We start from the raw sequence: 57,671 nt of genomic DNA on the forward strand, positions 1-57,671 counted from the left end.
CGCGAAGGCGTTTTACCTGACACACCGCCTTCGCGGGCAAGCCTCGCTCCTACAGGTGCAGTTCAACACAACAACAAATGTTCCTCTGAGATAACACCCTTGAGCATTCAACCCAGCACTTATTCACCCGACATCGCGGTGCCGACCGACAAACGTGTCTTCGGCGGCCGCGATCTGTTTTCCCTGTGGTTCTCCCTCGGCATCGGCCTGATGGTTTTGCAGACCGGCGCATTGCTCGCGCCAGGTCTTGGCCTGTCCGGTTCGTTGCTGGCGATCTTCCTCGGCACGCTGGTCGGCGTTCTGCTGCTGGCCGCTGTCGGCGTGATCGGCAGTGACACCGGCCTGTCGTCGATGGCCGCGCTCAAACTCAGCCTCGGTGCGAAAGGCGCGAGCCTGCCAGCGGTGCTGAACCTGCTGCAACTGATCGGTTGGGGTTCGTTCGAAATCATCGTCATGCGCGACGCTGCCAGCCTGCTCGGCGCGCGTGCGTTCAGCGAAGGCAGTCTGTTCTCCAGTCCGCTGCTCTGGACGTTGTTCTTCGGAGCCTTGGCGACCTTGCTGGCCGTCAGCGGTCCGTTGACCTTCGTGCGCCAGATCCTGCGCAAATGGGGCATCTGGCTGCTGCTGGCCGCGTGCATCTGGCTGACCTGGAACCTGTTCGCCAAAGCCGATCTGGCGGCGTTGTGGGCGCAGGCCGGGGACGGTTCGATGCCGTTCGCCGTGGGCTTCGACATTGCCATCGCGATGCCGCTGTCGTGGCTGCCGCTGATCGCTGACTACTCGCGTTTCGGCAAGCGTGCGAAAAACGTGTTCGGCGGGACGGCGATTGGCTTCTTTATCGGTAATTTCTGGCTGATGAGCCTGGGCGTGGCTTACACCCTGGCGTTCGCGCCGAGCGGTGAAGTGAATGCCTTGCTGTTGGCGCTGGCCGGTGCCGGCCTGGGGATTCCGCTGCTGCTGATTCTGCTGGATGAGTCGGAAAACGCCTTTGCCGACATTCACTCGGCGGCCGTTTCCAGCGGGTTTTTGCTGCGCTTGAAAGTCGAACACCTGGCGTTGGCCATCGGTGTGGTCTGCACCCTGATCGCCTTGCTGGCGCCATTGGCCCAGTACCAGAACTTCCTGCTGTTGATCGGTTCGGTGTTTGCGCCGCTGTTCGGCGTGGTGCTGGTGGATCACTTCATCCTGCGTAAACGCAGTGCTCAAGTGGCGTCAGCCGCATTGCGCTGGCCGGCGCTGCTCGCCTGGCTGGGCGGGGTCAGCACCTATCACTTGCTGGCCAATCTGTATCCGGACATCGGCGCAACCCTGCCGTCGTTGATTCTGGCAGGGCTGCTGCAACTCGTGCTGGGTCGGGCCTTCAGTTACGGCCGGGAAACAGCTCGGGCTTGATGATGCCGTTCAGGCGAGGGTAGGGGATCTTCAGTTCGACGTGGCCCAGCGCGTAAGGCGCGATGGTGCTCACGTCGTACTTGAGGATCACCCCGCCGTAGGTCAGCGCTATGTTCTGGGTTTTCTGGAACGGCCAGCTCTTCACGAACTCCGGTTCCTGATCGAGCTTGGTGCTGATCAACCAGCTGTTGTGCGCGACCTGCGCCGCTTTCCAGAACGCCTCTTCCTGACCTGGCACCAACATGTCGGACAAGGTCAGCACTTTATGCTGCTGGCGCGAATAGTTGATGAAGCTGCGGCCCGGCGTGCCATGTGCACCGCCGGTGTCCAGGTAGCTGGAAAATTCGACAATCACCAAGCCGTCATGCTGCTCACGTACTTTGGCTTGCAAGTAGCTGCTGTAGCGCGGGCCGGCGGTGCGCAAAAACTCATCGCGATAGGCCGCCAGCGTCGGCGCCACCGGGGCGTCGGGCGAGGTGCGTGTCATTTGCAGCAGACGTTTTTCGACAATGCCGTCCAACTGCGGCTCGGCGGGGAAGCGCAGCGTATCGATGTTCACCAGCGGGCAGTCAGGTGTCGTGCAACCCGGTTTCAGCTGTTCGGAAGCATCGCGGGTAGTCTCCAGCGGCGCCCGGTAGTTGGGCTGGAACAGGCTTTGGCAAGCGCCCAGGGTCAGGGCGATTGCGGCCACGGAGGCGATTTTAAAAAGCGACATGGGCGTCCTTCGTAAAACAGGGAAAGGCAAAAAGTTATCCGCTTCGACTCTCAACGAAGCAGTCAGTTCGCCACTAAGCTAATTAGAGTTGGTTTCGCCCTCACCGTCTATCCCGCTGACTGGAAAGGGGCTGCATCAAACGGCGCGGGCGCGTTAGGATGGCGCGAAGTCGAGGTTGCAAGTAACCAAAAGGAGCCTCGGATCGGACTAGCAGTAAACGAGGATTGTCATGACTGATTTTGCCAACGCCATTCCGACCGCCGTTGATATCGTTCGGCGCGAAAAGTGCTACGAGGGCTTTTACAAGCTCGATCGCGTGCACTTGCGCCACGAGTTGTTTGCCGGTGGCATGAGCCGCGAAATCAATCGTGAAGTGTTTGTTCGCCACGATGCGGTCTGCGTGTTGCCCTACGATCCGCAGCGCGATGAAGTGGTGTTGATCGAGCAGTTTCGCGTCGGCGCCATGGGCAAGACCGACAATCCCTGGCTGATTGAACTGGTCGCTGGTCTGATCGACAAGGATGAAGTGCCGGAAGAAGTTGCTCACCGCGAAGCGCAGGAGGAAGCTGGGCTTGTATTCGGGGCGCTCTGGCCGATGACCAAGTATTTTCCATCGCCGGGTGGCAGCAATGAATTCGTGCATTTGTTCCTGGGGCGTTGCGAGACAACCGGGGTCGGCGGCCTGCATGGGCTGGAGGAAGAAGCTGAAGATATCCGCGTCACGGTCTGGGCGTTCGAGGATGCCCTGCAAGCCGTACGCGACGGACGAATTGCCAACGCGGCCAGCATCATTGCCTTGCAATGGTTAGCTTTGAACCGCGCTGAAGTGAGGGGGTTATGGTCGTAAACAAGTTGCGCGATCGCTACCGGGTGGACCTCGTGGGGCTGCAAGCCTCTTGCGAGGCCAACTACGCGCGCCTGATGCGACTGCTGCCGGACATGCGCAACGAGCCGGCGGCGCGGCGCATTGCCGTGACCCACGGCGAGCAGATGCTCGGCGTGCTGGCCCTTGAAGTGCTGCAGGTCTGTCCATACACCACGACCCTGCAAGTGCGTCAGGAACACAGCCTGCCGTGGCTGCCGGTGCCGCAACTGGAAGTGCAGGTCTATCACGACGCCTGCATGGCCGAAGTGGTCAGCGCCGAACATGCGCGACGCTTTCGCGGGATCTATCCTTACCCGAACGCCTCGATGCACCAGCCGGACGAAAAGGCGCAGCTGAACATGTTCCTGGGTGAATGGCTGAGCCATTGCCTGGCGTGTGGGCACGAATACGCCGTTGTGCGTTGAGCTCGCTAGATGTGAACTGCGTCAGCTTCTCGGATTTCCTCTTTCGTTCGTCCCCCAGCATAATCGCGGCATTCCACTTATCCCGTGTTTAGCCCTGGGAGACCGCCTTGCCAAGCGTATCCACTTTGACCCCCGCCGATTCGGCGTTGCTGGTGCAACTGTCCGACAGCCATCTGTTTGCCGAAGCGGACGGCACGTTGCTGGGCATGAATACGCGCGACAGCCTGCAAAAGGTCATCGAGCTGGTCAGGCAGCAACAGCCGCAGATCGATCTGATCATTGCCAGCGGCGATCTTTCCCAGGACGGGACGCTGGAGTCGTATCAGCAGTTTCGCGACCTGACCCGGCAACTCGATGCGCCGGCGCGCTGGATTCCCGGCAATCACGACGAACCGCAGATCATGGCCGCAGCCGCCGTGCACAGCGCGCTGCTGGAACCAGTGGTGGATGTCGGCAACTGGCGCGTCACGTTGCTCGACTCGGCGGTGCCGGGGTCGGTGCCCGGGTATTTGCAGGATGAACAATTGCAGTTGCTGGCGCGCTCGCTGAGCGAGGCGCCGGAGAGCCATCATCTGGTGTGCTTCCACCATCATCCGGTGTCGATCGGGTGTGCGTGGATGGAGCCGATCGGGTTGCGCAATCCCGAAGCACTGTTCGCCGTGCTGGACCGGTTCCCGCAAGTACGCGCTGTGCTTTGGGGGCACGTGCATCAGGAAATCGATCAAGTGCGTAACGGCGTTCGTCTGATTGCATCGCCCTCGACCTGCATTCAGTTCGAGCCGGGCAGTGAGGATTTCAAGGTCGGCGAGCAGGCGCCAGGGTATCGGTGGTTGCGGCTGTTGCCCGATGGTCGGCTCGAAACCGGCGTAGAGCGCGTGACCGGGTTCGACTTTCAGGTCGATTACGGCTCCAACGGCTACTGAATATCTGCGGTGCTGCCATCGCCAGCAGGCTGGCTCCCACAATGAATCCGCGTCGTGCACAAATCCCTGTGGGAGCCAGCCTGCTGGCGATGGCGTCCGCTCAGACGACATGAATTCCACGGATATCCCCGATTCCCCCGACACCCTGTAAACTCCGCCTTCTTTACCCGACGCACAGGGAGTTCAAATGTCCGGTTCGATCCTTTATATCCACGGTTTCAACAGTGCGCCTTCGTCAAAAAAGGCCACTCAGTTGATCGAAGTGATGGAGCGTCTGGGCTTGAGCGATCACCTGCGCGTTCCGGCCCTGCATCACCATCCGCGCGAGGCCATCGGTCAGCTCGAACAGGCAATTTCGGAGCTTGGCCGGCCACTGCTGGTCGGCAGCTCACTCGGCGGCTACTATGCGACTCACCTGGCCGAGCGCCATGGCTTGAAAGCCCTGTTGATCAACCCCGCCGTCAGTCCGCACCGGATGTTCGACGGGTATCTGGGGACGCAGAAAAACCTGTATACCGATGAGGCCTGGGAATTGACCCACGACCATGTGACGGCCCTGGCCGAGCTGGAAGTGCCGGCGCCCCAGGACCCGCAGCGGTATCAGGTATGGTTGCAGACGGGCGACGAAACGCTGGATTATCGCCTCGCCCAGCAGTATTACCGGGCCTGTGCCTTGCGCATCCAGGCCGGCGGCGACCATAGTTTCCAGGGTTTTGCCGGGCAATTGCCGGCAATGCTGAGTTTTGCCGGCATCGGCGCAGATTTGTATCAGGCGATAGATTTCACTGCACTGTGAGTCATCACCTCTATTTAATAGAACATTTGACGACGAGACCCCATGGCCACTCCCAGCGCTAGCTCTTATAACGCAGACGCCATCGAAGTCCTCTCGGGCCTCGACCCGGTGCGCAAACGCCCCGGCATGTACACCGACACCAGTCGGCCGAACCACCTCGCCCAGGAAGTCATCGACAACAGCGTCGACGAAGCCTTGGCCGGGCATGCGACGTCGGTGCAGGTCATCCTGCACGCCGATCACTCCCTGGAAGTCAGCGATGACGGCCGTGGCATGCCGGTGGACATTCACCCGGAAGAGGGTGTGTCGGGCGTCGAACTGATCCTCACCAAGCTTCATGCGGGCGGCAAGTTTTCCAACAAGAACTACCAGTTCTCCGGCGGTCTGCACGGGGTGGGTATTTCGGTGGTCAACGCCTTGTCGACCGAAGTCCGGGTGCGCGTGAAGCGCGACGGCAACGAATACCAGATGACCTTCGCCGACGGTTACAAGAAGACCGAGCTGGAAGTGGTCGGCACCGTTGGCAAGCGCAACACCGGCACCAGCGTGTTCTTCGCGCCAGACCCGAAGTACTTCGACTCACCGAAATTCTCCATCAGCCGCCTCAAGCACGTGCTCAAGGCCAAGGCCGTTCTGTGCCCGGGGCTGCTGGTCAGTTTTGAAGACAAGGCCACCGGCGAGAAAGTCGAATGGCATTACGAAGACGGCCTGCGTTCCTACCTGGTGGACGCGGTCAGCGAATTCGAGCGCCTGCCGGACGAGCCGTTCTGCGGCAGCCTGGCCGGTAACAAAGAAGCGGTCGACTGGGCGCTGCTGTGGTTGCCGGAAGGTGGCGACAGCGTGCAGGAAAGCTACGTCAACCTGATCCCGACGGCCCAGGGCGGTACGCACGTCAACGGTTTGCGTCAGGGCTTGCTTGATGCCATGCGCGAGTTCTGCGAATTCCGCAGCCTGCTGCCACGCGGCGTGAAGCTGGCGCCGGAAGACGTCTGGGAACGCATCGCCTTCGTCCTGTCGATGAAAATGCAGGAGCCGCAATTCTCCGGCCAGACCAAGGAACGCCTGTCGTCCCGCGAAGCGGCGGCGTTCGTGTCCGGCGTGGTCAAGGACGCGTTCAGCCTGTGGCTCAACGCTCACCCGGAAACCGGCATGCTTCTGGCGGAGCTGGCGATCAACAACGCCGGCCGTCGTCTGAAGGCCAGCAAGAAGGTCGAGCGCAAGCGCATCACCCAAGGCCCGGCACTGCCAGGCAAGCTCGCCGACTGCGCCGGGCAGGACCCGATGCGTTCCGAGCTGTTCCTGGTGGAAGGTGACTCCGCCGGCGGTTCCGCCAAGCAAGCGCGGGACAAAGAGTTTCAAGCGATCCTGCCGTTGCGCGGCAAGATCCTGAACACCTGGGAAGTCGACGGCAGTGAAGTACTGGCCAGTCAGGAAGTGCACAACATTGCCGTGGCCATCGGTGTCGATCCGGGCGCGGCGGACATGAGCCAGCTGCGTTACGGCAAGATCTGCATCCTCGCTGACGCCGACTCCGACGGTCTGCACATCGCCACGCTGCTGTGCGCGCTGTTCGTCCAGCATTTCCGCCCGCTGGTGGATGCCGGTCACGTCTACGTCGCAATGCCGCCGCTGTACCGAATCGATTTGGGCAAAGAAATTTACTACGCCCTCGACGAAGCTGAGCGTGACGGCATTCTCGATCGTCTGGTGGCCGAGAAGAAACGCGGCAAACCACAGGTCACCCGATTCAAAGGTCTGGGTGAAATGAACCCGCCGCAACTGCGCGAAACCACCATGGACCCGAACACGCGGCGTCTGGTGCAACTGACCCTGGAAGATTTCGAAGCGACTTCGGAAATGATGGACATGTTGCTGGCGAAGAAGCGCGCCGGTGATCGTAAATCCTGGCTGGAATCCAAAGGCAACCTGGCCGAGGTTCTTGGCTGATGCGGGTTGGCTTTGCCCTGGCGTGTGCGTTACTTCTGACCTCGGCTTCGGCGTTTGCCGAGCCGGCACCGGAGTTGCGCCTGTTGTCCGAGCATCCCGTGGAGGGCATGCGCGGCGGCAACCTGTCGGGGCTGGCCCAGTGTGGCAAGAATCTGTGGGCCGTTTCCGATCGCGACGACGATCAGATCTACCGACTCGAAACCGGCGACACGGTCTGGCAGGCTGAAACCGTGCGCATCGGTGTGCCGCCGGTGCCGGACAGCGATTTGCCCTGGGGTTTGCGTTCGCGGACCTGGGTGGCATCGTTCGCGCGCGGCGGGGACCTGGATTTTGAAGGCATCACCTGCGACAGCGCCGGCAATCGCTACATCGTCAGCGAGTCCCATGCGGCGATTCTGCAAGTGCCGCCCGTTGGGCCGACGTCCTGGCTGAAGATTTCGCCGATGCTGGTTCGCGAGGCGCGGGCCAGCGGTATGTTGTTGCACTTCAATGCATTGTTCGAGGGCCTGGCGATCAATCCGGAGGGCGACCAGTTATGGTTGGCCGCCGAGCGTGAGCGCCGAGGACTGCTGTTGATCAAGCGTCAGCAAACGGTCTGGGATTGCGACGGCGGCTGCGTGCTGCTGAGCGAAGCCGGGATGGAAATGCAGCCGGCGAAATTTCCCAAGGCCAGAGCCGTGTCGCGGGATTTCGCCGATCTGTCGTTGTTCAACGGCAAGCTGTTTACCCTTGAGCGTAACGCGTTCGAGATTTGCCGCCGTGACGCGGTGACGGCCAAAGTCGAGCGTTGCTGGTCGTTTGCCGACGAGGCATTGCAGGAGAACCGTCGTTATCCACAGGGCTATGGCCTGACGGAAGCACTGATCGTCGACGCCGATGGCGCCTGGGTCGGCATTGATAACAACGACGGTGCCCGTGCTGATGGCGAGTATCGCCCGGTCGTCTGGCGCTTTGCCGCGCCGGAAGGTGGCTGGAGTGCCAAGCCATGACGCCGCAAACACCTGGAAAACGAGCCGGTCGGGTGTTCATGGTGCTGGCCTGGTGCGCAGCGCTATTTCTGGCGACACGGTTTTTCGGCCAATGGGAGGAGCGTCAGCAAAATCCCAACGTCGTCGTCAGCTCGGAACAGGGCGAAGGTTTTATCGAAGTGAAACTGGCCAGCAACACCCAGGGGCACTTTGTCGCCAGCGGCCAGATCAACGGCCAGTCGGTGGATTTCATGCTGGATACCGGGGCGACCGATGTGGCGATCCCGGCAGAAATGGCCGAACGGCTGAAACTTGAACAAGGCTTCGGGGTGACCCTGAGCACCGCCAACGGTCGCACCGAGGGTTATCGAACCCGTGTCGACCGGCTGCAACTGGGCGACATTGTGCTGCGTGATGTGCGCGCCATCGTCGTGCCAGGCCTGGATGGCAAGCAAGTGCTGCTCGGTATGAGCGCGCTGAACAAACTTGAATTTACCCAGCGCGGTGGCACCATGCTGCTGCGCCAGACAACGAACCGATGAGGCCCGCATGAGCGACTCCCTTGATCTCAGCCTGGACGGTGTAGAGCGCCGGTCACTGGCTGACTTCACCGAAAATGCCTACCTCAACTACTCCATGTACGTGATCATGGACCGTGCCTTGCCGCATATCGGCGACGGCCTGAAACCGGTACAGCGCCGCATCGTCTACGCGATGAGCGAGTTGGGGCTGGACGCCGATTCCAAGCACAAGAAGTCGGCGCGTACCGTCGGTGACGTGCTCGGTAAATTCCACCCGCACGGCGATTCGGCCTGCTACGAAGCCATGGTCCTGATGGCCCAGCCGTTCAGCTACCGCTACACGCTGGTCGACGGCCAGGGTAACTGGGGTGCGCCGGATGATCCCAAGTCCTTCGCCGCCATGCGATACACCGAAGCGCGGCTGTCGCGTTATTCCGAAGTGCTGCTCAGTGAACTGGGTCAGGGCACTGCGGACTGGGGCCCGAACTTCGACGGCACACTCGACGAGCCATTGGTGTTGCCGGCACGTTTGCCGAACATCCTGCTCAACGGCACCACCGGCATCGCCGTGGGCATGGCCACCGACGTTCCGCCGCACAACCTGCGCGAAGTCGCGACCGCCTGCGTGCGTTTGCTCGATGAGCCAAAAGCCACGGTCGAACAGCTCTGCGAACACATTCAGGGCCCGGATTACCCGACCGAAGCGGAAATCATCACCCCGCGCGCCGATCTGCTGAAAATGTACGAAACCGGCAAGGGCTCGGTGCGCATGCGCGCCGTGTACCACATCGAAGACGGCGACATCATCGTCACCGCGCTGCCGCATCAGGTGTCTGGCGCCAAGGTGCTGGAACAGATCGCGGCGATGATGCAGGCCAAACCGTCCAAGGCCCCGCAGATCGCTGACCTGCGTGACGAATCCGACCACGAGAACCCGTGCCGGATCGTGATCATTCCGGGCGCTCGGAAAAACTTCGACCACGACGCGCTGATGCAGCACCTGTTCGCCAGCACCGAGCTGGAGTCGAGCTACCGGGTCAACATCAACATCATCGGCCTGGATGGCAAGCCGCAGCTGAAAAACCTGCGTGCGTTGCTGGTGGAATGGCTGGAGTTCCGCGTTCAAACCGTGCGTCGTCGCCTGCAATTCCGCCTCGACAAGGTCGAGCGTCGCCTGCACCTGTTGGACGGTTTGTTGATTGCCTACCTCAACCTGGATGAAGTGATCCACATCATCCGCACCGAGGAGCATCCGAAAGCCGCCCTGATCGCGCGTTTCGCCCTGAGCGAAATCCAGGCCGAGTACATTCTCGACACCCGTTTGCGTCAGTTGGCGCGACTGGAAGAAATGAAGCTGCGCTCCGAGCAGGATGAACTGCTCAAGGAACAAGCCAAGCTGCAAGCCCTGCTGGGCAGCGAAGCCAAGCTGAAAAAGCTGGTGCGCACCGAGCTGATCAAGGACGCCGAAACCTACGGCGACGACCGTCGTTCGCCGATCGTCGAGCGCGCCGAGGCCAAGGCCTTGACCGAGCACGATCTGCTGCCGAACGAGAAAGTGTCCGTAGTGCTATCGGAAAAAGGCTGGGTCCGCTCCGCCAAAGGGCACGAAATTGACGCCACCGGGCTTTCCTACAAGGCAGGGGACGGTTTCAAGGCCTTGGCGGCCGGACGCTCCAACCAGTTTGCGGTGTTCATCGACTCCACCGGTCGCAGCTATTCGGTGGCCTCGCACACCTTGCCTTCGGCCCGTGGCCAGGGCGAACCGTTGACCGGTCGTCTGACGCCACCGCCAGGTGCGACATTTGAATGCGTGCTGATGCCGGAAGACGATTCGCTGTACGTGATCGCCTCCGATGCCGGTTACGGTTTCGTGGTCAAGGGCGAGGACTTCCAGGCGAAGAACAAGGCGGGCAAGGCGCTGCTGAGCTTGCCGAACAACTCGAAGGTCATTCTGCCGCGCCCGGTGGCGGATCGTGAGAACAACTGGCTGGCGTCAGTGACCACCGAAGGTCGCTTGCTGATCTTCAAAATCAGCGATCTGCCACAATTAGGTAAGGGCAAAGGCAACAAGATCATCGGGATTTCCGGTGAGCGTGTGGCCAGTCGCGAAGAATATGTCACGGACATCGCTGTGCTGCCGGATGGAGCCACCTTGGTGCTGCAGGCCGGAAAGCGTACCTTGTCACTGAAAGCGGACGACCTCGAACACTACAAAGGTGAGCGTGGACGTCGTGGCAACAAACTTCCACGGGGCTTCCAGAGGGTAGATGCGCTGCTCGTCGAAAACCTCAATTAACCGCGCTAGAGCGCTCGATCTACGATTTAACGCGTAGATCGACGCTTTGCCGCTGGAGTCGGAACGCATATTCACGGATGATATGGCCTTTCCAAGCGCCGGCGTGGCCGAGCGTTCTTCATATTTATTGAGTATTTTCACTGTGGTGTGCCTTGTGGCAACCACCTGGATGGGACGATGACTGCTCTGCGCCTTCCTTTTATTTTGATGCTCGCTGGCGTTCTTGGCCTGGCGGGTTGCAGCGTTCACCAACCGGTGTCGCTGTATCAGCTGGACAGCGGAAGTCCGGCTCAGCCTGCGCAAAGCGCGGGCATGGCGGTATTGCTCGGCCCGGTAACGGTTGCCGATTACCTGCAGCGTGAAACGTTGCTGCAGCGTCAGCCGGATGGCAGCCTTCAGGCCTCGACCGATGGTCGTTGGGCCGGCAGCCTTTCTTCCGACATCGATCAACTGTTGCTGCGTCAGGTAGCGGGTCATCTGGACAGTCAACGTGTGGTGCTGGCGCCGGCGAGCGTGGGCTTCACACCGGATGTTCAGGTACTGCTGACCATCACGCGCCTGGACTCGGGCGAGTCGCAACCGGCGATCCTCGATGCTCAATGGCGTTTGATCGACCGTCGCGGGCAGGTTCGCGATAACCGCATCGTTCATCTGCAAGAACAGCACGCGGGCGGTACGGCGGCGCAGGTTCAGGCTCAGGGTGTGTTGCTGCAGAAGCTCGCCGAACAGCTGTCGATCGCGCTCAAGCCATTGGCCAATCAGCCACCGATTGCAGAAGCGCCAAAAAAACCGGCAGCCAAGCCTGTGGCTCCGGCGACAGAGCAAGAGAAACAGCCGAAGATCCCGATGGCTGCGCCGATTCGTACGGATATGGAAGTGTTCAGGTTCTAAGGCCTGGATAGATTTCAAACAGAGCCCGCAGAGATGCGGGCTTTGTTGTTTTTGCGGGTTGGAAGTACTCGGTGCTGCTGACGGCCCCATCGCTGGCAAGCCAGCTCCTACAGGTTCCGCGTCGTGCATGCATCATGCGGGCAACACGATTTCTGTAGGAGCTGGCTTGCCGGCGATGACGGCGGAACAGGCAACAAAAAACCCGCAGACAATCACTTGTCTGCGGGTTTTTTTACTGCGGGGCTAACGCTTACGCCCGACGTTCATGCATCCGCGCCAACTGTCGCTCCAGCATCGACGGATAAGGCTCCATCAACCGCTCCACGCAGCACGCACCCTCAGGGCTGGCAATCGGGCGGATTCGCGCACGCTGGCGAATCAGCGCGTCGTCACTGATCTTGCGCTCCACCAGCAGCAGATTGCGGCTGTGTTGCGACAGGGCCAGGGCGTCCTGGGCGGTTTCGGTCAGCAACAGGTCGATCTGGCTCAGACCGAACAGCTCATCACCCAAGGTCACGCCCAGCTGCAATTGCAGGGTGATGCCGCTGTCGGCGACTTCGATCTGCAACTGATGGCCCAGGGCTCGCAGCAACTCGCCGCAGCAGATGGCGTTGGTCAGGTAGTCGTCGCCGCTGTCCTCGGTGTGGAACACCATCAGCGTGCTGCCATCGTTCAGGCTGTGCAGTTCGCCCTCATAGAGCGAGGCCGCCTGATCGAGGCAATCGCGATAACGTTTGAGCAGTTCTTCCAGGCGCGCCCGTGGCAGGCGGCGCAATTGATCCTGGGCGCCCAGCTGCACGGCCAGCACTGCGCTGTGTTGCGGCACGTTCGATACTGGCGCTCTGACTACTGGTTTCGCGGCTGTCGATTCGTCACGCAAATCGGCAAACGCATCGTCGTCATCTTCGTCTTCGACGGTGCTGACGATGTGCCGTGGCGCAGGTTTGAGGCTAGCGACAGGCTTGGTCTCGTCGAAACTCGGGTCGCGCAGGTTGCGCACTTCGAAGGACGGCTCGGCGTCATCGTCGTAATCGACGTCGTCGAACTCAGGTTCCGGTGCGGGCTCCGGCTCGGACGGTTCCGGCGCGAAGTTGGCGTGCAGCTGGCGAGCCAGGTCGCCGATTTCATCCTGGCGGTCGGTGGCCGGGGTGTATTCGTCGATGTTGCGCAGCCACACGCGCAATTGCAGCAGCGGCGTGGAGATGTGCCGACCCAGGCGCAGGCTCAAGGCCAGGGACAAGGCCAACAGAATCGCACTCAAGATGCCCATGCTTTGCAGGCTGATGGTCATCGGCTGCTGGAACTGATCCATGTCCAGACTGATGCGCAGTTGCCCGGCGGTCACGTCCTGAAAGGTGATCTTGCTCTGGTACATGCCCTCGGCTTCGCCCAGCAGGCCGTGCTTGGGGCGCTGACCGGCTTCGGCGAGGATGCGGTTGTCCACGCTATAAATGGCGGCGTGGGCCACCAGCTTGTTCTTGGTCAGGTTGTTGAGCAGTACGTTGAGGCTGAGGATGTCGTTGGACACCAACAGCTCCGTGGCGGACGTGGCGGTCTGCGTGGTCAGGCTTTCGCCCAGCGCATCTGCCTGCTCGTGCATGGCCTGCTTGAACTGCAAACCCATCACGCAGGCGTAGATCACCAGGGCCAGAGCGACCAGGATCACGTTATGGCTGGCGATGCGCAATGCAATCGGTACACGGCGGTGGCGCAGTGCACGGAAGATCAGCAGAAAGAAGTTATCGGTTTTAACTGGCGTGGGCCGGTTCACTTGAGCTCGGCTCTTTTGTCCGTGAAGTTGACGCGCAGTATAGCGACAGGCCCTAGACCGGCAAAGCGCTCACGGTGCCCGATGGTCACTGAAAGTGGGTAGAATGCGGTTTTTTTCCACCTGCGGGGGTGCGCCTTGCGCGAAATCGTCCTGATAAACATCACTGGTGAGGACCGTCCGGGTCTGACCGCGGCCATTACCGGCGTTCTGGCCCAGGGTGGTGTGAACATTCTCGACATTGGTCAGGCGGTGATCCACGACACCTTGTCGTTCGGCATCCTGGTTGAAATTCCTGACACCGAGCAAGGCAAGTCGGTGCTCAAGGACATCCTGTTCAAGGGCTATGAGCTTGACCAACAGGTGCGTTTCACGCCGGTGTCCGAAGAGGATTACCAGCAATGGGTCGGTAATCAGGGCAAAAAACGCCACATCGTGACGCTATTGACCCGCAAAGTGACTGCCGGGCAATTGCAGGCCGTGAGCTCGATCACCGCCAAATATGGCCTGAACATCGACCACATCGATCGCCTGTCCGGGCGCATGCCGCTGGATACCCCGGCCGATAAAGGCAAGGGCTGCATCGAGTTTTCCGTGCGTGGCGAAGCGGCGGATCCGCAAGCGCTACGAGCGGAATTCCTCAGCGTCGCCCAGGAATTGAACGTCGACATCGCCTTCCAGGAAGATTCGCTGTTCCGCCGCAACCGTCGTCTGGCGGTGTTTGACATGGACTCGACGCTGATCGAAGCCGAAGTCATCGACGAACTGGCCAAGGCGGCCGGTGTGGGCGATCAGGTTTCGGAGATTACCGAGCGGGCGATGGCCGGCGAGCTGGATTTCCGTGCCAGCTTCAAGGAGCGCCTGGCGTTGCTCAAAGGGCTGGATGTCAGCGTGCTGGATTCGATCGGCGCCTCGCTGCGCCTGACCGAGGGCGCCGAAACCCTGTTCGCCGAGCTCAAGCGTCTGGGCTACAAGACCGCGATTCTGTCGGGCGGCTTCACCTACTTCGCCAAGCAATTGCAGGCCAAGCTGGGCATTGACTACGTGTTCGCCAACGAGCTGGAAGTGGTCGATGGCAAGGTCACCGGCGTGGCGGTCGAGCCGATTGTCGATGCGCAGCGCAAGGCGGATCTGCTGAAGGAGCTGGCGCACAAGGAAGGCTTGCGTCTGGAGCAGACTATTGCGGTCGGCGACGGCGCCAACGATTTGCCGATGCTGGCAATTGCCGGGCTGGGCGTGGCATTCCGCGCCAAGCCGCTGGTCAAGCAATCGGCGAAGCAGGCGATCTCCACGTTGGGGCTGGATGGCGTGCTGTATCTGCTGGGCTTTCGGGATCGTGACGGGCAGCTCTGAGTCTTGTATTGACTGATAGGGCCTCTTCGCGGGCAAGCCTCGCTCCTACAGGTAATTGCGTACCCCCTGTAGGAGCGAGGCTTGCCCGCGAAGGCGTCACCGCCGATTTAACGTCGGGCCCTCAAAGCGTCTGCCACAACGAATCAAACTCCTCCTCGACACCAACTACGCCGCTCCCCGCGGCGTTGTCGTTTCTGGCGGCCTCAAGCGACCGATACGCAAACTGATTGAAGCTGTTGGTGCTCGACACCCGCCGATCCAGTCCGGCCCGGCGCTCCTCGCCGTTGGTGTTGATCAGCACCTTGTGCCCTTCCTGGAACGGCAGGCGCGGAGCGAGCAGGGTGGCCGGTAAATCTATCGCGCTGATGGCCGGCAGCAACAAGCCGCGCAGGTAGTGGCTGTGGTCTTCCCGGGTGCGCACCAGTTGCAGGCCGCAAGGTTCGGCGTATGGCGCGACTTGCTCGATGCCCATCTGCGTGCCGCCGCCGCGAACCTGGCGGATCCAGCGCACCACCGCAATGCTCCAGCCTGCGCCCGCCGTGTCCTCGATGCCGACCATCTCGCCAGCCTGTAGCTCGGCTGGCACTGCGTCAGGCCAGGCCAGGCAATAACCGCCCGGGCTGTGATTGATCACGGGCAGGGCGTACGTCGGAAAGTGGCGGTTGCGGTCGCTGGCTTCGTGGCTGTCGTCATTCTGCAGCTGCCGGTATTCGATTTCTTCGTAGGGCAGCAACGTGTCGGCGGTGCCGTGGGGCGCTGCGTCGAAGGCATGGCTCCATTGGTCCTTTTCCCGGAGCGCGGGCGATATCGCCGTGAACTGCGCACGGCGGGCGCCGGGGTTTTTCAGGATTTCGCTGAACGGGCGCTGCCCGCCCAGATAGAAATGCAGCGCGCTCATGCCCACGCACAAGGTCAAGGTGCCTTGACTGGCGGTGCGCTGGAAACTGCGCTCGACCGCCTGCCCCCACGCGGCCCTCAGGTGTTGCAGCGTATCCAGGCTCAGACCTGCCGGCACCGGGAGTGGCGACTCACCGTCGTTTTTTTCCAAATGGGCATCGATGGCTGCGACCAGCGGCTGCGGATCGAACCCCAGCAAACGCTCCTGTTGCCCGGGCCGGAATTTCGAGCGGTAACGCGGCCCGATGTCGAGTTCCGGGGCGATGGCAAACAATCCATCGGCCGGTGTTTCCGGTTGCAGCTTGATCAGTTTGCTCCACGGCTCCAGCACTTCGGCGAGCCGCGCGATCTGGTTCTGGCGCAGTTGATTGCAACGTGCGGCGCCCACTAGCAGGGCGACTACATACGACTGTTCAATGCTCAGGTTTTGCGTCTGGCTCGCCAATTCATCGCGCAGGTTCAGATGCTGCAGTCGAAGGCTACAGGCGATTCGATACAGCTGGTGCAGCTCCAGCCACACGCCTTCCGGCACCGGGCAATAGAGTTGGGTGGCGCGGATCAGTGACCCGTTGAGGCAATGCATCGCCCGTTGTAACGCTTGGGCCAGCAGTGGCGCACGGTCCTTGCTGAAGCGCGGCGTGATGCGCACGACGATCTGTTTATAGCCGATCGCCAAGTGGCTTTGCAGCGCCTGGCACAGGTTGGCGACTTTGCTTGAACGCTCGTCGAGGGCAATCGACTGGTGCAGGAAATGCCGCTCCAGGTGTTTGCAGACGTAATACACCTCGGGCCTTAACAGTTCGAGCAATTGCAGGCGATTGTCGCTGGGTGTCAGTAACTGGTTCAGTTCGCTCAAGCCTTGATAGAGCTGGCGAGCGGTTTCGCCGATGTTGGCTTTGGGCAGGTTGGCGATCCAGCGTTTGAGGTCGCGCGGGGTGGCTTCGCAGAACGACAGGCGCAACTGTACGGGGACAGGGGCGCGCAGCAGAAGGTGGGGACTGGTCTCATTCATGCGTTGGACAAACTCCAACCGGGAAATGGGCAGTGAATGACCAGACTTTAGCAGCTATGACTCGGGGGCGCGCATTGCAATGCCTGTTCTCTGTAGGAGCGAAGCTTGCTCGCGAAGAGCCGGAGGACGACGCGGATCATCAGGCAGATCCCGGTTGTCGTTGACGACCTTCGCGAGCAAGCTTCGCTCCTACAGTAAAGCGGCGTTGGATCAGGCTTTCGGCAGTCCCATGCCCTGGCCCATCTGCACCGGCGAACCGGCCGCCAGTTCTTCAGCCCACTGCACTTGATCCGGGCCGAACAGCACAACAGCCGTCGAACCCAGTTTGAAACGACCCAGTTCCGCACCTTTCTCCAGGTGGATCGGCGCACGGGCAGCTTCGTCGTAGCGGAAGGTTTTCAGCTCGCGTTTCGGTGGGGTCACCAGGCCAGCCCACACGGTTTCGATCGACGCCACGATCATCGCGCCCACCAGCACCACGGCCATCGGCCCGCGCTCGGTGTCGAAAATGCACGCCACACGCTCGTTGCGGGCGAACAGTTCTGGAACGTTTTCCGCAGTGGTCTGGTTGACCGAGAAAATCCGCCCCGGAATGTAGACCATCTCGCGCAGGGTGCCGGCCAGCGGCATGTGCACGCGGTGGTAGTCCTTTGGCGACAGGTAAATCGTCGCGAAATCACCGCCCATGAACGGCGCAGCGTTGGCCGCGTCACCGCCCAGCAGTTCCAGCACGCTGAAGCTGTGGCCCTTGGCCTGGAACACGCGGCCGTGCTCGATCGGGCCGAGCTGGCTGACCGCGCCGTCGGCCGGGCTGAGGATGGCGCCCGGGGTTTCGTCCAGCGGACGAGCGCCGTCTTTCAAGGCGCGGGTGAAGAACGCGTTGAAATGCTCGTAGGCGGTCAGGTCTTCGACCAGGGCCTGGGACATGTCCACCTGATAACGCTTGGCGAACCACGCGGTGAACGCATTCTTGAACCAGCGCACACGGCATTCGGCGATGCAGCCGGCCAGTCGCGAGAGCAAGTGGTGGGGCAGCAGGTATTGGCTGAGGATAAACAAACGCTTATTCATTAACTGTCCTTAAAAACCTTAAATCTCTACAGGCGTATCGGGATGGTTACCCCATTCGCCCCAGGAGCCGGCGTAGCCTTTGACCCGCGGATAACCGAGGGACTTGGCCACCAGATAGGTGAAGCCAGAACGGTGGTGAGTCTGGCAGTGGGTAATCACTTCTTTGTCTTTGCTGATCCCGAGTTGTTCGAGGATCTGCGGCATGTCCGAGCGGATGCGCAGGTTGCGCGCCCGGTCCATGCCCGCGGTCCACTCGAAGTTGACCGCACCGGGAATGTGTCCGCCCTTGGCTGCCAGGACTTTCTCGCCGGAGTATTCCAGCGGCCCGCGCGCATCCCAGATCGCCAGGTCGGCGGCGCCGAGACGGCTTTGCAGGTATTCGCGGGTGGCGGTGGGTTCGTCGTGCAGAGTCAACGCAACCGGGCCGCCGACCGCGGGCGGGATCTGGATCGACATCGGCGAGCCTTCCGCCAGCCACGCCGTCAGACCGCCGTCGACATAGTGATACTTGTGGTGGCCGATGACATCCAGCAGCCAGATAAAACGCCCGGCCCAACCGCCGCCTTCGTCGTCATACACAACGTAGACCGCATCGGGGTTGTGGCCCAGCTCACCGAACAACGCTTCGAGTGCCGCTTGCGGCGGCATCAGGCCCGGCGCCGGTGGCTGGCCGAGTTGCGTGCGTTTCGGATCGACAAAGCGCGCGCCGGGAATATGCCCTTCGGCATAGCGGGCGCTGCTGGTCAGGTCCACCAGAATCAGATCGCGGGCATCTAGTCGAGAGAGCAAGTCGCTCGGTTCGATCACCAGCGGCAAGCCAGAGAAGTCAGACATGTGAGGTCTCCAGAGCACAAAGGGGAGGATTGTAGCGGGTCATTGGCCGCGATGGCTAAAGGTGTGCAGGGCTTTCTCGATGCACTGCGCGGTTTTGCCAAAGGCTTGCACGGTAATTTCGGAGAACGGCCCGCCGCCCTGGTCCGCCACCACGATCATGATCACGCGGCCGTTGTTGACCAGCGAGCGCAACAGCAGGTGTTCGCCACCGAACTGCGAGCGCAGGCTGGCCGGCAGCAGTGCCGAAAATTGTGCGTTGTTGGCCGGGGTCAGGCGTACCTGGGCTTGTTGCGAGAGCAGGCGTTGCAGCACGGTGCTTTGGCTGACCACGAAATTCAGGCCAGCCGTTTCTTTCGGCAACCCGGCAATCTGGTGCACGCGCAGATTGGCGTGCGTGCGGTCGGCCATCAGGATCATCACCCGGCGCATGCCGCATGCAACCAGTGCATCGCGGGCCGAGTTGGTCAAGTGCATGGCATTGGTGAAACGACTCGGCTCCACCAGCAGCTCGGCGCATTGTTTGCGCCACTTGGCCAGGTCCTCGGCGGTCGGCGCCGGGGCTGGCAGCAAACCGGCGTGCACACGGTTCATGCCCTGCGGCCAGAGCAGCGCGACGGCGGGGTGCCAGAGGTCTGGCATGGCGTGCTGGCGCGCACTGTTGGCGGCCTGCTGGTGAAGTTGCTGCTGCACCTCGTCCATCGGCATTTGCAGGTAAAGGCTGGTCAGGTACTGCCAGCGTTCACTGTGCGGACAGTCCCAGGCGTGCTGTGCCGACAGCGCCAGACCGTTGGCCAGCAACACCGTGTTGGCCGGCTGATTGAGCCAGCGGCGCAACGTCGGATCGTCATCGAGACGGTTCTGCTGGCGCAATGGATGATCGCTGTCGCGCGCGATGCGCAGGACTTTCACCAGTTCCCGTTGCTCATTGAGTAACAGCTTGTAACCCTGCTGCACCCAGTTCGGCAGGTGCCAGATTTCCACCAGGGCCTGACCGATTTCCAGCAGGCGTACGCCGAATAATTGTTTCTCGACTTTACGTGCGGACTCGCCCTTATGGATGACCCGCAGCTCCCATTCTTCGAGCAATTGCGGATGGGTCAACGCCAATGGCCACAACGGCGATAAAAACAGCAGGCTGCCCCAGTGGATGTCCTGCCACAGCCGCGCCAGGCGAGCGGCGAAAAAGCCGTTGGCCTGTTGCGTCGCGTGCTGGCTGATCATCTGCAACTGGCGCAGGGCCACGGGAATGTCCGATTCCGGCATCGCGGGCAGCCGTGCGAGCAGTTCTTCGGTGCGCTTCAAACCGAGGCGATTGATCGCCACCTCAAGGTTTTCCGCAGGCTCGGTCATGCTGCCGTGGGTGTGCCGGTTGGCTTCACGAATCACGCTCAAGGCCAGGGCGGGGCTGTCCTGCATCAGCTCGGCGATATCGCGCAACGAGCTGCGGTTATCGCCGATGGCCTTGCAGACCCGGTCATGACTGCCTTGCGGAACGGGCAGGTGCACGCCGTCCAGAAGCTTTACCCAGCCTTGGAGCGTGTTTGGTTTTGGAGTTGGAACGTTCGTTTCGTTAGCCATGGTTGGACGCGATCATCGTCTGCATTACCTATGCCCGAAGTGGGCCAAATTGGCTTTTCGCCTGAACTGGCTATAGTCTGGCGCAGTTTTGCCGATAAGTAGAAGAAGAGATTTTTTAACTTCCGAATATGACCTTGAACCCGACTCAGTAAGTGCTCTCCTACCTATGGCTAAAATAATCGGCATCATCGTCGTATTCGCGAGCGTGCTCGGCGGATACGTGCTTTCCCACGGCAAGATTGCCGCCCTGATTCAACCCTTCGAGGTGATGATCATCGGTGGCGCGGCCCTTGGTGCATTCCTCCAGGCCAACCCCGGTTACATGACCCTGCACGTGCTCAAGAAGTCCTTGAGCATGTTCGGATCGCGTTTCAATCACGGCTACTATCTTGAAGTGTTGGGGCTGATCTACGAGATCCTCAACAAGAGTCGCCGCGAAGGCATGATGGCCATCGAAGGCGACATTGAAGATGCCGCCGCGAGCCCGATCTTCGCCAAGTACCCGTCGGTGCTCAAAGACGAGCGCATGACCGCGTTCATCTGCGATTACCTGCGCATCATGTCCTCCGGCAACATGGCTCCCCATGAGCTGGAAGGCCTGTTCGACATGGAACTCTACAACCTCAAGGAAGACCTCGAGCACCCGTCCCACGCGGTGAACGGCATCGCCGACGCCATGCCCGGTTTCGGTATCGTCGCGGCGGTATTGGGTATCGTGGTGACCATGGCGTCCCTGGGCGAAGGCGACCAGAAATCCATCGGTCTGCACGTGGGTGCGGCACTGGTCGGTACCTTCTTCGGTATTCTCGCGGCGTACGGTTTCTTCGGTCCGCTGGCCCACTCCCTGGCCCACGATGCCAAGGAAGAACTGAACGTCTACGAAGCCATCAAGGCCTCGCTGGTGGCTTCGGCTTCCGGCATGCCGCCATCGCTGGCGGTAGAGTTCGGACGCAAGGTTCTGTACCCGGCGCACCGTCCTAGCTTCGCTGAGCTGGAACAAGCGGTTCGCGGTCGCTAAGTCATGGAAAATAATCAGCCGATTATTATCAAGCGCGTCAAGCGCATCGCCGGCGGGCATCACGGGGGCGCCTGGAAAATCGCCTTCGCCGACTTCGCGACGGCGATGATGGCGTTCTTCCTGGTGTTGTGGCTGCTGTCCACCGCGACACCGGAACAGAAACTCGCCATCGCCGGTTACTTCAAAGACCCGATCGGCTTTTCCGAAAGCGGTACGCCGTACATTATCGATCTGGGCGGCACGCCGACCCTGGCGCCGGAAAACACCCTCAACCCCGAGGTGAAATCCCAGCCGCAGCCGGACAAGGTGACTGTCGACGCCGAGCAGGTCGAAGGCATGGCCGAGATGGTGGAGAAGGAACGCCTCGAACTGTTGCTGCAAGAACTGCAGAACAAGGTCGAAGAGAATCCGCAACTGAAGAAATTCAAGGACCAGATTCTGTTCGAAATCACGCCGGACGGTTTGCGCATCCAGATCGTGGACGCCGAAAACCGCCCGATGTTCGACTCCGGCAGTGCGCGCCTGAAACCGTACTTCGAAGACATCCTGCTGGCCATGGCCGACACCATTAAAGCGGTGCCGAACAAGATCAGCATCAGCGGCCACACCGACGCCAAGCCGTACAGTGGCCAGGGTGATTTCGGCAACTGGGAGCTTTCAGCCAACCGTGCCAACGCTGCACGTCGTGCGCTGGTGGCGGGCAGTTATCCGGAGCAGCAGATCGCACGCGTGGTCGGTTATGCCTCGTCGGCGTTGTTCGATCGCGAGAACCCGCTCAACCCGGTCAACCGCCGTATCGACATCATCGTGCTGACCAAAAAAGCCCAGCGTGCCATCGAAGGTTCGCAAGGCGCGGAGCCGACTCCGGAGCCGACGCAAGGGCAGGGTGGCCCGGGTGAAGTGCCGGCCGATCCGAATGCATTGCCGGCGGATAAAGAACCGCTGCCGGCGCATGAGCTTCGCGAGCGTTTGAATCTGTTCGATGACCCGGCACCGAAACCGGCTGAACCGCCGAAGCAGTGACCCACAAAAAAGCCGACAGCGATGTCGGCTTTTTTTTGCTTTGGTTTGGAGGTCACTTCATTTTCAGTTTGAGCGCGGTCCCTTGTAGGAGCCGGCTTGCTGGCGATGGCGGCCTTATGGCTGGCGTGGGTTTTTTGGTGTGTACATATCCATTCCTGCGGTAACGACCGCCTATGGTTTCGCTCTTACAGCGAGTCACTTTGGAAAAGCCCCAAAGTAACCAAAAGGCTCTTGCCCCTTTCGTTCGGTGGCTCGCTAATGCTCGCCATGCCCTCGCTCCGGTCCTGCTCCGTGGGCCCGCCGCCATCGGCCATCCATGGCCGGGGGCGGCTAACCCGGCATCCATGCCGGGTTGCCCACTGCGCAGAACCTGCGCTCGGCCTCTCGAGGGGGCGCTCAGATCAAAAGCGGAAGGCGAGCTAACGCTCGGCCTGATGAGTGGTGAGAAGCGAAAGCAAACGCGATTCCCTGTAGGAGCCGGCTTGCCGGCGATAGCGGTGGGTCAGGCAATAAGTACGTGACTGAACGGACGCAATCGCCGGCAAGCCAGCTCCTACAGGTATTGCGCTCGTCCCGGTGTCGCCAAACTACGTCGAATTTGCAGGCACCAGGACAGCCATGACACTTTGGATGTGCAGGGCTGTGCACCGAAAATGAGAAAGCCGCGAGATGATCGCGGCTTTTTTTGTTTCTGCGAGAAGCGGCCTAGTAGCTGCTCTCCGGCAAACTCGCGATGATCGAGCGATAGCTGTTCATTCGTTGCTGCTGCACGCGACCTTCTTCCAGCGCCTTGAGCAAGGCGCAACCCGGTTCGCGGTCGTGCTTGCAGTCGCGGAAGCGGCAGGTGCCGATCAGGTCGTTGAACTCGATGAAACCGGCTTCGACGTCGGAGCGGCTGACGTGGCCCAGGCCGAATTCGCGGATACCCGGGGAGTCGATCAACTCACCGCCACCGGGGAAGTGGAACAGCCGCGCGGTCGTGGTGGTGTGAGTGCCCTGGCCGGACAGCTCGGACAACGGGCCGACGCGGGTTTCGACTTCCGGCAGCAGGCTGTTGACCAGCGACGACTTGCCGACGCCGGACTGGCCGACGAATACGCTGATGCGTCCGTCCAGTTGTTCCTGAAGTTGCTCCATGCCATTGCCGTGGTGCGCCGACACTTCCAGTACCGGATAACCCAGCGTGCGGTAAACCGCGAGCAAGGCATTCAGCGCCGGGGCGTTCTGCTCGTCGATCAGGTCGAATTTGTTCAGCAGCAGCAACGGCCGAATGCCGGCGTGCTCCGCAGCGACCAGATAGCGGTCGATCAAATTGGCGTGAGGCTCGGGCAGCGGCGCGAAGACGATGACGATCATGTCGACGTTGGCTGCAACAGGCTTGAGCTGGCCACGACTGTCCGGGCGGCAGAGTTCGGTTTTGCGCGGCAGTTGCGCCACGATCACCCCGATGCCCTGGTTGCCGGCACGCCAGACCACCTGATCGCCGGTCACCAGCGCCGGCAGGTTGGCGCGCAAGTGGCAGCGGAACACCTGGCCGGCCAAATCGCCATCGAGGGCTTCGACTTCGACCTGCACACCGAAGTGTGCGATCACCAGGCCGGTCTGTTCCGGACCCAGGTCGCCACCCTCAAGTGCCTCGACAGCCGAGGACTCGCGTTTGGCGGCGCGGGCAGCGCGTTCGCCCTGAATCTTTTCGATGCGCCAGTTTTGACGACGATTGAGTTGGCGTTTGGCCATGGGTGTTCCGTATCAAGAATGCAGCGATTAGGTAAAACGGCCGCGAGTTTAGCACGCCCGGCCACCTCCCTAGGCTAAACTGCGCAGCATTGCCTAGGAGCCGACACATGCAAAACCCGCAGAATCTGATCTGGATCGACCTGGAAATGACCGGTCTGAACCCTGATACCGACGTCATCATCGAGATGGCCACCATCGTCACCGACAGTGATCTGAACACCTTGGCCGAAGGCCCGGTGATCGCGATTCACCACAGCGATGAAATCCTCGCCGGCATGGACGAGTGGAACACCCGTCAACACGGCGGCTCGGGCCTGACCCAGCGCGTGCGCGACAGCCGCATCAGCATGGCCGAAGCGGAAGCCGAGACCATCGCTTTCCTGGAGAAGTGGGTGCCGAAGGGCAAGTCGCCGATCTGTGGCAACAGCATCTGCCAGGATCGCCGCTTCCTTTATACGCACATGAAATCCCTGGAAAGCTTCTTCCACTACCGCAACCTCGACGTCTCGACTCTGAAAGAGTTGGCCGCACGCTGGGCGCCGGACGTGCGCGACAGCTTCAAAAAGGGTAGCACCCACCTGGCGCTGGACGACATCCGCGAATCCATCGCCGAGCTGCAGCATTACCGCAAGCATTTCATCAAATTCTGATTCAGCAGCGCCTGTGCTGACGCTTTCGCGGGCAAGCCTCGCTCCTACAGGTTTTGCGCAAACCTGTAGGAGCGAGGCTTGCCCGCGAAGGGAGTGACGCGGCCGATCTCCGTGATCGCCCCCTTTTGGTGCTGCACCTAAATGGCTAGACTGCGCGCCTTCCTGCAAGGACCGCCACCATGTTGCTGATGCTTTACCTGATCGCCATCACCGCCGAAGCCATGACCGGCGCACTGTCTGCCGGCCGTCGCGGCATGGACTGGTTTGGCGTGGTGCTGATCGCCTGCATCACGGCGTTGGGCGGCGGTTCGGTGCGCGATGTGCTGCTCGGTCACTACCCGCTGACCTGGGTCAAACACCCGGAATACCTGGTGCTGACCTCGGTTGCGGCCATGGTCACAGTTTTCACTGCACGCTGGATGCGCCACCTGCGCTCACTGTTTTTGGTGCTCGACGCCGTGGGGCTGGTGGCGTTCACCCTGATCGGCTGCATGACCGCGCTGGAAATGGGCCACGGCATGCTGGTGGCGTCGGTCAGCGGCGTGATCACCGGGGTGTTCGGCGGCATCCTGCGCGACATCTTCTGCAACGACATCCCGCTGATCTTCCGCCGCGAGCTCTACGCCAGCGTCTCCTTCGCGGCGGCGTGGTGCTACATGCTGTGCATCTATCTGCAACTGCCCGGTGAACAGGCCATTCTCATCACGCTGTTTGGTGGCTTCCTGCTGCGGTTGTTGGCGATTCGTTTTCACTGGGAAATGCCAAAGTTCGTTTATAACGACGAGCAATGAGCGGCAATGCTTACATTCGTCAATAACGGCACGAATGACCTATAAAGTTGCGGTATATATGTAGCGTTTGTCAGGCAAGTAATTAAATAAGCTGTGGTTTTCCACTGTTTAAAAAGGTTACTTGTATGTCTGATTCAGACTCGACAAACGCGCAGCCCGGCGCACATCAAACGTTGATAATAAAGTCGATTCCCGACTGGTTGATTCGTGCGCCTGCCGAAAGACGCCTGGCATTGAAAAACGCCGGGGTTGTTTTTCCTGACTGGTACCGCTCGGCATCCGCCGCCAGTCATGAGGCCTTGAAGCAGGCGACTCAACGTAGCTGGGTTTCGCAAACCCGGGTGGACCGCCTGTTTGAAGGCCTTGCCGACGTTCGCGCATTTGCCGAGCCGTTGCTGGTTCAAGCCCTGAGAAGTCAGTTCGAGATAGAACTGGATGTCAGGAAAACGTACCTGCGACTCTATGTCCCCAAAGACTTACCGGTCCGCTATGAAGTGACGACGATTTCACTTCTGGATGCTGCCTTGCATAACTTCGAAATGAAGGAGGCGGCAGCGCGTTACTTTGACAGCGCTTCATGTTTTATCACTGAGCCCGATGCGGCCGGACAGTTCGATATCCTTCAAATTAATAGTCGCTTGTCTGTCGCGGCATTTGCCTCGCTGTGCCGACAACTTGATATCGGAGGGCGCTATAACCAGCAACTTGAGGCGCTGTTATTACCTGCGGATGCTGCGGCCAGGGCGATGCTGGCAAACAAAGTCATTGCCAGTCAGCAGGATCGATTCCGGGTGGCGACACTCCTGGCGCGAATGAAAGGGGACATTGGGCACGCTGAACAGACGCTATTGCCGGGCCTGCTCACAGAGCAAAAAACACCATTGCCTGGCGCGAAAGCGCTGCGCTTGTATCAACTGAGCCTCCTGGGAACGGCGTTGACCGGCATCGTGCTGTTCTCGGCGGATCCAGAACATTCTCGCGAAGTTGAACCGGTGATTGCCTACATCCCCGATGACCCTGAGCACCCGCTGAAAACCTATGCCTCCACCCGCGAATTCGTGGACGAACTGACCCGGCAATTGCGCTCTACCGATTACCAGCGTTTTTTTGCCCGATTTGTCGCTCACGACCAACGAGGTGCCTTTTTCGCAGCGTTGCTCAATTTGCTCAACGCCGCAGCCCCCGATGCGCGTCCCAACCTCAGGATGCAAACACAGCGCGTGGGTCCGCAATTGTGGACCTGGCTGTACCAATCCAGGTTGAACCAGATCCTCAATGACGCGCACGTCATGGCCGTGTCTACCGCAGACGAAGACCGCAAGTCGCGCTGGGAACAATGGGACCGCCTGGAAAAAGTCGCCACCGTTGTGCTGGAGGTCGCGACGCTGGCGGCGATCCCGTTCGTGCCGTTTCTGGGCGAACTGATGTTGGCCTATACCCTGTACCAACTGCTGGACGACACGTTTACCGGCATTCTTGATTGGGCCGAAGGGCAGTTGATCGAAGCGTCGGCGCATTTGCTGTCCATTGCTGAAACGGTCGCCCAGTTAGGCGCGTTTGCCTTGGGCGGCCTGGCCGTTGGCAAACTGCTGTCCGTCGCCCCCGGCGCTTTCGTCAGCCGTTTGAAAGTCGTTGATATGGGGGCAGGTCAGCAACGATTGTGGAATCCCGATCTGAGTGCGTATGAGCGTGCGGTGCGCTTGCCAGCCGACTCCCGGGCTGATGCGCTCGGTTTACATCGGCATCAGGGCGCGAGCGTGCTGCTTCTGGATGGGAAAGCCTATGAAGTGGTGCCCGAGACTGACGGGGATGTCTATCGCATTCGCCACCCGAACAGGCCGGATGCCTATAAACCACAACTTGCTCACAACGGCGCAGGAGCGTGGGCGCATGAGGTTGAGCGCCCCATGGAGTGGCAGCGCGCACAGCTGTTTCGGCGCTTGGGGCATTCGGTGGCTGAGTTTTCGGATGTCACGGCTGGACGCATTCTGGCGGTGAGCGGCATCGATGAGGCAGTGCTGCGTGACATGCACGTTCATACCCGGCGCCCCCCGGCCTTGCTCGAAGACACCATCAGGCGTTTCAAACTCGATCAGCAGATTCAGGCGTTCATCGCACAGATGCAAAGCACCGATTCGCGGGTGTATTTGAAAGCCGATCCGCAGATGCAGGTGAAACTGCTGCAAGCTCAGGGCGTCAATGTGCAGGACAGCCAGCTGCGCAGCGGCAATCTCGTTCAAGGCATGGTTGAAACGCTTGAGGATGCGCAGCTGAAAAAACTGCTGGGTGAAAGCCCCGCGTTTGGCGATTCATTGCCAGGAATCGACGTGCGAGCCGCCCGATTGCGACTCAGAATCGCGGGTTGGGCACAGGAAAGTCGCGCCAGTTTGTTCGAGGCAAGTGAACGCCACTTTGAGCTGAGCAGTGATGAAAACACTCGGCAGATACGCCGGATTTTTCCTGACCTGCCCAAAACCATCGCTGAAGAATTATGGCGTCATGCAGCGGCTGTCGATCGCCTTCACATGCAGCACAACCCCGGAATCACCCGGCGAATGGCGCATGAAGCGCTGTTCTATCTACGGGAAGTGCGCCTCAGCAGGGCGTACGAAGGGCTTTATCTGGAGACGAGTGCGAATCCGGACTCCGACAGGCTGGCGCTGCATGGGCTCGAAAACCTGAACGGCTGGTCGCCAGAGGTGCGCATCGAAGTGCGAGAGGGCAGCATTGACGGTGCGTTGGTGGACAGTATCGGTGGTCCCGAGGCCCCGATTCGCAAAGTTCTGGTCAGACAGAATGGCCAGTACCAGGCCTACGATGGCTTCGGCAAGGAGCTGCACGCATTCGACGATCTCTACGGCGCCGTCCAGCATGCTCTTCCCGATGTTCAGCGCCGGGCGTTGGGTTTGCCTCATGTCGGGCAGGGCGTGGGGCTTCGGCAGGCGGTCAGGCAACAATCACTGATGCCTCGCTCGCAAGCCCGGGCCTTGCTGGGACAGCCGCCTTTGGAGGCGGACGCTCGTTCGCCCATGGGGCTGGCCGTGGGGCGTTCCGGTTATCTGATGGGCGGTGGCGATTTTGTGCCGGAGCCGGCGCGTTCCGTAGGGCAGCGGCTTCAAGCGCTGTACCCGACGCTCTCCGAGGAAGAAATGACGACGCTACGCAGCGAGCGATTGATCGGGGAGCAGGTGTTGGCCGTTGCGCGCCTGGAGAATGAGTACGTCACGTTGGTCAATGATTTGGAGATGTGGAGCAATGACGTGCCTCCCCGTCATCCGGCCACGGGATCGATGCTCACAGACAATGAACTCTCTATTCAGCGCCAGGGCAGAAAGCTGTTCGCGCAGGAGTTGCAGGCAAATTGGAGTCGCAGACTGACGACGGCCAACCGCTACACACCGACCACGCTTGATTACGATCTGGAGATACTCGGTGAGTTACCGGTGTTGTCGGCAGACTTCAGCCATGTTCGTGAGTTGTCTTTGAGCAGCAGCGCCGGGTTGGGCGGGCATTCCTTTCTCGCCAGCTTCCCGGGTGTGCGGTACCTGACATTGTCAGGCTTCGCGCTGGAGACTTTGCCCATAGAAATCTATCAGATGAGGGCACTGGAGACGCTGACCCTTGATGACTGTGCTATCGAGCTGAATGAGGCGGCGGTCGAAGGCCTCGCGCATATGGAGGATTTGACGCTTTTACACTTGGATCATAACCCTCTTGGGTTGCCCCCCGATGTTCGTTTCATGAGCCAGCTGGACAGTCTCTACTTGAAAAACACGGGTTTGATGGAGGTGCCTGTTGGATTGTTCGATCTTGAACAGTTGGCATTCGCCGATCTGAGATTCAATCAGATCACCACATTGCCGGATGAACTGTTTGAAGTTTCAGATGCTCGAGAGGTTAATTACAACTTGTTGGGTAATCCGTTAAGTGAAGCCTGCAGGTCGCGCATTGAGAGTTATATTGAGAACTCAAGTCTTGATAAAAAGATAATGATTCAATTTGATGGTGCGCTGGGTGAAGAAATCGATTGGCAGGAAGCGCCTGATTCGGACGACAGCGGAGTTGATGAAGGTGATTCGGACTGAGTCGGCTGTAATACTTTGTAAGTGATTGGTTGGGTGGAAAGTTTTATGTTTAAGTTTGTGGTAATTACTGCATTGAGGCGCTGATTTTTTCTTGTTATTAATCGGTGATACGACCCGTTGAATCGATTAATAACCAGCAAGGAATGCGTCATGAGTAATGTTCAAGGCTTGACTGCTTCGGTAGAAAGTAACAAACCATCCATATCCGGATTATCAAGACTGGAGGTCCGCTTCGAAGCCCCCGGTGTCGAATCAAAAAAAGTGTATGCCAATGGGCGGATGCAAGTTCGCGTCTGGGTGTTCGTCGAAGCGGTAGATGAAAATGGTGATGCAGTTGAAATCGACCTTTCCCCGCTTCAATTCTCCGCAAAGCTGATTCATTTCCACAATGGCCAGCCATTGGAAGGTGAGTCGTATCAAAATCTGCCACTGGCTGGTTGGAATGCCAGTCGTTACGAAAACGGGTACACCCATGACGTGCCCGGAGGTGTTCAATCCGGTAGCGCAGGGAGCAGCAGCGGAACGCCCGTAGAGTTCTGGGTTTCATCGGCAATCGACGGGCAAGCTCAAATCGCTGCTGAAGTGACAGTGCAGGGCAAGGTTTACCGAAGCAATAACACCCTGAATCCGGATGGCCGGAAGATTTCCAGAAGTGTTGTGATTCATGCGGAAAAAAGCCCTGATTATGGCGTAGAGCAATTTACGTGGCAGTCGCATGAACTCCGCGGATCGTTTGAGGGCGATCTATTGTTTCGATACAACTTGGGGCTGTATCCAGGCGGCAAGCAAGTAAAACTGCTGCGTTGGGAAAGTCGTCAGTACGAAGTCGGTGGTACCTACCCTGTTTTATTCTGTGATACAGGCTTGATTCTGGGGCGGGATGCGCCGAGGTCCTTCGTGGGTGTCATTGCTCCTTCTCGGGCAACAGAGTTGGATGTCTATGTTTCTGAGTGGCGAAAGGTTGAAGTAAACCAGCGTTCGGGGGAGTTGGCAGTTATAAAAGGTGTGCCTCCGCAGTATGTTTACACTAATCAAGTGAGAGTTGAATCTTTTCACTTTGTCGCTTTCGATGAGTTCGGTAATACGCACAATTTATCGATTGAAATCGATATTCCTAATGATGAGTTTGTATTGAGAAGAGGCTGAGAATCAATTGGGTCAAAGCTTTGATCAAGACATGTGCGTAGCTGATGTGCTGCGTGATGATTCAATATTCATGAGTTTTAGGGGTATCTGATAATGACAGTCAGTGAAGTGGCGAACGTCTATTCCAATGCGTTTAATTTTGATGAGTTTCTCTCCGGCGGGGTCGACCCCCGTACCGGTATTTACACCTGTTCGTTGATGTTGGGTGACATCAAGTCCGCAGACTTGAACGGTCCTTCTTTGCCAATCAGCTTGTCCTACAGCCCACTCAACAGTATCGACAGCGGTTTCGGCAGCGGTTGGTCGATGGCAATGACCCGTTACGACGCGGGCAATGAAATACTCGGTTTGTCCGGTGGCGGAAGTTTCAAGACGAAGCAGACAGCCGCCCACCTGGTCTTCGATGAGTTGAAACTTGAGACGCTCAAGGTTGAACGGTCTGGGCCAGGGCGTTTTGACGTCATCCATAAAAATGGTGTGCGTGAGGAGCTGAAGATCTTTGAGGGCAGCGATGTAGCGGTGCCGATGAGGATCGTTGGCGCCAATGGCGCTGCCATCACGCTCGACTACACCGCCATCAACGGGCAACCGGCGCTGGTGGCTGTGAAGGACACACAACGTACGTTGCTGAGCATTTCCCGTACCAGGGGCAAGGTTACGCTGACGCAATACCCCGGCACCGAATGTGAAGCCAGCTTTGTGTTGTCGCTCGCTAACAACGCGGTGGCTTCCATTGATTTGCCCGTAGGCGGGTCCTGGTTTCTGACCTATGAGCCTTTCGGCAATCTCCAGTGCCTGACCCAGGTCGATTCGCCGCTAGGAGCGCGAGAGATAATCGGGTATCAGGAAGCGGGGCATCAATTCCCGCCCGGTTCGCCGATTCGCTCCATGCCTTATGTGATCTCCCACACCGTGTACCCACGGCAGAATCAGCCCGCGATCACAAAAAATTATGAGTTCTCGCAGAAGAATTTCCAGGGCTTCGATGACGAAGGCAGGCGTTGGTCCCCGGACGGTGACACGCTCTACAAGAGCTCGTTGGGCTATGAGTATTCTTCGACCGAAAAACTGATGGCGGGTACGAAGGTCCACAGCTCCACGGTGCGCACCTACAACAAATATCATCTGCTGGTTTCGCAGGTGACGACCTGTCAGCAGATGATCACCACCCGGTCCACGGTGTACCACATCGATTCGGGCAAGAGCTTTCTCGAGCAACCTGCGCAGTTTCGTTTGCCCAAAGTCCAGACGTTACGCTACGAAAACCGCACCGCCGGTACATCGCGCGAAGAGCTTATCCACACCGAATTCGATGCGGCAGGCAATTTGCTCAAACAGGTCGGACCAGATGGCGTCACGACCCTGTCTGAATTTTATCCCGCTGCCGGAGCGGAGGGATGCCCTGCCGACCCATTGGGATTTGCCCGGTTCGAGAAGCAGAGAACCATCATCCCGGCATCACAAGCATCGGATAATCCAAGCGCCGCCTCGACGGTGATGCGTTATCGCTATGCCTTGCACGCCTCGTTGCAAGGTTCGCCGGTGACCGCCGTGCTGCCTGTCGAGGAGAGCTTTTATGAGCTGAGCGCAGACGCTGAAATTCTGCGTTCGAAAACACAACGGGTTTACGTCAATCAGCCTGATGACCCGCTGCGCCATGGCTTGCTGCAAAAACAAACCGTCACGCAGAACGCCTTGGCGACGGTTACCGAGTTTTCCTATGTGCTCGACAACAACCGGCTTGAAATTCAGAGCACCCTCAAGGGTTTCGATGGCACCGTCAAAACCGCGGCTCAGACACTCTCATCGCTCAACGGCATGAAGCTGGGCGAGCGCGGCGAAGACCAGGGAGCGGTTGCCTACACGTTCGACGCCATTGGCCGGCCCCTGAGCGAAACGTTTTCGCCGGGCACGGCCAACGCCGCCACCCGCCGCATGGTTTATCAGGCGGCCAGCAATAAAGCACCGGCGACGATGCTCACGACGGATGTGGCCGGCGTTCAGCAAAAAGTCGTGTACGACGGCCTCGGGCGCGTCGTCGCCGTCGAAGAGCAGGATTGCGATAACCCGGACGAAGCGGCCAGGACCCAGTTGCTCGTTATCTATACAGCGCGCCACGATGCGCTGGGCCAGTTAGTGGAACAAACGCATTCTGACTGGTGGGATGGGGTTGCGAGGCCGGTCAAGACCGGGTTTGTCTACGATGGCTGGGGACAGGTCAAGACCACGCTTCACGCTGACGGGCGCAAGGAGCATTGCACAATCGACCCTGTGGCCCGCACTGAAACCCGCTGGCTTGAGGGCATGGGCAAGTCTGTCACCGGCCTCAATGCTTTCGGAAAGCCTGATCGTATCGAGTCGTTCAATATTGCGGGTGAAACCCAAGGCGCAATCGTTCATGGCTATGACGGCATCGGCCGAGCCATCAGCCAGACCGATCCTGTCGGCAACACCACTACCTATGAGTACGATGTGTTCAATCGGTTGCGGCGCAGCGTATTGCCTGACGGGAGCTCCGTGGAGACCGACTACACGCTGCACAGTCAGGAGTCGCTTGCCACTGAAGTGAAAGTGGCGGGCCAAAGCCTTGGCCGGCAGACATTCGATGGCTTGGGCCGCTTGAGCGAAAGTACCGTGGGTGGACGCACGGTCACTGCGGGCTACGCGGCAGGATTCACGCAACCGATCTGGCAGAAAAGCGCCAGCGGTGAAAAGGTCGAGTTTGTTTATGCGCGCGATTTCGGCGGGCGCGTGACGCAACGCAAGGCGACCGGACTGGACGCCGGATTCACTTACAGCCCACTGCACGGGCAATTAGCCAGTTGTGTCGAGCAGGAGCGGGAAACGCGCTTCGAATATCACCCTTCCGGACGCCTGAAAAGTGAAACCACTGCGCACGCGGGCGTGGACCGGACGGCGTCGTACACGTATACGTTCGGTGGCCGGCCTCTGACCTGCGTCGATGTGCTCGGTCAGACGCACAAGACGGAGTACGACGAATGGGGACGGGCAAAGTCGTTTGAGCAGAATTCGCTCAAGGCCGACTTTATCTACAACGCCGTGGGCCTGCTGGAGCGAGTCGACTCGCAGGATACGCAGGCCAAGCGTTCCATGACGACCCGCCTGATCTACGACGATCAGGGGCGAGAAATTTCGCGCAGCTTTGAGGTCAAGGGCGCTGCTACTCAGACCCTGAAATCGAGTTACGACCTCGCTGGCAAGCTGACGCAGAAAGTGCTGGGCATCGGTGAAGACGTGCTGCGCGACGAACGCTTCGACTACGACGTCCGAGGTCGATTGGGCCACTACACCTGTAGCGGAACGCTGCGGCCACGCGATCCCTTTGGCAAAGACATTATCAAGCAGACCTACGTTTACGATGCGCTGGATAACATCGTCAGCCTGCAAAACGATTTTCCCGGTGGCAGCAACACCACGACCTTCACCTACAGCGCTGTCGATCCCACGCAACTGATCGAGGTTCAGCACTCTCACGCGGATTATCCGCCGCCTGTTACGCTGCAATATGACGCCAACGGCCAGATGATCCAGGACGATCAGGCTCGTACGCTGAGCTACGACGCACTGGGGCGATTGACGCAAATCGCTGCGGCATCCGGGGCGGTGATGCGCGGCTATCACTACGATGCGCGCGATCGCCTGGTCGAGCTGTCACAACCCGGCGGGCCGGGGGCCCAGCGCTTCTACCATGACGGGCGGGTGATCAACGAGATCAGCGGTGCTGACCGTCGTACCTGTGGGCGCCAGTCCGGTTTATTGCTGGGGGAACAGCAGCAGGGCGCGGCCACCGGATTGACGCTGTTTGGCACAGACCTGCAGCAAAGCGTTTTGATCGCCGAGTCCGGCACACAGCGCGACGAAGTTGCCTACAGCCCCTACGGATATCGTCCTGCCGAAGGCGGGATATTCAGTCAGGCAGGATTCAGCGGTGAGCAGCTTGATCCGTTGACCGGGCTCTATTTGCTGGGCAATGGTTACCGGGCCTACAGCCCGACGTTGATGCGTTTCCTCAGTCCGGACAGCTTGAGCCCGTTTGGCGCGGGTGGATTGAACCCATACGCTTACTGCCTGGGCGATCCGATCAATCGGGTTGATCCGACCGGGCATGTTTCCTGGCAATCTGCCTTGGGCGTTGGCCTTTCGTTGTTCAGTATCGCGACAAGCATCCTGACCTTTGGCGCAACCACGCCGCTGGCGGTCGCGAGCCTGACGTTGGCGCTGGCTTCCGGGATCGCCGGCATTGCGAGTGAGATTGCCCATGAAGTGATGCCGCAATCAGAGCTGGGGGACGTCCTCGGCTACGTGAGCCTGGGGTTGGGGTTGGCGTCTTTTGCGGCTGGGGCAGGGGCGGCCGCTCAGGGCGCCGGCAAGGTCGCGGGAGCGTTCCGGTCAGGTTTGAGCGGTGATGCGCAAGGGGCGGCCAAGGCGATGAACCGCGGGATGGGGGGTAAAGCGGCGAAAACCAGAGGATATGTGAAGGGTAGTGGCGCCAAGAAGGCTCAACAAAAAGCACTTGCTCCCGAAGTTGAAGAAGGGCCTCGGACCTGGTCATTTATCGAACCCAAGAAGCTCGAAGGTTACGATCGGCTTGATGAGGTGGGTATCAATCGATACAAAGACTTCAAGAGCGCTATGACGGACGGCGTTCATGCGCCTCACGAGGCGGCGGCTGCCATGGGTGGATTTACCAAATTCAAGCAGATGAAACCGTTCCTGAAATCCCAGCCGGATCAGTCCGCACTCTCTGAAATAAGGTTGAATGGGCCTTTACGGGCCATCTTCTTCATCAACCAGAACGACCGTATCGTTCATATGGTCAAAATCAGTCACACAGTAAAAGGAACCTGATACGTTCGCTTTTGTGGTCATGCCGGTGTGTCAGCTAATGCGCAAAGCATGCTGACGCAACGCCCACTCCACATGCTCCCTAACCAACTCCGACGGGTATTCCCTTCGCGCCTTCAATGCTTCCAGCACCGGAATCGTTGAAGGCGCATTCCCCAAACCCACCGCCAGATTCCGCAACCAGCGCTCATAACCCGCCCGACGCAGCGGCGAGCCTTCGGTGCTGCTCAGAAACCGGTCTTCATCCCACATGAACAGCTCAGCCAGTTCAGCGTTGTCCAGGTTGTGCCGTGGCTTGAAGTCGCTTTCGCCGGACGGACGGGCAAAACGGTTCCACGGGCAGACGATCTGGCAGTCATCGCAGCCGAACACCCGATTGCCGATCAATGGCCGCAGATCCTCGGGGATCGCGCTTTTCAGTTCGATGGTCAGGTAGGAAATGCAGCGCCGGGCGTCTAGGACATAAGGGCCAACAAAGGCGTTGGTCGGGCAGATGTCGAGGCACGCGGTGCAGCGGCCGCAATGTTCGGTGGCGTGCGGAGGATCTTCCGGCAGAGGCAGATCGACAAAGAGCTCACTGAGAAAAAAGTAACTGCCGGCCTTGCGATTCAAGACCAGCGTGTTTTTGCCGATCCATCCAAGGCCGGCCTTTTCGGCGATGGCTTTTTCCAGCACCGGTGCACTGTCGACAAATGCGCGGTAGCCGAACGGGCCGATGACCGCCTGAATCTTTTCTGCCAGTTGTTGCACGCGTTTACGGATCAACTTGTGGTAATCGCGGCCCAAGGCATAACGCGACACGTAGGCTTTTTCCGGTAGTGCCAGCAATTGCGCCATTTGGGTGTCGCCCGGCAGGTAATCCATGCGCAGGGACACCACCCGAAGCGTGCCGGGCACCAGCTCTTCCGGGTGTGAGCGTTTGCTGCCATGGGCGCCCATGTAGTCCATTTCGCCGTGGTAGCCGGCTTCGAGCCAGCGCGCCAGGTGCTGCTCATGCTCGGCCAGATCCAGGCCGCTGATGCCGACTTGCTGAAAGCCCAGCTCGCGGCCCCAGTCCTTGATGGATTGGGCGAGGGCGGGCAGGTCTGTGGTAATAGCGGGCATGAGGCGAGAGAAACCGGAGCTGAGGTGCGTATAATTCTGCCAGACATCGGAGCCCGAAGACGCATGCCGCACACTAAAGATGATTTACCCGACGTGCTGTACAGCGCCGCGCAAGTGCGAGCGCTCGATGCGAGCCTGATTGCGGCCGGTACGCCGGGCTTCGAATTGATGCAGCGGGCGGCGCGGGCGACCTGGCGTGCGTTGGTCCGGCACTGGCCGACGGCCAACGAACTGACGGTGGCCGCCGGCCACGGCAACAACGCCGGTGACGGTTATCTGGTCGCGGTGTTGGCCAAGCGTGCCGGCTGGCATGTGCGCGTGCTGGCGGTCGGTGATCCCCAGCGTTTGCAGGGCGATGCTGCCTTGGCCCACGCCGAGGCCCTGTCCGAAGGCGTCGCCGTTCAAGCCTGGAGTGCGCAGTCGGAGTTGCGTGGCGTTGTATTGGACGCCTTGCTCGGCACCGGCCTTACAGGCAAGGTGCGCGAGCCTTACGCCAGTGTCATCGCGGCGATCAATGCCAGCGGCCTGGCGGTTGCGGCGGTGGATATTCCGTCGGGCCTTTGTGCGGATACAGGAAGCGTACTCGGTGCGGCCGTCCGGGCGGACCTGACCGTGACCTTCATTGGTTTGAAACTGGGCCTGTTCACGGGTGAGGCGGCGGACGTGGTGGGCGAGTGGGTCTTTAATGATCTGCAAGCTTCGCCTGAGTCTTTGAGCGGGATCGCCATCAGTGCTCATCGTCTGACGGCCGGTAACTTGCCGCGTCTGGCGGGGCGTGCGCCGACCGCGCATAAAGGCAAATTCGGCCATGTCTTGCTGATTGGCGGTGATCGCGGTTTCGGCGGTGCCATTTTGCTGAGTGCACAAAGTGCGCTGCGCAGTGGCGCCGGCATGGTGTCGGTGGCCACTCGCAGCGAGCACGTGCCAGCCGCACTGGCCAGAATTCCCGAGGCGATGGTGCTGGGCACTTCCTCGGCGAATCAGCTGATGGGTTTGCTGCAAAAGGTTTCCGTGCTGGTGGTCGGTCCGGGCTTGGGGCAGGCTTCGTGGGGACGCAGTCTGCTGTCGGCGGCGGCCAATGCGTCGCTTCCACAAGTCTGGGACGCCGATGCGTTGAATATGCTGGCTGACGAACTCGTGAGCCTGCCCAAGGACTGCGTGATCACGCCGCATCCGGGGGAGGCGGCACGGTTGCTCGGGATCAGTACCGCTGAGGTTCAGGCCGACCGTCCGTCCGCTGCTCACGCATTGAGCAAAAAATATACAGCTGTAGTGATTCTGAAAGGCGCCGGCAGTCTTATCGCCAGTCCCGACGGGCGCCTGGCGGTGTGTCATCAGGGCCATCCGGCCATGGCTGCTGCCGGTCTGGGCGATGTGCTGGCCGGTCTGGTCGGCGCGTTGCTGGCCCAGGGCATGGACGCGTTCGATGCGGCCTGCCTTGGCGTCTGGCTGCACGCCAATGCCGGCGCGCAACAAGGTAAATCGGGCCGTGGGCTGGCGGCCAGTGATCTGATTCCAGCCATTCGTCAGTTGTTGGAGGAGCAAGCACCGTGTCTGAAGTAACCCTGTACCTGGCTGATGAAGAAGCGATGACCGCGTTTGGCGCCCGCATCGCGAAAACCACCGAAGGGCACGGTCTGATTTTTCTGGAAGGGGATCTGGGGGCGGGGAAAACCACGTTGTCCCGCGGCATCATCCGGGGGCTGGGGCATGAGGGCGCGGTAAAAAGTCCGACGTTCACCCTGGTCGAGCCCTACGAGATTGGCGACATCCGCGCCTTCCATTTCGATCTCTATCGTTTGGTCGACCCTGAAGAACTGGAGTACCTCGGCATCCGCGACTATTTCGAAGACGATGCCTTGTGCCTGATCGAGTGGCCCGATAAAGGTGCAGGCTTTTTGCCAAAGCCCGACCTGACCATTACCATTAGCCCGCAAGACAGCGGGCGTTCGCTGAAAATTTTGTCCCAGGGCTCGCGTGGCGAGTCGTGGTGTGCCGCTTTGGCATTGGAAATCAATTAAATGATGGGGTCAGGTATGCGCTTTCGCGCGATGGTAGCTGCCGTAGGGATGTTGTTTTTGGCGGTGACCGTCGACGCTGTGGCCGAAACGAAGGTCAACAGCGTCCGTCTGTGGCGGGCGCCGGACAACACACGGTTGGTGTTCGACCTGACCGGGCCGGTGCAACACAGCGTTTTTACCCTGACAGCCCCGGACCGACTGGTGATCGACATCAATGGCGCCACCCTCGGTGCGCCGCTGAACGTGTCCACCGCCAACACCCCGATCACCGCCATGCGCTCGGCCCAACGCACGCCGACCGACCTGCGGGTGGTCATCGACCTGAAAAAAGCCGTCACGCCGAAGAGCTTCACCCTGGCGCCGAACGCCCAGTACGGCAACCGCCTGGTGGTCGATCTGTTCGATAACGCCGCCGACGCCGCGCCGATTCCTGCGCCGACCAACGTCGCGACCGTCGCGCCGGTACCGGTCACCCCGGTCGATCCCCCGGTCAAGCTGCCACCCGCACCGGCCGGCAAGCGCGACATCATTGTCGTGATCGACGCAGGTCACGGCGGCGAAGACCCGGGCGCCTCGGGCTCTCGCGGCCAGCGTGAAAAAGACGTGGTGCTGGCCATCGCTCGCGAATTGCAGCGCCAGGTCAATGGCATGAAAGGCTTCCGCGCCGAACTGACCCGTACCGGCGACTACTTCATTCCGTTGCGTGGCCGTACCGAAATCGCCCGCAAGAAAGGCGCCGACCTGTTCGTTTCGATCCACGCCGATGCCGCGCCTTCGGCCGCCGCGTTCGGTGCCTCGGTGTTCGCCCTGTCGGATCGCGGCGCCACGTCGGAAACTGCCCGTTGGCTGGCCGACAGTGAAAACCGCTCCGACTTGATCGGTGGTGCCGGCAACGTCAGCCTCGACGACAAGGACCGCATGCTCGCAGGCGTGCTGCTCGACTTGTCGATGACCGCCTCGCTGACGTCCAGCCTGAACGTCGGCCAGAAGGTTCTGAGCAACATCGGCCGCGTCACGCCGCTGCACAAACAGCGCGTGGAACAAGCCGGGTTCATGGTGTTGAAGTCGCCGGACATCCCGTCGATCCTGGTGGAAACCGGGTTCATCTCCAACGCCAACGAAGCCTCGAAACTCGCGGCGTCCAGCCACCAGCAAGCGCTGGCTCGCTCGATCAGCAGCGGCGTACGCCAGTTCTTCCAGCAGAATCCGCCACCGGGTACTTACATCGCCTGGCTGCGCGATTCCGGGAAAATCGCCCAAGGGCCGCGTGATCACCGGGTGAACCCGGGTGAAACCCTGGCGATGATCGCCGTGCGTTATCAGGTGTCCCCGGCCACCTTGCGCAGCGCCAACAACCTGAAAACCGACGAGCTGAAAATCGGTCAGACCCTGACCATTCCCGGCACCGAACTGGCATCCAAAGAATGAATCAGGCCGTGATCAACAGCGCTCGCATTGAGCTGCTCAGCCCGCGACTGGCGAACCAGATTGCCGCCGGCGAGGTGGTCGAGCGCCCGGCTTCGGTGATCAAGGAATTGTTGGAAAACAGCCTCGATTCCGGCGCCAAGCGCATTGACGTCGATGTCGAGCAGGGCGGCGTCAAGCTGCTGCGGGTGCGCGACGATGGCAGCGGCATTTCTGCCGATGACCTGCCGCTGGCCCTGGCCCGTCACGCCACCAGCAAGATCCGCAACCTGGAAGACCTTGAGCAGGTGATGAGCCTCGGGTTCCGTGGTGAGGCACTCGCCTCGATCAGCTCCGTGGCGCGCTTGACCCTGACGTCCCGCACCCGCGATGCCGATCAGGCCTGGCAGGTCGAAACCGAAGGTCGGGACATGGCGCCCCGCGTGCAGCCAGCCGCTCATCCGGTGGGCACCTCCGTGGAAGTGCGGGATCTGTTCTTCAACACCCCGGCGCGGCGCAAGTTTCTCAAAACCGAAAAAACCGAATTCGATCACCTGCAAGAAGTGATCAAGCGTCTGGCCCTGGCGCGCTTCGACGTGGCGTTCCACCTGCGCCACAACGGCAAGACCATCCTCAGCCTGCATGAAGCCCATGACGACGCGGCCCGCGCCCGGCGTGTGGCGGCGATCTGCGGCTCGGGGTTCCTGGAGCAGGCGCTGCCGATCGAAATCGAGCGCAACGGCCTGCATTTGTGGGGCTGGGTGGGCTTGCCGACCTTCAACCGCAGCCAGGCGGACTTGCAGTACTTCTTCGTCAACGGCCGCGCCGTTCGCGACAAACTGGTGGCCCACGCGGTGCGCCAGGCCTATCGCGACGTGCTGTTCAACGGTCGGCACCCGACTTTCGTGCTGTTTTTCGAAGTCGATCCGGCCGGTGTCGACGTCAACGTGCACCCGACCAAACACGAAGTGCGCTTCCGTGACGGGCGCATGGTCCACGATTTCCTCTACGGCACCTTGCACCGTGCCTTGGGCGATGTGCGACCGGATGATCACCTGGCGGCACCGGTGGCGACCGCCATCGTTCGTCCGAGCGGCCTCGAGGCCGGTGAATTCGGTCCGCAAGGCGAAATGCGCCTGGCGGCCAATGCGCTGCTGGAGCAGCCTCAAGCGCAACCGTCGTTCAACACGCCGGCGGGCTCGGGCGCTGGTGCCGGTTATCAGTATCAATACGCGCCGCGTCCTCAGTCCGGCGTGCCTGCGGCTGAAGCCCAGGCAGCGTATCGCGAGTTTTTTGCGCCGCTGCCGGAAGCCAATGCTGTCGCGCTGCCAGCCGGTCAGGACGATATTCCACCGTTGGGTTACGCATTGGCGCAACTCAAGGGTATCTACATCCTTTCGGAAAACGCCCAAGGCCTGGTATTGGTGGACATGCACGCCGCCCACGAGCGGATCATGTACGAACGCCTGAAAGTCGCCATGGCCAGCGAAGGCCTGAGCGGTCAGCCGCTGTTGGTTCCGGAATCGTTGGCGGTGAGCGAGCGCGAAGGCGATTGCGCCGAAGAAAACGTCGCGTGGTTCCAGCGTCTGGGCTTTGAGTTGCAGCGTCTCGGCCCGGAAACACTGGCCATTCGACAGATTCCGGCCTTGCTCAAGCAGGCGGAAGCCAACCGGTTGGTCAGCGATGTTCTGGCCGATCTGATGGAATACGGCACGAGCGACCGGATTCAGGCGCACTTGAACGAATTGCTTGGCACCATGGCCTGCCACGGCGCGATTCGGGCGAATCGGCGACTGGCCCTGCCGGAAATGAACGGTCTGCTGCGTGACATGGAAAACACCGAGCGCAGCGGTCAATGCAACCATGGCCGACCGACCTGGACCCAATTGGGCCTGGACGATCTGGACAAACTGTTCCTGCGCGGTCGTTGATGAGCCAGCTCCCTCCTGCGATTTTCCTGATGGGCCCGACCGCAGCGGGCAAGACCGACCTGGCCATCGAGCTGACCAAAGTCCTGCCTTGCGAGCTGATCAGTGTTGATTCGGCGCTGGTCTATCGCGGCATGGACATCGGCACCGCCAAGCCCTCGAAAGAGATTCTGGCCGAATTTCCCCATCGTCTGATCGATATTCTCGACCCGGCAGAGAGCTATTCCGCCGCAGATTTCCGCCGTGACGCCCTCGAAGCGATGGCCGACATCACCGCGCGGGGCAAAATTCCGCTGCTGGTGGGCGGCACAATGCTCTATTACAAGGCTTTGGTCGAAGGCCTGGCGGACATGCCGGCGGCCGATCCTGAAGTGCGCGCACAGATCGAAGAAGAAGCTGCACGCCTTGGCTGGCAAGCCCTGCACGACCAATTGGCGATCATCGACCCGGAATCGGCGGCGCGTATTCACCCGAACGATCCGCAGCGACTCAGTCGAGCGCTGGAAGTTTATCGTGTCAGCGGTCAGAGCATGACCGAGCTTAGACTGAGACAATCTGCGCAAAGTACTGAAGCAGCCGCTTCGGGACTGCAACAATTGCCCTATACTGTCGCGAACTTGGCCATTGCTCCGGCAAATCGTCAGGTACTGCACGAGCGAATTAAACAAAGATTCACTTTAATGTTGGAACAGGGATTCATCGACGAGGTCGTAGCCCTGCGTAAGCGAAGTGACCTGCATTCCGGGTTGCCGTCTATACGTGCAGTAGGCTACCGACAAGTCTGGGACTACCTGGATGGCAAGCTGACGCAAGCCGAGATGCAGGAGCGTGGAATCATTGCCACGCGCCAATTGGCAAAACGTCAGTTCACCTGGCTGCGCAGTTGGGCTGATTTACACTGGTTGGACAGCCTGGATTGCGACAATCTGCCGCGCGCCTTGAAATACCTGGGGACCATCTCCATATTGAGCTGAGTCCTTGCAATTGCCGTCTATCCTTGGGGGTGTGACGGCCACAAGCCATCTGTTTACCTATTTTTTATATTGAATCCTTAAAGGAGTGCGGCACATGTCAAAAGGGCATTCGCTACAAGACCCTTACTTGAATACTTTACGTAAAGAGAAAGTTGGGGTGTCCATCTACCTGGTCAACGGGATCAAACTGCAAGGCACGATCGAGTCTTTCGACCAGTTCGTTATCCTGCTGAAGAACACCGTCAGCCAGATGGTTTACAAACACGCTATCTCTACAGTGGTGCCGGTTCGTCCAATTCGTCTGCCTAGCGCAACCGAATCCGAAGCAGGCGACGCTGAGCCAGGTAACGCCTGATAGGAGTCTCCTTTGTTCTTTGAGCGCCACGGTGGTGGTGAGCGAGTGATCCTCGTTCACTTGGATGGACAGGACCCTGAGGCGCGCGAAGATCCGCAGGAGTTTCAGGAATTGGCTAATTCGGCCGGCGCCGAGACCGTTGCGTTTTTTAACGTGCCGCGTCATCGGCCAACCGCCAAATTCCTGATCGGTAGCGGCAAGGTCGAGGAACTGCGCGACCTGGTCCATGCCGAAGAAGCCGATCTGGTGATCTTCAATCACACGCTTACGCCCAGTCAGGAACGTAACCTCGAACGTGTTTTCGAGTGTCGCGTGATCGACCGCACCGGTCTGATTCTCGATATTTTCGCCCAGCGCGCCCGTACCCATGAAGGCAAGCTCCAGGTAGAACTGGCCCAGCTTGACCACATGAGCACCCGGCTGGTTCGTGGCTGGACTCACCTTGAGCGTCAAGGTGGCGGTATCGGCATGCGTGGCCCGGGTGAAACCCAGCTGGAGACCGACCGTCGCTTGCTGCGGGTTCGCCTGCGACAGATCAAGGGCCGACTGGAAAAAGTGCGCAGCCAGCGCGAACAGTCGCGACGTGGCCGTACGCGTGCGGATATCCCTACCGTGTCTTTGGTGGGGTATACCAACGCCGGCAAATCCACGCTCTTCAATAACGTGACGAAATCCGACGTGTACGCGGCTGACCAGTTGTTTGCCACGCTGGACCCGACCTTGCGCCGTCTGGAACTGGCCGACCTGGGGCCGATTGTCCTGGCCGACACCGTGGGTTTCATTCGTCACTTGCCCCACAAGCTGGTCGAGGCATTTCGGTCTACGCTCGAAGAGTCGAGCAACTCCGACCTGCTGTTGCACGTGATCGATGCGGCCGAACCGGATCGCATGTTGCAGATCGAGCAGGTGATGGTGGTGCTGGGCGAGATTGGTGCCCAGGACTTGCCGATCCTCGAGGTCTATAACAAACTCGATTTGCTTGAAGGCGTTGAGCCACAGATCCAGCGCGACGAAAGCGGCAAGCCTCAACGGGTCTGGTTGTCGGCGCGTGATGGCAGTGGTCTGGAATTGCTCGAACAAGCCATTGCCGAGTTGCTGGGCAGTGAGATGTTTATCGGTACCTTGCGCTTGCCGCAACGATTCGCTCGACTGCGTGCGCAGTTCTTCGAACTCGGAGCGGTGCAGAAAGAAGAACACGACGAAGAAGGTGTCAGCTTGCTGGCCGTTCGATTGCCACGCTCGGAGCTCAATCGGCTGGTCAGCCGTGAAGGCGTTGTGCCGACAGAGTTCATCGAACAACACACTTTGCAATAAAAGCCTGAGAAAGCGGTTGTGCCGCGGTGACAGGCATTCTGTAGCATTGGTCGGCGCGCCGTGGGTGCGTCTTTGCTTTATCAGATGGAGAGCGCTATGGCTTGGAATGAGCCGGGTGGCAACTCGAATAATCAGGATCCTTGGGGTGGCAAGCGTCGCAATAACGGCGACCGCAAGGGACCACCGGATCTCGACGAGGCCTTCCGAAAGCTGCAGGAAAGCCTGAATGGGTTGTTCGGTGGTGGTAAGAAACGCGGTGATGACGGGGGTGGTCCGGGCAAGAGTGGCGGCTTTGGCGGCCTGCTCGGCATCGGCCTGGTCGTGTTGGCGGCCGTTTGGCTGTACAGCGCGGTCTATGTAGTCGACGAGCAGGAGCAAGCCGTGGTGCTGCGCTTCGGCAAGTACTACGAAACCGTCGGCCCGGGTCTGAACATCTATTTCCCGCCGATCGATCGCAAGTACCTGGAAAACGTCACGCGTGAGCGTGCGTACACCAAGCAGGGTCAAATGCTGACTGAAGACGAAAACATCGTCGAAGTACCGCTGACCGTGCAGTACAAGATCAGCAACCTGCAGGACTTCGTGCTGAGCGTCGATCAGCCGGAAATCAGCCTGCAGCACGCGACCGAAAGTGCCCTGCGCCATGTGGTGGGTTCCACCGCGATGGACCAGGTGCTGACCGAAGGTCGTGAATTGATGGCCAGCGAGATCAAGGAGCGTCTGCAACGCTTCATGGATACCTATCGCACCGGCATCACCGTCACCCAGGTCAACGTACAGAGCGCAGCGGCACCGCGTGAAGTGCAGGAAGCCTTCGATGACGTGATCCGCGCCCGTGAAGACGAGCAGCGTTCGCGCAACCAGGCTGAAACCTATGCCAACGGCGTCGTGCCGGAAGCCCGTGGTCAGGCCCAGCGCATCATCGAAGATGCCAACGGCTACCGTGACGAAACTGTCTCGCGCGCCAAGGGTGAGGCCGATCGCTTCACCAAACTGGTCGCCGAGTACCGCAAGGCACCTGAGGTCACCCGCCAGCGTCTGTACCTGGACACCATGCAGGAAGTCTTCAGCAGCACCAGCAAGGTTCTCGTGACCGGCAACAAGAATGGCCAGAGCAATCTGCTGTACTTGCCGCTGGACAAGATGGTCGAAAGTGGTCGCAACACCAGCACTTCGGTGACCGGTGCGGCAGCCACCAGCAATGAAGCGAATGCACGTGCGGCAGCTGATCTGCAGCAACAGCCTGCACGTACCAGGGAGAGTCGCTGATGAGCAATAAATCGCTGATCGCCCTTATTGTCGGCGTCGTCGTGGCGATCGCAGCCTGGAACTGCTTCTACATCGTGGCTCAGACCGAGCGTGCGGTGTTGCTGCAGTTCGGTCGCGTGGTTCAGACCGATGTTCAGCCGGGCCTGCATGTGAAAGTGCCTTACGTTAACCAGGTGCGCAAGTTCGACTCGCGCCTGATGACGCTGGATGCGCCGACACAACGCTTCCTGACGCTGGAAAAGAAAGCAGTCATGGTCGATGCCTACGCCAAGTGGCGCGTGAAGGACGCTGAGCGTTACTACACCGCGACTTCCGGCCTCAAGCAGATTGCTGACGAGCGTCTTTCCCGTCGTCTGGAGTCGGGCCTGCGTGACCAGTTTGGTAAACGCACGCTGCACGAAGTGGTCTCGGGTGAGCGCGATGCGCTGATGACCGATATCACCGCTTCGCTGAACAAGATGGCGGAAAAAGAGCTGGGCATCGAAGTGGTCGATGTTCGGGTCAAGGCCATCGATCTGCCGAAAGAAGTAAACCGCAGTGTGTTCGAGCGTATGAGCTCCGAGCGTGAGCGTGAAGCTCGCGAGCACCGCGCCAAGGGTAACGAGCTGGCAGAAGGCATTCGTGCCGACGCCGATCGTCAACGCCGCGTGCTGCTGGCTGAAGCCTATCGTGAATCCGAAGAGGTTCGCGGTGATGGTGATGCCCAGGCCGCTGCGATCTACTCCAAGGCCTACGGCCAGGATCAGGAGTTCTACGGTTTCTACCGTAGCCTGCGTGCCTACCGTGAAAGCTTCGCGAACAAATCCGACGTCATGGTCCTGGACCCAAGCAGCGACTTCTTCCGTTACCTGGAAAAAGCCAAGCCTTGATACGACGTTGACCTGAATCATCCCCCGCCTGGCGGCTAAAGCCTCGGGCGGGGTGATCCTTTGGGAAAACGTGTGTATGATGCGGCAGCCGGGAAATTCCCGGCTTTTTTGCGTCTGCACGTTTGATTGCTGTTGTTTATGCAGGCGCCCGAGTTGAATGACTCGACAGGTTTTTCGAGGAAAGTGATTGGCGAAGCTTATTTTCAGGCTTTTCGCCGCGTTGTTTATGGGTGGCTTGTAAACAAAGCCGATCATTTTCTGCTTCACTCAAGGCTCGCCCATAGGCTTGCCGCCCGGACCATAGGGGAATGGCGTAATGGCAACGGTAGACCGCTGGCTGCTGCCAGATGGCATCGAAGAAGTACTGCCACCGGAAGCGGCGCGCATTGAAGTCGCGCGTCGTCAGGTGTTGGATCTGTTCCAGAGCTGGGGTTACGAGTTTGTCGTGACTCCCCATATCGAGTACCTGGAATCCTTGCTGACCGGCGCGGGCCAGGACCTCGATCTGCGTACCTTCAAGGTCATCGACCCGCAATCGGGCCGGCAGATGGGTTTCCGTGCCGACATCACGCCGCAAGTGGCGCGCATCGATGCGCATACCCTGCGTCGCGAAGGTCCGAGCCGTCTGTGCTATGCCGGCAGCGTGCTGCACGCTCAGCCACGCGCCTTGTCGTCCTCGCGCAGCCCGATTCAACTGGGCGCCGAGTTGTACGGCGATGCCAGCCCGAGCAGCGACGTGGAAGTCATCAGCCTGATGCTGGCCATGCTGCAACTGGCCGACGTGCCGGAAGTGCACATGGATCTCGGTCATGTCGGCATCTACCGTGGCCTGGCCCGCGCGGCCGGCTTGTCCGGTGAAGTTGAACAACAGTTGTTCGATGCGTTGCAACGCAAGGCCATCGACGAGGTCATTACCTTGACCGAAGGTTTGCCTGCCGATCTGTCGGGCATGCTGCGTGCGTTGGTCGACCTGTGTGGCGGCCGTGAAGTGTTGAGCGCTGCTCGCGAGCGTCTGGCGAATGCGCCGGCGCCGGTTTTGGCGGCACTGGACGATTTGCTGGCGATTGCCGAGCGTTTGTCCGTGCGTTTCCCGGAACTGCCGCTGTACTTCGACCTGGGCGAGTTGCGCGGCTATCACTACCACACCGGTGTGGTGTTCGCGGTGTTCGTGCCGGGCGTTGGTCAGTCCATCGCTCAGGGCGGTCGTTACGATGACATCGGCGCTGACTTCGGTCGCGCTCGTCCGGCAACCGGTTTCTCTACCGATTTGAAAACCCTGGTGACCCTGGGGCGTGCTGAAATCGAGCTACCGTCTGGCGGTATCTGGATGCCTGACAGTACGGATGCAGCACTCTGGCAGCAGGTTTGCCAGTTGCGCAGTGAGGGTCAGCGTGTCGTTCAGGCATTGCCTGGGCAACCTTTGGCCGCCGCCCGTGAAGCGGACTGCGACCGGCAATTGATTCAGCAGAACGGGCTTTGGCAAGTATCGCCACTGGCTTCTTGAGTTTTCCTGCCGGCCCTTGGCCGGCACCAAGTTTGCGCGAATGAGGACAAGTGTTATGGGTAAGAATGTCGTAGTCCTGGGCACCCAATGGGGTGATGAGGGCAAAGGCAAGATCGTTGATCTGCTGACCGAACATGCTGCCGCCGTAGTGCGCTACCAGGGTGGCCACAACGCTGGTCACACCCTTGTGATCGATGGCGAAAAAACCGTCTTGCACCTGATCCCGTCGGGCGTGCTGCGCGAAGGCGTGCAGTGCCTGATCGGTAACGGCGTGGTGGTTGCTCCCGACGCTCTGCTGCGGGAAATCATCAAGCTGGAAGAGAAAGGCGTACCGGTGCGTGAGCGTCTGCGTATCAGCCCGTCCTGCCCGCTGATCCTGTCCTTCCACGTTGCGCTGGACCAGGCCCGTGAAAAGGCCCGTGGCGAGCTGAAGATCGGTACGACCGGTCGCGGCATCGGCCCGGCCTACGAAGACAAGGTTGCGCGTCGTGGCCTGCGTGTCGGCGACCTGCTCAACATGCCGCGCTTTGAAGACAAGCTGCGTGAACTGGTGGATTACCACAACTTCATGCTGGTGGGTTACTACAAAGAGCCGGCCATCGAGTTCGAAAAGACCCTGGCTGAATGCAAAGAATACGCTGAGCTGCTCAAGCCGCTGATGCTGGACGTGACTGCCGAGCTGCACGACCTGCGTCGCGCCGGCAAAGACATCATGTTTGAAGGCGCCCAAGGTTCGTTGCTGGACATCGACCACGGCACCTACCCGTACGTGACCAGCTCTAACACCACCGCTGGCGGCGTTGCTACCGGATCGGGTGTTGGTCCGATGTTCTTGGACTACATCCTGGGCATCACCAAGGCTTACACCACGCGTGTAGGTTCGGGTCCGTTCCCGACTGAACTGTTCGACGAAGTCGGCGCGCACCTGGCCAAACAAGGTCACGAGTTCGGTGCGACTACTGGCCGTGCCCGTCGTTGTGGCTGGTTTGACGCTGTTATCCTGCGTCGCGCTATCGATGTGAACAGCATCTCGGGCATCTGCCTGACCAAGCTGGACGTACTCGACGGTCTGGAAACCATCAACATCTGCGTCGGCTACAAAGATGCCGAAGGTAACGCTGTTGCCCCGACTGACGCTGATAGCTACGTGGGTCTGCAGCCTGTGTACGAAGAAGTGCCGGGCTGGACCGAGTCGACCGTGGGTGCCAAAGCCCTGGAAGAGCTGCCAGCTAACGCACGCGCCTACATCAAACGCGTCGAAGAGCTGATCGGTGCGCCGATCGACATTATTTCGACGGGCCCGGACCGCAACGAAACCATCGTTCTGCGTCACCCGTTCGCTTAATAAGTCGTTGATGTAAAAAACAAAGGGCCCTTAATCGGGCCCTTTGTCGTTTATGCCTGTTGGACGGCATGACCTTTGCTGTGATCTTCATTAAGAGCGCGTCTTCTGGCGTGCCATCAATTTAATGGCGTCAATGCAGAGGGATATCAAGTGTCGGCGGTTCTCTCATTGTTACAAAGCCGTCTATTGCGGCCTGTGTTCGTTACCCTTGGTATCGCCCTTTTGGTGCAGGTGCTGGTGGCTGTTGCTCTGACGCGGAGCACAGTGACTGCACTGGAAGCTGATTTGGGTGTGCGCCTGGGTGCCGACAGTCAAAAACTTTCCGGCGAGCTGGAGCAGGCGGGACGTGAAGTCACGTCGAGCCTCGACAACCTCTCCACCAGCACGCGTCAGCGCCTCACGGCCGGTTTGTCCTCGCGGCTGAAGGACGAGCAGGTGCAGCTGCGTGCGACCCTGGAAAAGGACCTGAAGGACTCTGCCAATGATATGGCGCAGCTTCTTGCTTCCGTCGCGCCCCGCGCCATGTGGGACAGTGACGTTCCCACCCTGTCCGAATTCGCCCGCCGGGCTCAGCGCAATCCCAACGTGTTGTTCGTGATCTATGACGACGCAACGGGGCAGCACCTGACGCGCTACCTCAACCGCGAAAACCCGATCAACAAGGCCCTTCTGGAGAAAGGCCAGGGCGAGCGTGCGCTGGATAAAGTGCTGGATGCGGCTAAAAACGATCCATCGGTCTACTACGTCGAAGCCTCGATCAACCCTAATGGCGTGGAAATCGGCAAAGTGTTGATGGGTGTCTCCACCGCCTCGGTGGAAACCGATCTGGTGGCGCTGGACAAGCGTTTCTCTGCACTGATCTCCAGCAGTGATCAACTGGTCGGCGACAGCTTGAAAGGCGCGGCGGCTGATAGCGCCACGGCGATGCGGGCGCGTCTGACGTCTGCTCAGTCCACCGCCTCGGAAATGAAAGCCAACACCACCAGCACCGTGCAGGAAGCCGCGGCGACCTTGCGCTGGCGCATCGGTATGGGCCTGGCACTGGTCGGTTGCGGTGTGCTGCTGTTGCTGGCGGTCGTTTTGGGTCGGCGCGTAGTCAATCGCTTGAAGCTGCTGATTGCCGCGATGGACGACCTGGCGGCGGGCGAGGGCGACCTGACCAAGCGCGTGCAGATCAACAGCAAGGACGAAATCGGCGACATGGCCTCGGCGGTCAATCGCTTTGTGGATAAGTTGCAGCCGATCGTGCGCGAAGCGGGCGATGTGGCCCAGCGTACCGGCGTGGAAATCGGCGCCATGACCCTGCGTAACGCCGGTGCCGATGCGGCGGCGGGCATGCAGCGTGACGAAGTGGCCGAAAGTTTGCGCGCCTTGTCGCAAATGGCTGATGAGGCCCAATCTGAAAGCCACGCAATGCAGGCAGCCTTGAAGCAAGTGGTGGATATCCGTTCGGCCACCGATGAAAACACTCGGACCTCGGCGAAGGTCGGCAGCCTGATCGAAGCGTTGGCTGGGCAAGTCGATACCGGCGCGAAAGTCATCGAACGACTGGCGCAGCAAAGTGAGCAGATTGAAGTGGTGCTGACCGTGATTCACGGGATCGCCGAGCAAACCAACCTGCTGGCACTGAACGCTGCCATTGAAGCGGCGCGTGCCGGTGAAACCGGTCGCGGCTTTGCCGTAGTGGCGGACGAAGTGCGGGCGCTGGCGAGCAAGACCCAGAGTTCCACGGGCGACATTCAGGCGCACATCGTGGCGTTGCAGCAAGGTGCGCGTGAGGCGGTGGAAGTGATCGGCCAGGCCGGGCGTCAGGCCAGCGAGGGTTTGCTGGTGTTGCGTGACAGTGCGCAGTTGCAGCAATCGGTGCAGGTGTCCGTCGAACAGGTGCATGCGGCGATTGGTCTGGCGACGCAAGCAGCGGCCCATCAGGCGCAAGGCGCGCAAGCGGTGCGGGGCCGGGTTGAAACCATTCATGCGCAGGCTGAGAAGGCGGCTCAGGCGGTGGTGGAAACCACGGCTAGCGGTAAAGTGCTGGATGGCCTGGCGGCGCAGCTCAAGGCGAGCCTGGGGCAGTTCCGGGCTTAAGATTTGTATTGGCGGGTCTGACGCCTTCGCGGGCAAGCCTCGCTCCTACTTGGATCACGCGATCCATTGTAGGAGCGAGGCTTGCCCGCGAAGCTTTTCAACGACTCAAATACATCCGGGTTGTTAACAGGTACACAGGCAGCCCCGACACCAATATCAACAACGCCGCATAAGGCGCCGCCGCCGCAAACTCCACATTCGCGGTATGCGCCCAAACCTCTGTCGCCAGCGTATTGAGCCCGGTCGGACTCAGTAGCAGCGTCGCCGTCAGCTCCTTCATCGCATCCAGAAACACCAGCGCAAACGCCGCGCCCAGCGCCGGGAAGATGATCGGCAGCGTCACCCGGCAAAACGCGCTGAACGACGAGGCGCCCAGCGTTCGAGCCGCCTCTTCCAGCTGCGGAGCAGCCTTGTTCAGTGCCGTGCGAATCGGTGCCTGCGCCAACGGTAGAAACAGCAGCGCATAAGCGATCAGCAGCAACGCCGACGTTTGGTACAGCGCCGGCACATAGTGCAGGGCGAAATACACCAGCGTCAGCGCAATCACCAGCCCTGGCAGTGCATGCAACAGGTACGGCAAGCGCTCGGCCCAGATCGCCAATTGGCCTTTGTAGCGCACCACCAGCAAGCCCACCGGCACCGCCAGCACCAGGCACAGCGCGGCGCCACCCAGCGAAAGCGCGAGGGACGACAGCAGCGCCTCGCTGATCGCCGCCACGGGAAACGCTGCCGACGAACCTACCGCCAGCCAGTACACCAGCATCCCCAGTGGAATGCCGCTGCCGATGATCGCCAGTGCCAGACAGTAAATCTGCCCAACGGCCGCCCAAGGTCCCAGCTGCACCTGTTCCGCCTGTCGCGCCGCGCCCTGGCCGGTGCGCACGTGCCGCCCCTTGCCGCGGGCTCGCAGCTCAAGCCACAACAGCATCAGGCACAGCGCGAGCAAAACAGCGGAAAGCATCGCCGCATTGGCATTGCTGAATTCCAGTTCGAATTGCTGATAGATCGCCGTAGTGAACGTCTGCAAGCCAATAATCGACAGCGCGCCGAACTCAACGAGCATGTGCAATGCGATCAGCAGCGAACCGGCGAGCAGCGACGGCCACAGCAGAGGCAGGGTGATCCTGAAAAACACGCCCCAGCGATTCTGCCCGAGCGTGCGCGCGGACTCTTCAAGCGAGGGATCGAGATTGCGCAGGGTCGCCGCCACCGGCAGAAAAATCAGCGGGTACTTGGACAGGGTCATTACCAGAATCGCCCCGCCCAAACCCTCGAAGTGCGCGCTCAGCGAGACCCAGGTAAAGCTGCTGACAAACGCCGGCACCGCAAACGGCAAGCACAGGATCACGCCCCACAAGCGTCGGCCTGGCAGATTGCTGCGTTCCAGCAGCCAGGCCAGCGACAAACCGATCACGCCACAGGCGACCGTTACGCCGACCATCAGCTCCAGGGTGTTGCGCAGCAAGCCAAACACGTAGGGCCGCCACAGCAAATGCAGTGCCTGGGCCCAACCGGCCTGCCAGGTCTTGAGCCCGACATACACCAGCGGCAATACGCTGAGCAGTACCAACAGCAAAACCGGCAGCAGCAGCCAGATCGACGGCCGCTTGCGCCGTGGCACGTAGCTTCCGCGCATGGCTGGTGCAGATAGCGGTGCGCTCATCAGTTCAAGCCAACGTCGCGTTCCAGGTCCAGGGCTTCTTCGGCGTTGCCGAGGTCGGCTGGCGTGACTTTCGGTGCTTCAAGCTCGCTGAACGGCTTGAGGCCGCGGTCCGATTCCATGCCCTTGTGCAGCGGGTATTCGGCGGTGGTCTGGGTGATCACGCGCTGACCTTCTTCGCTGGCCATGTAGGCGAGGAATTGCTGGGCTTCCTTTGGGTGTTTGCTGGACTTCAGCACGGCAGCGCTGGAAACGGTGATCAACCCGCCGACGTCGCCGCCAGTGAAGTAATGCAGTTTCGAGTCGAGCTGGCCTTTTTCGCGTTGCAGGGCGAACCAGTAGTAGTTGTTCACCAGCACGGTCGCGACTTCGCCGTTCTCCACGGCTTTCAGGGCGACCATGTTGTTGCTGTAGGTCTTGCCGAATGCGCGCAAGCCGGTCAGCCATTCTTCAGCTGCATCCATGCCGTGCACTTTGATGATTGCCACGGCCTGTTCCTGGAACGCGCCGCTGGTGGGCACGAAGCCAACCTTGCCTTGCCATTTCGGGTCGGAGAATTCCATCACCGATTTGGGCAGGTCTTTTTCATCGATCAGTTTGGGGTTGAACGCAACCACGCGTACTCGTGCGGTGATGCCGATCCAGGTGCCATTGCCGGCGACGTAGTCTTTCGGCAGAACGGCGAGGGTGGCGGCATCGGTTGGCGCCAGCAGGCCTTGCTCGCCGAGTTTGTTCAGCGGTGGCGATTCTTCGGTGTAGATCACATCGGCCGGGGAGCGATCGCCTTCTTCGACGATCTGGCTGGCAAGCTGGTTGCTGCTGCCTTTGCGCACGTTGACGTGGATGCCGGTCTTGGCTTCGAAAGCTTTGGCGACGGCGTCGCCGACTTCCTTGTGTTGACCGTTATAGAGTGTCAGGGAAACTGGATCAGCAGCCTGGGTGAGGGGAGTAGCGATGGCCAGGCCGAGCAGGGTGATGGTCAGGCCGCGGCGCAGGGTATTTCGAAACATCATTCGCAGGGTTCCTCACTGTCGCATTGCAAAAACTTGCAACAATGATAAACGATATTGTTTCTCAAGTGCGCCTTGCGGAGTGTGGCCTGACTCCTGTAGGAGCGAGCCTGCTCGCGATGGACGTGAACGATGACGCGTGTTGTCTGGCTAAACGGGGCGCCTGTGAGTTCATCGCGAGCAGGCTCGCTCCTACAGGGGTTGTGTGGTTTTTCGAATGCCAGAAACGCAAAAACCCGCTTTCGCGGGTTTTTGTGAAATTCCAGAGCAAGCTCTGAAATTTGAATTGGTGCCCAGAAGAAGACTCGAACTTCCACGACCGTAAGGTCACCAGCACCTGAAGCTGGCGTGTCTACCAATTTCACCATCTGGGCATAATCTTCAGCGTTGCCGCTGTTGATGTGGCGCACTATACGGAGAGCAGTTTGATCTGTAAACCCCTGATTTGGTTTTAATAAATCAGAACCGCAGAATGCAAAAAACCCGCTTTCGCGGGTTTTTGTGCGAGCCTTGAAATTGATCTAATCTCAAGCTCTGAATTGGTGCCCAGAAGAAGACTCGAACTTCCACGACCTTGCGGTCACCAGCACCTGAAGCTGGCGTGTCTACCAATTTCACCATCTGGGCAGTATCGGCAACGTCTCCGTCGTCGATGGCGCGCACTATACGGAGCGTCTTTTTAACTGTAAACCCCCAGCGTCAAAAAAACCTGGAAAATTTTACCAGCGGCATTTAAATCAGCTTTGCGCTGTCGATAAAGGGCTTTAGATGGGCTCTCGTAGCCTGAAATTTCCCGTTTCATTACGCCTATGCCAAACTAACCCGCATATAGACAAGGTGAAAACTCTCTAATGGCCGATTGGCAGTCCCTCGATCCCGAGGCCGCTCGTGAAGCGGAAAAATATGAAAACCCTATTCCTAGCCGCGAACTGATCCTTCAGCACCTTGCTGATCGGGGTTCGCCTGCTAACCGCGAGCAACTGGTCGAAGAGTTTGGTCTGATCACAGAAGACCAGATCGAAGCCCTGCGCCGCCGCCTGCGCGCCATGGAGCGCGACGCTCAACTCATCTATACCCGTCGTGGCACGTATGCGCCGGTGGACAAGCTCGACCTGATCCTGGGCCGCATCAGCGGTCACCGTGACGGCTTCGGCTTCCTGGTCCCGGACGACGGCAGTGACGACCTGTTCATGAGCCCGGCGCAAATGCGTCTGGTGTTCGATGGCGACCGTGCCCTGGCCCGTGTTTCCGGTCTGGACCGTCGCGGTCGTCGCGAAGGCATGATCGTCGAAGTGGTGTCCCGCGCTCACGAAACCATCGTCGGCCGTTACTTCGAAGAGGGCGGTATCGGCTTCGTGGTGGCGGACAATCCGAAGATCCAGCAAGAAGTGCTGGTTACGCCGGGGCGCAATGCCAACGCCAAAGTCGGTCAGTTCGTCGAAGTGAAGATCACTCACTGGCCGACGCCACGCTTCCAGCCGCAAGGCGACGTGGTCGAAGTCGTGGGCAACTACATGGCGCCGGGCATGGAAATCGATGTCGCCCTGCGCACTTACGATATTCCGCACGTCTGGCCTGAAGCGGTCTTGAAAGAAGCCGCCAAGCTCAAGCCGGAAGTCGAAGAGAAAGACAAAGAGAAGCGCATCGACCTGCGCCATCTGCCGTTCGTGACCATCGACGGTGAAGATGCGCGCGACTTCGATGACGCGGTCTACTGCGAAGCCAAACCGGGCAAGCTGCGCCTGTTCTCCGGTGGCTGGAAGTTGTACGTGGCGATTGCCGACGTTTCCAGCTACGTGAAAATCGGTTCCGCGCTGGACAACGAATCCCAGGTTCGCGGCAACTCCGTTTACTTCCCGGAGCGCGTAGTGCCGATGCTGCCTGAGCAGCTGTCCAACGGCCTGTGCTCGCTGAATCCACATGTCGATCGTCTGGCCATGGTCTGCGAGATGACCATCTCCAAATCCGGCGAGATGACCGACTACTGCTTCTACGAAGCGGTGATTCACTCCCATGCCCGTCTGACCTATAACAAGGTCAGCACCATGTTGGAGACGCCGAAAGTTACCGAGGCTCGCCAGCTTCGCGGCGAATACACCGACGTTCTGCCACACCTCAAGCAGCTGTATTCGCTGTACAAGGTGCTGCTGGCGGCCCGTCATGTGCGTGGCGCGATCGATTTCGAAACGCAGGAAACCCGGATCATCTTCGGTTCCGAGCGCAAGATTGCCGAAATCCGTCCGACCGTGCGTAACGATGCACACAAGCTGATCGAGGAATGCATGCTGGCGGCCAACGTGGCCACTGCCGAATTCCTGAAGAAGCACGAAATTCCTGCGCTGTATCGCGTCCACGATGGTCCGCCACCGGAGCGTCTGGAAAAACTGCGCGCCTTCCTTGGTGAGCTCGGCCTGTCCCTGCACAAAGGCAAGGACGGCCCGTCGCCGAAGGATTACCAGGCCTTGCTGGCAAGCATCAAGGACCGTCCGGATTTCCACCTGATCCAGACCGTCATGCTGCGTTCGCTGAGTCAGGCGGTGTACAGCGCTGATAACCAGGGCCACTTCGGCCTGAATTACGAAGCCTATACCCACTTCACTTCGCCGATCCGCCGCTACCCGGACTTGCTCACGCACCGGGCGATCCGCAGCGTCATTCATTCGAAAATGGACACCCCGCACGTTCGCCGTGCTGGCGCGATGACCATTCCGAAGGCGCGCATCTATCCGTACGACGAAGCCGCGCTGGAGCAACTCGGCGAGCAGTGCTCGATGAGCGAGCGCCGTGCCGACGAAGCGACCCGCGACGTGGTGAACTGGCTCAAGTGCGAGTTCATGAAAGACCGCGTGGGCGAGTCGTTCCCGGGTGTGATCACCGCCGTGACCGGTTTTGGTCTGTTCGTCGAGCTGACCGATATCTATGTCGAAGGCCTGGTGCACGTCACCGCGCTGCCGGGCGATTACTACCACTTCGACCCTGTGCATCACCGCCTCGCCGGTGAGCGCACCGGTCGCAGCTTCCGCCTTGGCGACACCGTTGAAGTGCGCGTCATGCGCGTCGACCTCGACGAGCGCAAGATCGACTTCGAGATGGCTGAAAAAACCATCAGCGCACCGATCGGCCGCAAAAAACGCGGGACTGAAACCGCTGCACCTGCTGGCAAGACTGCAGCAGAGCCGGCGCCGGCGAAAACCGGTCGTCGTCCTGCCAAGGAAAAAGCAGTCGAAGCCTATCGCCCAAGCGATGCGGCAGCGAAAAATG

Annotated in this window: 41 protein-coding genes and 2 tRNA genes (1 of these 43 running past the window's edge); 31 read left to right on the forward strand and 12 right to left on the reverse strand. The window is 60.0% G+C overall.

Features of this window, described 5'->3' with window-relative positions:
* The first annotated feature begins 99 nt into the window (after positions 1–99).
* Positions 100–1,392 (forward strand): putative hydroxymethylpyrimidine transporter CytX, encoded by a 1,293-nt coding sequence (gene cytX / locus KGB25_RS15200; protein WP_223435518.1) that lies wholly within the window; start codon positions 100–102, stop codon positions 1,390–1,392.
* Here cytX and KGB25_RS15205 read toward each other — a convergent pair.
* The gene (locus KGB25_RS15205) at positions 1,361–2,107 is read right to left on the reverse strand and encodes an RsiV family protein (protein WP_008040407.1); all 747 of its coding nucleotides are present in this window, start codon (positions 2,105–2,107) and stop codon (positions 1,361–1,363) included. The genes cytX and KGB25_RS15205 overlap by 32 nt on opposite strands.
* 229 nt (positions 2,108–2,336) lie before the next feature.
* On the opposite strand from KGB25_RS15205, the gene KGB25_RS15210 reads away from it, so the two are divergent.
* From KGB25_RS15210 to KGB25_RS15250, 9 genes are all read left to right on the forward strand, one after another.
* Positions 2,337–2,954 (forward strand): NUDIX domain-containing protein, encoded by a 618-nt coding sequence (locus tag KGB25_RS15210; RefSeq protein WP_008027900.1) that lies wholly within the window; start codon positions 2,337–2,339, stop codon positions 2,952–2,954.
* The gene (locus tag KGB25_RS15215) at positions 2,945–3,397 is read left to right on the forward strand and encodes a DUF1249 domain-containing protein (RefSeq protein ID WP_008027902.1); all 453 of its coding nucleotides are present in this window, start codon (positions 2,945–2,947) and stop codon (positions 3,395–3,397) included. Before KGB25_RS15210 ends, KGB25_RS15215 begins: the two co-directional genes overlap by 10 nt.
* Before the next feature lie 107 nt (positions 3,398–3,504).
* Positions 3,505–4,320, forward strand: a complete 816-nt coding sequence (gene cpdA / locus KGB25_RS15220) for a 3',5'-cyclic-AMP phosphodiesterase (RefSeq protein ID WP_223435520.1) — start codon at positions 3,505–3,507, stop codon at positions 4,318–4,320.
* Positions 4,321–4,507: 187 nt separating this feature from the next.
* Positions 4,508–5,116 carry a YqiA/YcfP family alpha/beta fold hydrolase gene (locus tag KGB25_RS15225; RefSeq protein ID WP_008040411.1) on the forward strand — a complete coding sequence of 203 codons (609 nt, stop codon included), beginning with the start codon at positions 4,508–4,510 and terminating at the stop codon, positions 5,114–5,116.
* A 42-nt stretch (positions 5,117–5,158) separates the two neighbouring features.
* Positions 5,159–7,063 (forward strand): DNA topoisomerase IV subunit B, encoded by a 1,905-nt coding sequence (gene parE / locus KGB25_RS15230; protein WP_008027908.1) that lies wholly within the window; start codon positions 5,159–5,161, stop codon positions 7,061–7,063.
* A complete protein-coding gene (locus KGB25_RS15235) occupies positions 7,063–8,052 on the forward strand; it encodes an esterase-like activity of phytase family protein (RefSeq protein ID WP_008027910.1) in 990 nt (329 codons plus the stop codon). The genes parE and KGB25_RS15235 overlap by 1 nt, the downstream gene beginning before the upstream one ends.
* Positions 8,049–8,573, forward strand: coding sequence for a TIGR02281 family clan AA aspartic protease (locus tag KGB25_RS15240; RefSeq protein ID WP_008027912.1), 525 nt, complete (start codon positions 8,049–8,051; stop codon positions 8,571–8,573). The genes KGB25_RS15235 and KGB25_RS15240 overlap by 4 nt, the downstream gene beginning before the upstream one ends.
* A 7-nt stretch (positions 8,574–8,580) precedes the next feature.
* Entirely contained in the window at positions 8,581–10,848 is a 2,268-nt protein-coding gene (gene parC, locus KGB25_RS15245; protein WP_008027914.1) for a DNA topoisomerase IV subunit A, read from the forward strand.
* A gap of 177 nt (positions 10,849–11,025) precedes the next feature.
* Positions 11,026–11,739 carry a membrane integrity-associated transporter subunit PqiC gene (locus KGB25_RS15250; protein WP_008027916.1) on the forward strand — a complete coding sequence of 238 codons (714 nt, stop codon included), beginning with the start codon at positions 11,026–11,028 and terminating at the stop codon, positions 11,737–11,739.
* Between the two features lie 250 nt (positions 11,740–11,989).
* Here KGB25_RS15250 and KGB25_RS15255 read toward each other — a convergent pair whose 3' ends face one another.
* Positions 11,990–13,510 carry an AhpA/YtjB family protein gene (locus KGB25_RS15255; RefSeq protein ID WP_192226915.1) on the reverse strand — a complete coding sequence of 507 codons (1,521 nt, stop codon included), beginning with the start codon at positions 13,508–13,510 and terminating at the stop codon, positions 11,990–11,992.
* 135 nt (positions 13,511–13,645) lie between these two features.
* Here KGB25_RS15255 and serB point away from each other — a divergent pair, with 135 nt between their 5' ends.
* Positions 13,646–14,860, forward strand: coding sequence for a phosphoserine phosphatase SerB (gene serB, locus KGB25_RS15260; protein ID WP_008027919.1), 1,215 nt, complete (start codon positions 13,646–13,648; stop codon positions 14,858–14,860).
* 121 nt (positions 14,861–14,981) lie between these two features.
* Here the strand turns inward: serB and KGB25_RS15265 are convergent, their stop codons facing one another.
* The 4 genes from KGB25_RS15265 to KGB25_RS15280 form a co-directional block, all read right to left on the reverse strand.
* A complete protein-coding gene (locus KGB25_RS15265) occupies positions 14,982–16,769 on the reverse strand; it encodes a molecular chaperone (RefSeq protein WP_223435522.1) in 1,788 nt (595 codons plus the stop codon).
* A 210-nt stretch (positions 16,770–16,979) separates the two neighbouring features.
* Complete coding sequence (asd, locus tag KGB25_RS15270) at positions 16,980–17,840, reverse strand: archaetidylserine decarboxylase (protein WP_008040415.1); 861 nt, start codon at positions 17,838–17,840, stop codon at positions 16,980–16,982.
* Positions 17,841–17,858: 18 nt separating this feature from the next.
* Complete coding sequence (locus KGB25_RS15275) at positions 17,859–18,674, reverse strand: rhodanese-like domain-containing protein (protein WP_008027926.1); 816 nt, start codon at positions 18,672–18,674, stop codon at positions 17,859–17,861.
* Between the two features lie 39 nt (positions 18,675–18,713).
* The gene (locus tag KGB25_RS15280) at positions 18,714–20,252 is read right to left on the reverse strand and encodes an HDOD domain-containing protein (RefSeq protein WP_008040419.1); all 1,539 of its coding nucleotides are present in this window, start codon (positions 20,250–20,252) and stop codon (positions 18,714–18,716) included.
* Positions 20,253–20,418: 166 nt separating this feature from the next.
* Here KGB25_RS15280 and motA point away from each other — a divergent pair, with 166 nt between their 5' ends.
* Positions 20,419–21,270 (forward strand): flagellar motor stator protein MotA, encoded by an 852-nt coding sequence (gene motA, locus KGB25_RS15285; RefSeq protein WP_008027935.1) that lies wholly within the window; start codon positions 20,419–20,421, stop codon positions 21,268–21,270.
* 3 nt (positions 21,271–21,273) lie between these two features.
* Positions 21,274–22,293, forward strand: a complete 1,020-nt coding sequence (gene motB, locus KGB25_RS15290) for a flagellar motor protein MotB (RefSeq protein WP_192226918.1) — start codon at positions 21,274–21,276, stop codon at positions 22,291–22,293.
* A 705-nt stretch (positions 22,294–22,998) separates the two neighbouring features.
* On the opposite strand, the gene rsgA is transcribed toward motB, so the two are convergent.
* The gene (rsgA, locus tag KGB25_RS15295) at positions 22,999–24,030 is read right to left on the reverse strand and encodes a small ribosomal subunit biogenesis GTPase RsgA (RefSeq protein ID WP_008035286.1); all 1,032 of its coding nucleotides are present in this window, start codon (positions 24,028–24,030) and stop codon (positions 22,999–23,001) included.
* A gap of 107 nt (positions 24,031–24,137) precedes the next feature.
* Between rsgA and orn the strand changes: the two genes are divergently transcribed.
* From orn to KGB25_RS15320, 5 genes are all read left to right on the forward strand, one after another.
* Positions 24,138–24,680 carry an oligoribonuclease gene (gene orn, locus KGB25_RS15300; protein WP_008035288.1) on the forward strand — a complete coding sequence of 181 codons (543 nt, stop codon included), beginning with the start codon at positions 24,138–24,140 and terminating at the stop codon, positions 24,678–24,680.
* A gap of 179 nt (positions 24,681–24,859) precedes the next feature.
* Entirely contained in the window at positions 24,860–25,471 is a 612-nt protein-coding gene (locus KGB25_RS15305) for a trimeric intracellular cation channel family protein (protein ID WP_008035291.1), read from the forward strand.
* A gap of 125 nt (positions 25,472–25,596) precedes the next feature.
* Positions 25,597–29,556, forward strand: coding sequence for a dermonecrotic toxin domain-containing protein (locus tag KGB25_RS15310; RefSeq protein WP_223435524.1), 3,960 nt, complete (start codon positions 25,597–25,599; stop codon positions 29,554–29,556).
* Positions 29,557–29,706: 150 nt separating this feature from the next.
* The gene (locus KGB25_RS15315; protein ID WP_223435526.1) at positions 29,707–30,702 is read left to right on the forward strand and encodes a hypothetical protein; all 996 of its coding nucleotides are present in this window, start codon (positions 29,707–29,709) and stop codon (positions 30,700–30,702) included.
* A gap of 93 nt (positions 30,703–30,795) precedes the next feature.
* Positions 30,796–35,571 carry an RHS repeat domain-containing protein gene (locus KGB25_RS15320; protein ID WP_223435531.1) on the forward strand — a complete coding sequence of 1,592 codons (4,776 nt, stop codon included), beginning with the start codon at positions 30,796–30,798 and terminating at the stop codon, positions 35,569–35,571.
* A gap of 30 nt (positions 35,572–35,601) precedes the next feature.
* Here KGB25_RS15320 and queG read toward each other — a convergent pair whose 3' ends face one another.
* A complete protein-coding gene (gene queG, locus KGB25_RS15325) occupies positions 35,602–36,672 on the reverse strand; it encodes a tRNA epoxyqueuosine(34) reductase QueG (protein ID WP_223435535.1) in 1,071 nt (356 codons plus the stop codon).
* Positions 36,673–36,735: 63 nt separating this feature from the next.
* Here queG and KGB25_RS15330 point away from each other — a divergent pair, with 63 nt between their 5' ends.
* The 12 genes from KGB25_RS15330 (at position 36,736) to KGB25_RS15385 (ending at position 51,740) form a co-directional block, all read left to right on the forward strand.
* Positions 36,736–38,235, forward strand: coding sequence for an NAD(P)H-hydrate dehydratase (locus KGB25_RS15330; protein ID WP_223435540.1), 1,500 nt, complete (start codon positions 36,736–36,738; stop codon positions 38,233–38,235).
* Positions 38,223–38,693, forward strand: coding sequence for a tRNA (adenosine(37)-N6)-threonylcarbamoyltransferase complex ATPase subunit type 1 TsaE (gene tsaE / locus KGB25_RS15335; protein ID WP_008035315.1), 471 nt, complete (start codon positions 38,223–38,225; stop codon positions 38,691–38,693). The genes KGB25_RS15330 and tsaE overlap by 13 nt, the downstream gene beginning before the upstream one ends.
* A gap of 48 nt (positions 38,694–38,741) precedes the next feature.
* Positions 38,742–40,121: an N-acetylmuramoyl-L-alanine amidase gene (locus KGB25_RS15340; protein ID WP_404943243.1), complete on the forward strand. Its 1,380-nt coding sequence runs from the start codon at positions 38,742–38,744 to the stop codon at positions 40,119–40,121.
* Positions 40,118–42,028 (forward strand): DNA mismatch repair endonuclease MutL, encoded by a 1,911-nt coding sequence (gene mutL, locus KGB25_RS15345; RefSeq protein ID WP_263286266.1) that lies wholly within the window; start codon positions 40,118–40,120, stop codon positions 42,026–42,028. The genes KGB25_RS15340 and mutL overlap by 4 nt, the downstream gene beginning before the upstream one ends.
* Positions 42,028–42,999 carry a tRNA (adenosine(37)-N6)-dimethylallyltransferase MiaA gene (gene miaA, locus KGB25_RS15350; protein ID WP_008035319.1) on the forward strand — a complete coding sequence of 324 codons (972 nt, stop codon included), beginning with the start codon at positions 42,028–42,030 and terminating at the stop codon, positions 42,997–42,999. Before mutL ends, miaA begins: the two co-directional genes overlap by 1 nt.
* Positions 43,000–43,093: 94 nt before the next feature.
* Positions 43,094–43,354: an RNA chaperone Hfq gene (gene hfq, locus KGB25_RS15355; RefSeq protein WP_007902656.1), complete on the forward strand. Its 261-nt coding sequence runs from the start codon at positions 43,094–43,096 to the stop codon at positions 43,352–43,354.
* 12 nt (positions 43,355–43,366) lie between these two features.
* Positions 43,367–44,668, forward strand: coding sequence for a ribosome rescue GTPase HflX (hflX, locus tag KGB25_RS15360; RefSeq protein ID WP_008035321.1), 1,302 nt, complete (start codon positions 43,367–43,369; stop codon positions 44,666–44,668).
* A 96-nt stretch (positions 44,669–44,764) separates the two neighbouring features.
* A complete protein-coding gene (gene hflK / locus KGB25_RS15365; RefSeq protein ID WP_008035322.1) occupies positions 44,765–45,937 on the forward strand; it encodes an FtsH protease activity modulator HflK in 1,173 nt (390 codons plus the stop codon).
* Positions 45,937–46,806 carry a protease modulator HflC gene (gene hflC, locus KGB25_RS15370; protein WP_008035323.1) on the forward strand — a complete coding sequence of 290 codons (870 nt, stop codon included), beginning with the start codon at positions 45,937–45,939 and terminating at the stop codon, positions 46,804–46,806. The genes hflK and hflC overlap by 1 nt, the downstream gene beginning before the upstream one ends.
* A gap of 316 nt (positions 46,807–47,122) precedes the next feature.
* The gene (locus tag KGB25_RS15375; protein ID WP_008035324.1) at positions 47,123–48,310 is read left to right on the forward strand and encodes an ATP phosphoribosyltransferase regulatory subunit; all 1,188 of its coding nucleotides are present in this window, start codon (positions 47,123–47,125) and stop codon (positions 48,308–48,310) included.
* 55 nt (positions 48,311–48,365) lie between these two features.
* On the forward strand, positions 48,366–49,655 hold the full coding sequence (locus KGB25_RS15380; RefSeq protein ID WP_008035326.1) for an adenylosuccinate synthase: 1,290 nt from the start codon (positions 48,366–48,368) through the stop codon (positions 49,653–49,655).
* 150 nt (positions 49,656–49,805) lie between these two features.
* Complete coding sequence (locus KGB25_RS15385) at positions 49,806–51,740, forward strand: methyl-accepting chemotaxis protein (protein WP_192226926.1); 1,935 nt, start codon at positions 49,806–49,808, stop codon at positions 51,738–51,740.
* 97 nt (positions 51,741–51,837) lie between these two features.
* On the opposite strand, the gene KGB25_RS15390 is transcribed toward KGB25_RS15385, so the two are convergent.
* The 4 genes from KGB25_RS15390 to KGB25_RS15405 all read right to left on the reverse strand — a co-directional run bounded on the left by KGB25_RS15390 (position 51,838) and on the right by KGB25_RS15405 (position 55,037).
* The gene (locus tag KGB25_RS15390; RefSeq protein WP_008035330.1) at positions 51,838–53,403 is read right to left on the reverse strand and encodes an ABC transporter permease; all 1,566 of its coding nucleotides are present in this window, start codon (positions 53,401–53,403) and stop codon (positions 51,838–51,840) included.
* Positions 53,403–54,413: an iron ABC transporter substrate-binding protein gene (locus tag KGB25_RS15395; protein WP_223435544.1), complete on the reverse strand. Its 1,011-nt coding sequence runs from the start codon at positions 54,411–54,413 to the stop codon at positions 53,403–53,405. Before KGB25_RS15395 ends, KGB25_RS15390 begins: the two co-directional genes overlap by 1 nt.
* Positions 54,414–54,697: 284 nt before the next feature.
* A tRNA-Leu gene (locus KGB25_RS15400) sits at positions 54,698–54,784 on the reverse strand.
* Between the two features lie 166 nt (positions 54,785–54,950).
* Positions 54,951–55,037 (reverse strand) — tRNA-Leu (locus KGB25_RS15405).
* A gap of 224 nt (positions 55,038–55,261) precedes the next feature.
* Here KGB25_RS15405 and rnr point away from each other — a divergent pair.
* Positions 55,262–57,671, forward strand: partial view of a ribonuclease R gene (gene rnr / locus KGB25_RS15410; RefSeq protein ID WP_207284728.1) — the 5' portion only. It continues 209 nt past the right edge of the window; the window shows 2,410 of its 2,619 coding nt (coding positions 1–2,410); the start codon lies at positions 55,262–55,264; its stop codon lies off the right edge, out of view.

It is taken from the genome of Pseudomonas sp. BF-RE-21, assembly GCF_019947305.1.
GTDB lineage: Bacteria > Pseudomonadota > Gammaproteobacteria > Pseudomonadales > Pseudomonadaceae > Aquipseudomonas > Aquipseudomonas migulae.

Excerpts from the sequence above, each read along its gene's own strand:
- KGB25_RS15205 (WP_008040407.1), bottom strand. The coding sequence starts at position 2,107 with ATGTCGCTTTTTAAAATCGCCTCCGTGGCCGCAATCGCCCTGACCCTG.
- KGB25_RS15210 (WP_008027900.1), top strand. The coding sequence starts at position 2,337 with ATGACTGATTTTGCCAACGCCATTCCGACCGCCGTTGATATCGTTCGG.
- KGB25_RS15215 (WP_008027902.1), top strand. The coding sequence starts at position 2,945 with ATGGTCGTAAACAAGTTGCGCGATCGCTACCGGGTGGACCTCGTGGGG.
- KGB25_RS15225 (WP_008040411.1), top strand. The coding sequence starts at position 4,508 with ATGTCCGGTTCGATCCTTTATATCCACGGTTTCAACAGTGCGCCTTCG.
- parE (WP_008027908.1), top strand. The coding sequence starts at position 5,159 with ATGGCCACTCCCAGCGCTAGCTCTTATAACGCAGACGCCATCGAAGTC.
- KGB25_RS15235 (WP_008027910.1), top strand. The coding sequence starts at position 7,063 with ATGCGGGTTGGCTTTGCCCTGGCGTGTGCGTTACTTCTGACCTCGGCT.
- KGB25_RS15240 (WP_008027912.1), top strand. The coding sequence starts at position 8,049 with ATGACGCCGCAAACACCTGGAAAACGAGCCGGTCGGGTGTTCATGGTG.
- parC (WP_008027914.1), top strand. The coding sequence starts at position 8,581 with ATGAGCGACTCCCTTGATCTCAGCCTGGACGGTGTAGAGCGCCGGTCA.
- KGB25_RS15250 (WP_008027916.1), top strand. The coding sequence starts at position 11,026 with ATGACTGCTCTGCGCCTTCCTTTTATTTTGATGCTCGCTGGCGTTCTT.
- KGB25_RS15265 (WP_223435522.1), bottom strand. The coding sequence starts at position 16,769 with ATGAATGAGACCAGTCCCCACCTTCTGCTGCGCGCCCCTGTCCCCGTA.
- asd (WP_008040415.1), bottom strand. The coding sequence starts at position 17,840 with ATGAATAAGCGTTTGTTTATCCTCAGCCAATACCTGCTGCCCCACCAC.
- KGB25_RS15275 (WP_008027926.1), bottom strand. The coding sequence starts at position 18,674 with ATGTCTGACTTCTCTGGCTTGCCGCTGGTGATCGAACCGAGCGACTTG.
- KGB25_RS15280 (WP_008040419.1), bottom strand. The coding sequence starts at position 20,252 with ATGGCTAACGAAACGAACGTTCCAACTCCAAAACCAAACACGCTCCAA.
- motA (WP_008027935.1), top strand. The coding sequence starts at position 20,419 with ATGGCTAAAATAATCGGCATCATCGTCGTATTCGCGAGCGTGCTCGGC.
- motB (WP_192226918.1), top strand. The coding sequence starts at position 21,274 with ATGGAAAATAATCAGCCGATTATTATCAAGCGCGTCAAGCGCATCGCC.
- rsgA (WP_008035286.1), bottom strand. The coding sequence starts at position 24,030 with ATGGCCAAACGCCAACTCAATCGTCGTCAAAACTGGCGCATCGAAAAG.
- orn (WP_008035288.1), top strand. The coding sequence starts at position 24,138 with ATGCAAAACCCGCAGAATCTGATCTGGATCGACCTGGAAATGACCGGT.
- KGB25_RS15305 (WP_008035291.1), top strand. The coding sequence starts at position 24,860 with ATGTTGCTGATGCTTTACCTGATCGCCATCACCGCCGAAGCCATGACC.
- KGB25_RS15310 (WP_223435524.1), top strand. The coding sequence starts at position 25,597 with ATGTCTGATTCAGACTCGACAAACGCGCAGCCCGGCGCACATCAAACG.
- KGB25_RS15315 (WP_223435526.1), top strand. The coding sequence starts at position 29,707 with ATGAGTAATGTTCAAGGCTTGACTGCTTCGGTAGAAAGTAACAAACCA.
- KGB25_RS15320 (WP_223435531.1), top strand. The coding sequence starts at position 30,796 with ATGACAGTCAGTGAAGTGGCGAACGTCTATTCCAATGCGTTTAATTTT.
- queG (WP_223435535.1), bottom strand. The coding sequence starts at position 36,672 with ATGCCCGCTATTACCACAGACCTGCCCGCCCTCGCCCAATCCATCAAG.
- KGB25_RS15330 (WP_223435540.1), top strand. The coding sequence starts at position 36,736 with ATGCCGCACACTAAAGATGATTTACCCGACGTGCTGTACAGCGCCGCG.
- KGB25_RS15340 (WP_404943243.1), top strand. The coding sequence starts at position 38,742 with ATGTTGTTTTTGGCGGTGACCGTCGACGCTGTGGCCGAAACGAAGGTC.
- mutL (WP_263286266.1), top strand. The coding sequence starts at position 40,118 with ATGAATCAGGCCGTGATCAACAGCGCTCGCATTGAGCTGCTCAGCCCG.
- miaA (WP_008035319.1), top strand. The coding sequence starts at position 42,028 with ATGAGCCAGCTCCCTCCTGCGATTTTCCTGATGGGCCCGACCGCAGCG.
- hfq (WP_007902656.1), top strand. The coding sequence starts at position 43,094 with ATGTCAAAAGGGCATTCGCTACAAGACCCTTACTTGAATACTTTACGT.
- hflK (WP_008035322.1), top strand. The coding sequence starts at position 44,765 with ATGGCTTGGAATGAGCCGGGTGGCAACTCGAATAATCAGGATCCTTGG.
- hflC (WP_008035323.1), top strand. The coding sequence starts at position 45,937 with ATGAGCAATAAATCGCTGATCGCCCTTATTGTCGGCGTCGTCGTGGCG.
- KGB25_RS15375 (WP_008035324.1), top strand. The coding sequence starts at position 47,123 with ATGGCAACGGTAGACCGCTGGCTGCTGCCAGATGGCATCGAAGAAGTA.
- KGB25_RS15380 (WP_008035326.1), top strand. The coding sequence starts at position 48,366 with ATGGGTAAGAATGTCGTAGTCCTGGGCACCCAATGGGGTGATGAGGGC.
- KGB25_RS15390 (WP_008035330.1), bottom strand. The coding sequence starts at position 53,403 with ATGAGCGCACCGCTATCTGCACCAGCCATGCGCGGAAGCTACGTGCCA.
- KGB25_RS15395 (WP_223435544.1), bottom strand. The coding sequence starts at position 54,413 with ATGATGTTTCGAAATACCCTGCGCCGCGGCCTGACCATCACCCTGCTC.